This is a genomic window from Elioraea sp. Yellowstone (assembly GCF_006704265.1).
Taxonomy (GTDB): Bacteria; Pseudomonadota; Alphaproteobacteria; order Acetobacterales; family Acetobacteraceae; genus Elioraea.
This window is the reverse complement of record NZ_VIKA01000011.1, coordinates 1-45426: the sequence shown is the minus strand read 5'-3', so window position 1 is coordinate 45426 and position 45426 is coordinate 1. Positions and strand designations below refer to the sequence as shown.

The 45426-nt window shown below is 72.4% G+C and carries 45 protein-coding genes; 8 read left to right on the top strand and 37 right to left on the bottom strand.

What is annotated here, in order from left to right; translation table 11 throughout:
- From FK498_RS03485 to FK498_RS03450, 8 genes are all read right to left on the bottom strand, one after another.
- A partial coding sequence (locus FK498_RS03485) for a biotin/lipoyl-binding protein (protein ID WP_141851567.1) occupies positions 1-445 on the bottom strand: 445 nt, incomplete at its 3' end.
- Positions 446-594: 149 nt separating this feature from the next.
- Positions 595-1668 carry an Ldh family oxidoreductase gene (locus FK498_RS03480; RefSeq protein WP_161988300.1) on the bottom strand — a complete coding sequence of 358 codons (1074 nt, stop codon included), beginning with the start codon at positions 1666-1668 and terminating at the stop codon, positions 595-597.
- 4 nt (positions 1669-1672) lie between these two features.
- Positions 1673-2473 (bottom strand): enoyl-CoA hydratase-related protein, encoded by an 801-nt coding sequence (locus tag FK498_RS03475; RefSeq protein WP_141851563.1) that lies wholly within the window; start codon positions 2471-2473, stop codon positions 1673-1675.
- A 71-nt stretch (positions 2474-2544) separates the two neighbouring features.
- Positions 2545-5658 (bottom strand): efflux RND transporter permease subunit, encoded by a 3114-nt coding sequence (locus FK498_RS03470; protein ID WP_141851561.1) that lies wholly within the window; start codon positions 5656-5658, stop codon positions 2545-2547.
- A 31-nt stretch (positions 5659-5689) separates the two neighbouring features.
- Entirely contained in the window at positions 5690-6805 is a 1116-nt protein-coding gene (locus tag FK498_RS03465; RefSeq protein WP_141851559.1) for an efflux RND transporter periplasmic adaptor subunit, read from the bottom strand.
- Between the two features lie 70 nt (positions 6806-6875).
- Positions 6876-9245 (bottom strand): xanthine dehydrogenase family protein molybdopterin-binding subunit, encoded by a 2370-nt coding sequence (locus FK498_RS03460; protein ID WP_141851557.1) that lies wholly within the window; start codon positions 9243-9245, stop codon positions 6876-6878.
- A gap of 1 nt (position 9246) precedes the next feature.
- Positions 9247-10245: an ABC transporter ATP-binding protein gene (locus FK498_RS03455; protein WP_141851555.1), complete on the bottom strand. Its 999-nt coding sequence runs from the start codon at positions 10243-10245 to the stop codon at positions 9247-9249.
- 11 nt (positions 10246-10256) lie between these two features.
- Positions 10257-11312: an ABC transporter ATP-binding protein gene (locus FK498_RS03450; protein ID WP_141851554.1), complete on the bottom strand. Its 1056-nt coding sequence runs from the start codon at positions 11310-11312 to the stop codon at positions 10257-10259.
- Positions 11313-11418: 106 nt separating this feature from the next.
- On the opposite strand from FK498_RS03450, the gene FK498_RS19170 reads away from it, so the two are divergent.
- Both FK498_RS19170 and FK498_RS03445 read left to right on the top strand, forming a co-directional pair.
- The gene (locus FK498_RS19170; protein WP_161988299.1) at positions 11419-11679 is read left to right on the top strand and encodes an Lrp/AsnC ligand binding domain-containing protein; all 261 of its coding nucleotides are present in this window, start codon (positions 11419-11421) and stop codon (positions 11677-11679) included.
- Positions 11680-11681: 2 nt separating this feature from the next.
- On the top strand, positions 11682-12746 hold the full coding sequence (locus FK498_RS03445) for an AbrB family transcriptional regulator (protein ID WP_161988298.1): 1065 nt from the start codon (positions 11682-11684) through the stop codon (positions 12744-12746).
- Here FK498_RS03445 and FK498_RS03440 read toward each other — a convergent pair.
- From FK498_RS03440 to FK498_RS03385, 13 genes are all read right to left on the bottom strand, one after another.
- On the bottom strand, positions 12743-13588 hold the full coding sequence (locus FK498_RS03440) for an alpha/beta hydrolase (protein WP_161988297.1): 846 nt from the start codon (positions 13586-13588) through the stop codon (positions 12743-12745). The genes FK498_RS03445 and FK498_RS03440 overlap by 4 nt on opposite strands.
- A 2-nt stretch (positions 13589-13590) precedes the next feature.
- Complete coding sequence (locus FK498_RS03435) at positions 13591-14274, bottom strand: ABC transporter ATP-binding protein (protein WP_141851547.1); 684 nt, start codon at positions 14272-14274, stop codon at positions 13591-13593.
- Complete coding sequence (locus FK498_RS03430) at positions 14267-15022, bottom strand: ABC transporter ATP-binding protein (RefSeq protein ID WP_141851545.1); 756 nt, start codon at positions 15020-15022, stop codon at positions 14267-14269. Before FK498_RS03430 ends, FK498_RS03435 begins: the two co-directional genes overlap by 8 nt.
- Positions 15015-16019 carry a branched-chain amino acid ABC transporter permease gene (locus FK498_RS03425; protein WP_141851543.1) on the bottom strand — a complete coding sequence of 335 codons (1005 nt, stop codon included), beginning with the start codon at positions 16017-16019 and terminating at the stop codon, positions 15015-15017. Before FK498_RS03425 ends, FK498_RS03430 begins: the two co-directional genes overlap by 8 nt.
- Positions 16012-16932, bottom strand: a complete 921-nt coding sequence (locus FK498_RS03420) for a branched-chain amino acid ABC transporter permease (protein ID WP_141851541.1) — start codon at positions 16930-16932, stop codon at positions 16012-16014. Before FK498_RS03420 ends, FK498_RS03425 begins: the two co-directional genes overlap by 8 nt.
- A gap of 144 nt (positions 16933-17076) precedes the next feature.
- Positions 17077-18258, bottom strand: a complete 1182-nt coding sequence (locus tag FK498_RS03415) for an ABC transporter substrate-binding protein (protein ID WP_237560820.1) — start codon at positions 18256-18258, stop codon at positions 17077-17079.
- A gap of 31 nt (positions 18259-18289) precedes the next feature.
- Positions 18290-18913, bottom strand: a complete 624-nt coding sequence (gene nthA, locus FK498_RS03410; RefSeq protein ID WP_141851539.1) for a nitrile hydratase subunit alpha — start codon at positions 18911-18913, stop codon at positions 18290-18292.
- Positions 18903-19211, bottom strand: coding sequence for an SH3-like domain-containing protein (locus FK498_RS20180; protein WP_370510870.1), 309 nt, complete (start codon positions 19209-19211; stop codon positions 18903-18905). Before FK498_RS20180 ends, nthA begins: the two co-directional genes overlap by 11 nt.
- Positions 19208-19516, bottom strand: a complete 309-nt coding sequence (locus FK498_RS20175; protein WP_370510868.1) for a nitrile hydratase — start codon at positions 19514-19516, stop codon at positions 19208-19210. Before FK498_RS20175 ends, FK498_RS20180 begins: the two co-directional genes overlap by 4 nt.
- A gap of 38 nt (positions 19517-19554) precedes the next feature.
- Positions 19555-21054, bottom strand: a complete 1500-nt coding sequence (locus FK498_RS03400) for an amidase (RefSeq protein WP_141851535.1) — start codon at positions 21052-21054, stop codon at positions 19555-19557.
- A complete protein-coding gene (locus FK498_RS03395) occupies positions 21051-21557 on the bottom strand; it encodes an O-acetyl-ADP-ribose deacetylase (RefSeq protein WP_141851533.1) in 507 nt (168 codons plus the stop codon). Before FK498_RS03395 ends, FK498_RS03400 begins: the two co-directional genes overlap by 4 nt.
- The gene (gene ggt / locus FK498_RS03390) at positions 21558-23156 is read right to left on the bottom strand and encodes a gamma-glutamyltransferase (protein WP_141851531.1); all 1599 of its coding nucleotides are present in this window, start codon (positions 23154-23156) and stop codon (positions 21558-21560) included. It abuts the gene before it with no gap.
- Positions 23157-23179: 23 nt separating this feature from the next.
- Complete coding sequence (locus FK498_RS03385) at positions 23180-23968, bottom strand: SDR family NAD(P)-dependent oxidoreductase (protein WP_141851528.1); 789 nt, start codon at positions 23966-23968, stop codon at positions 23180-23182.
- A gap of 319 nt (positions 23969-24287) precedes the next feature.
- On the opposite strand from FK498_RS03385, the gene FK498_RS03380 reads away from it, so the two are divergent.
- On the top strand, positions 24288-24629 hold the full coding sequence (locus FK498_RS03380) for a tRNA-binding protein (protein WP_141851571.1): 342 nt from the start codon (positions 24288-24290) through the stop codon (positions 24627-24629).
- 130 nt (positions 24630-24759) lie between these two features.
- Here the strand turns inward: FK498_RS03380 and FK498_RS03375 are convergent, their stop codons facing one another.
- The 3 genes from FK498_RS03375 to FK498_RS03365 form a co-directional block, all read right to left on the bottom strand.
- Positions 24760-25878: an enolase C-terminal domain-like protein gene (locus FK498_RS03375; RefSeq protein WP_141851526.1), complete on the bottom strand. Its 1119-nt coding sequence runs from the start codon at positions 25876-25878 to the stop codon at positions 24760-24762.
- Positions 25862-27823: a TRAP transporter fused permease subunit gene (locus FK498_RS03370; protein WP_141851524.1), complete on the bottom strand. Its 1962-nt coding sequence runs from the start codon at positions 27821-27823 to the stop codon at positions 25862-25864. Before FK498_RS03370 ends, FK498_RS03375 begins: the two co-directional genes overlap by 17 nt.
- Positions 27824-27889: 66 nt before the next feature.
- Positions 27890-28861, bottom strand: coding sequence for a TAXI family TRAP transporter solute-binding subunit (locus tag FK498_RS03365; protein ID WP_141851522.1), 972 nt, complete (start codon positions 28859-28861; stop codon positions 27890-27892).
- A 349-nt stretch (positions 28862-29210) separates the two neighbouring features.
- Here FK498_RS03365 and FK498_RS03360 point away from each other — a divergent pair, with 349 nt between their 5' ends.
- The gene (locus FK498_RS03360; protein WP_161988296.1) at positions 29211-29690 is read left to right on the top strand and encodes a DUF3293 domain-containing protein; all 480 of its coding nucleotides are present in this window, start codon (positions 29211-29213) and stop codon (positions 29688-29690) included.
- Here FK498_RS03360 and FK498_RS03355 read toward each other — a convergent pair.
- The gene (locus FK498_RS03355; RefSeq protein ID WP_141851518.1) at positions 29683-30225 is read right to left on the bottom strand and encodes a hypothetical protein; all 543 of its coding nucleotides are present in this window, start codon (positions 30223-30225) and stop codon (positions 29683-29685) included. The two genes, FK498_RS03360 and FK498_RS03355, sit on opposite strands and share 8 nt — an antisense overlap.
- Positions 30226-30354: 129 nt before the next feature.
- Positions 30355-30558 (bottom strand): 30S ribosomal protein S21, encoded by a 204-nt coding sequence (rpsU, locus tag FK498_RS03350; RefSeq protein WP_019014777.1) that lies wholly within the window; start codon positions 30556-30558, stop codon positions 30355-30357.
- Positions 30559-30752: 194 nt separating this feature from the next.
- Between rpsU and def the strand changes: the two genes are divergently transcribed.
- The 3 genes from def (at position 30753) to FK498_RS03335 (ending at position 32507) form a co-directional block, all read left to right on the top strand.
- The gene (gene def / locus FK498_RS03345) at positions 30753-31325 is read left to right on the top strand and encodes a peptide deformylase (RefSeq protein WP_141851516.1); all 573 of its coding nucleotides are present in this window, start codon (positions 30753-30755) and stop codon (positions 31323-31325) included.
- 13 nt (positions 31326-31338) lie between these two features.
- On the top strand, positions 31339-31983 hold the full coding sequence (locus FK498_RS03340; protein WP_141851514.1) for a COQ9 family protein: 645 nt from the start codon (positions 31339-31341) through the stop codon (positions 31981-31983).
- Between the two features lie 287 nt (positions 31984-32270).
- A complete protein-coding gene (locus tag FK498_RS03335) occupies positions 32271-32507 on the top strand; it encodes a YMGG-like glycine zipper-containing protein (protein WP_141851512.1) in 237 nt (78 codons plus the stop codon).
- A gap of 15 nt (positions 32508-32522) precedes the next feature.
- Here the strand turns inward: FK498_RS03335 and FK498_RS03330 are convergent, their stop codons facing one another.
- Positions 32523-34211, bottom strand: a complete 1689-nt coding sequence (locus FK498_RS03330; protein ID WP_141851510.1) for a methyl-accepting chemotaxis protein — start codon at positions 34209-34211, stop codon at positions 32523-32525.
- A gap of 128 nt (positions 34212-34339) precedes the next feature.
- Positions 34340-35008 (bottom strand): hypothetical protein, encoded by a 669-nt coding sequence (locus FK498_RS03325; RefSeq protein ID WP_141851508.1) that lies wholly within the window; start codon positions 35006-35008, stop codon positions 34340-34342.
- A gap of 231 nt (positions 35009-35239) precedes the next feature.
- Between FK498_RS03325 and FK498_RS03320 the strand changes: the two genes are divergently transcribed.
- Complete coding sequence (locus FK498_RS03320; protein ID WP_370510867.1) at positions 35240-35911, top strand: DsbA family oxidoreductase; 672 nt, start codon at positions 35240-35242, stop codon at positions 35909-35911.
- Between the two features lie 321 nt (positions 35912-36232).
- On the opposite strand, the gene ettA is transcribed toward FK498_RS03320, so the two are convergent.
- The 9 genes from ettA to FK498_RS03275 all read right to left on the bottom strand — a co-directional run.
- Positions 36233-37915: an energy-dependent translational throttle protein EttA gene (ettA, locus tag FK498_RS03315; protein ID WP_141851506.1), complete on the bottom strand. Its 1683-nt coding sequence runs from the start codon at positions 37913-37915 to the stop codon at positions 36233-36235.
- 90 nt (positions 37916-38005) lie between these two features.
- Positions 38006-39382 carry an FAD-binding oxidoreductase gene (locus FK498_RS03310; RefSeq protein WP_141851504.1) on the bottom strand — a complete coding sequence of 459 codons (1377 nt, stop codon included), beginning with the start codon at positions 39380-39382 and terminating at the stop codon, positions 38006-38008.
- Positions 39375-40178, bottom strand: a complete 804-nt coding sequence (locus FK498_RS03305) for a creatininase family protein (protein ID WP_141851502.1) — start codon at positions 40176-40178, stop codon at positions 39375-39377. Before FK498_RS03305 ends, FK498_RS03310 begins: the two co-directional genes overlap by 8 nt.
- A complete protein-coding gene (locus FK498_RS03300) occupies positions 40179-40979 on the bottom strand; it encodes an ABC transporter ATP-binding protein (protein ID WP_141851500.1) in 801 nt (266 codons plus the stop codon). It lies immediately after the preceding gene.
- Between the two features lie 84 nt (positions 40980-41063).
- Positions 41064-41750: an ABC transporter ATP-binding protein gene (locus FK498_RS03295; RefSeq protein ID WP_141851498.1), complete on the bottom strand. Its 687-nt coding sequence runs from the start codon at positions 41748-41750 to the stop codon at positions 41064-41066.
- Complete coding sequence (locus FK498_RS03290; protein ID WP_141851496.1) at positions 41747-42997, bottom strand: ABC transporter permease; 1251 nt, start codon at positions 42995-42997, stop codon at positions 41747-41749. The genes FK498_RS03295 and FK498_RS03290 overlap by 4 nt, the downstream gene beginning before the upstream one ends.
- Position 42998: 1 nt before the next feature.
- Positions 42999-44015, bottom strand: a complete 1017-nt coding sequence (locus FK498_RS03285; RefSeq protein WP_141851494.1) for an efflux RND transporter periplasmic adaptor subunit — start codon at positions 44013-44015, stop codon at positions 42999-43001.
- Between the two features lie 45 nt (positions 44016-44060).
- A complete protein-coding gene (locus tag FK498_RS03280) occupies positions 44061-45212 on the bottom strand; it encodes a zinc finger domain-containing protein (protein WP_161988295.1) in 1152 nt (383 codons plus the stop codon).
- Positions 45172-45426: DUF4339 domain-containing protein (locus FK498_RS03275; RefSeq protein ID WP_141851490.1), on the bottom strand; the 255-nt coding region annotated here is incomplete at its 5' end. The genes FK498_RS03275 and FK498_RS03280, both read right to left, overlap by 41 nt.

The window sequence follows — 45426 nt, the reverse complement described above, 5'->3', positions numbered from 1 at the left end:
CCGCCTGGTCGCGCGCGGCCGCCGAGCCGGCGCCGCGGGCGTAGAGCTCCTGGGCGCGGCGCGCGGTCGCCTGGGCGAGCGCGAGCTCGGCCTCGGCCTGGGCGAGCTCGGCCCGCGGGATCTGATCGTCGAGCCGCACCAGCACCGTGCCCGCGGTGACGACGCTGCCCTCCGCGAAGGCGATCTCGGCCACCCGGCCGGCCACCTCCGGGCGCAAGGCCACGCTCTCGTTGGCGCGCAGCGTGCCGATCGCCGTCACCTCCTCGGCGATGCGCTCGACCGAGACGGGCTCGGCGAGGACGGGGACGGCGAGCCCGGCCGGCGGGCCGCCGCCGGCGCGCGAGGCGTTCGCCGCCTGGTGGAGCTGCTGGCGGAACTGCCACAGCCCGAACCCGCCGCCCGCGAGGATCGCGGCCGCCAGCACGGCGACGATGAAGCGACGCATGGTGATGTCTCCGGTCACGCAAGGCGGGTCGGGTCACGAAAGGCGGGCCGGGATGACCCCGACCCGCCCCCGCTGAACTATACGGTTCAGTTTAGGCGTGCGGTCTCGCCACCGCAACCCCGGCGTGGCGACGGGGCGGCCTGTGGCGGCTACAGGGGTGCTGCCAGCCCGACCAGCGCCGCCGCCTCGTTCACCTGCGCCACGGTGCGCGGGTCGAGCGGCACGCCCTCGACGGCGCGGCGGCGGCGGGTCGCGGCCTCCGGCTCGCCCGGCAGCATCACCGGCCGGGCCGGATCGACCGGCGGGGCGGAGGTCACCCAGGCGGCATAATCGGCGATCGCGCGCGCAAGCCAGGCCGGCTCGGCCGCCTGCTCGACCGCCACGGCGACGATCATCAGGTTGTTGCCGCCCTGCTCGTCCGAGCCCGGCGGGGGGTAGTCGGCGCCGCCGCCCGAGAGCATGCCGGCGAGCAGGTCGGTGAACACATTGAGCGCATAGCCCTTGTGGCCGCCGAACGGGATCATCGCCCCCTCGGGCGGGCCGAAATAGGCGTTCGGGTCCCGCGTCGGCGTTCCGTCGGCAGCGATCACCGCCGGGTCGGGCAGCAGTTCGCCCCTGTTGCGCGCCACCCGCAGCTTGCCGACCGCGTAGTAGGAGGTGGAGAAGTCGAGCACCACCGGGGGCGCGGGCGGACGCGGCATGCCCATCGCGATCGGGCTCGCGCCGAGGCGGCGACCGATGCCGCCCCAGGGCGCGATCACGCCGCCGCCCGGGCGGGGCGCGTTGCAGAAGATCACGGTCGCCATGCCGCGCGCGGCGGCGCGCTCGGCATAGGCGCCGAGCCGGCCGACATGGCCCGCGCGGCGCAGCAGCACGGTCGCCGAGCCGGCGGCCGCAGCCATCGCACAGGCGCGGTCGGTCGCGGCGTTGGCGAGCGGCTGGCCGAGCCCCATCGCCCCGTCCAGCACCGCGAGCGCCGGCGCCTCGCGCACCACCTCGGGCGTGCGTCCGGCGTGGAAGTAGCCGCGCCGCAGCGCCTTCACGTAGGGCAGCACGCGGATCACGCCATGGCTGTCGTGGCCGCAGAGATTGGCCTCGGCCAGATGCTCGGCGACGGCAGCGGCCTCGTCGGCCGGGCAGCCGACGGCGCGAAACACCGCCTCGGCCGCCGCGCGCAGCCGCGCCACGTCGTACAGCTGCGCCTCCGCGAGGATCTCGGTCATCGGCTCAGCCCTGCGCGGGCGCCCAGGCGGGGCGGCGTTTCTCGCGGAAGGCGGCAAGCCCCTCCTTCCCCTCGGCCGAGGCGCGCTGCATCGCGCTGTCATGCGCGAGCCAGGACATCGTCGCCTCGTCGAGCGCCCAGCCGGTAGCGCCGAGCATGGACGCCTTCGCGCGCGCGACCGCGCCGGGAGCCGCCATCAGCGCCTCCGCCACGATCTCGTCCACGCGCGCATCGAGCCGGTCGGCCGGCACCACCTCGTGCACGAGGCCGATGCGCAGCGCCTCGGCCGCGCCGAAGCGCTCGCCGGTGAGCGCATAGCGGCGCGCCTGCCTGAGGCCGAGCGCATGCACCATGTGCGTGCTGATCGGCGTCGGCGCCACACCCACGCGCACCTCGGTCAGGCCGAAGATCGCTCCCTCCTCGGCGATCGCGATGTCGCAGCAGCAGACCACGCCCGCGCCGCCGCCGAAGCAGCCGCCGCGCACCTTGGCGACGGTGATCTTGGGCAGCTCGTTCAGCATCCGCATCGTGCGCGTGGTCGCCATCGAGGCGCGATAGGCACGCTCCGGCGGATACTCGGCCGCGCGCGCGAGCCAGGCGAGATCCGCCCCCGCCTGGAAGTGCCTCCCCTGCCCCGCGATCACGACGACGCGCACGGCGGCGTCGGCGGCGAGCCGCGCGAGCCCCTCCTGCAGCGCGGCGAGCATCTCCTCGTCGTAGGCGTTGTTGACCTTCGGCCGGTTCAGCGTGACCCACGCCACGCCGTTCCCCCCGATCTCCGTCAGCACCGGTGCCGTCGCGTCCATGCGTCCTCCCCTCTCCGCCACCATCCTGCGCCGGCGGGACGGTCCGCGGAACCCGCGCCGATGCAGCCCGACTATTCGGCGGGCTGGGGCGAAGCCGCACCCCGTTCGATCGCGGCGAGCCGGCGCGCGATCTCGCCCGAGGGGCGGGTCAGCGGGGCGAGCAGCAGGTAGAGGGCCGGGATCGCGAACAGCGTGATCAGCGTCGAGAGCCCCATGCCGCCGATCACCACCACCCCGAGCGCCTGCCGGCTCTCCGCTCCCGCGCCGGTCGCGGCGGCGAGCGGCCAAGCGCCCAGGATGGTGGCGATCGTCGTCATCAGGATCGGCCGGAGCCGCGCCACCGAGGCCTCGAGCACCGCCTCGCGCACGGCGCGGCCCTGGTCGCGGAGCTGGTTGGCGAACTCGACGACCAGGATGCCGTTCTTCGCCATCAGCCCGATCAGCAGGATCAGCCCGATCTGGCTGAAGATGTTGAGCGAGAGGCCGAGCACGTAGAGGGCGGCGAGACCGCCCGTCACCGCGAGCGGCGTCGAGAGCAGGATGATGAAGGGATGGACGAAGCTCTCGAACTGCGCGGCGAGCACCAGGAAGACGATCAGCAGGGCGAGGCCGAAGGTGACGTAGAGCGCCGAGGAGCTCTCCTTGAACTCGCGGCTCTGGCCGCGCCAGGTGAAGCGCGCCTCGGGCGGCAGCACGTCGATCGCCGCCGCCTCCACCGCCTCGAGCGCCTCGCCAAGGCTGGCGCCCGGCGCGAGGCTCGCGGTCACCGTGATCGAGCGCAGACGGTCCTCGCGGTTGAGCGACTGCGGGCGGGCGCGTTCGGCGAGCGTGATCAGGTTCGCAAGCGGCACGAGCTCGCCCGACCGGGTGCGCACGAAGATGTTCTGCAGGTCGTGCGGCGTCGCCCGGTCGGCCGGCTCCGCCTGCAGGATCACCTTGTATTCGTTGCCGCGCTCGACATAGGTGCCCACCTCGCGCGCCCCCAGCATGGTCTCGATCGTGCGCCCGATGGTCTCGATCGAGATGCCGAGATCGGCCGCGCGCCGGCGATCGATGCCGACGCGCATCTCGGGCTTGGTCTCCTTGAAGTTGCTGTCGATGTTCACCAGCAGGGGGCTCTCGCGCAGCCGCTCCATCACCGCATCGCGCCACTGCACCAGCGTATCGTAGTCGGGGCCCTGCAGGACGAACTGGATCGGCGCCTGGAAGCCGCGGCTTCCGAGCGAGCCGGGATTGACGGCGAAGGCGCGAACGCCCGGGATGGCCGCGACCTTGGGGAAGATCTCGGCGGTCAGGTCCTGCTGCTTGACGGTGCGGCTCTGCCACGGCGCGAGGCGCAGGAACACGTTGGCGGTGTTCGAGATCGCCGGCCGGCCGAAGCCGCCGATCGAGGCGAACACGATCACGCCGTCCCCACGCTCGACATAGGGAAGGAGGATGTCCTCGACCTTCGCCACGTGCTCGCGGGTGTAGGCGAAGGAGGCGCCCTCGGGCGCCGTGATCGGCACGACGACGACGCCGCGATCCTCGACCGGGGCGAACTCCTTGGGCAGTGCCACGAACAGCGCCACCGCCACCAGCGACACGCCGACCGACCCGGCCAGCACCAGGATCGGCGCCCGCAGGCTGCGCTCGAGCGCCCAGCGGAAGCCGCGGTTCAGCCCGACGAAGGCGGGCTCGGTCCAGCGCACGAGCCGCCCGTCGGCCGCGTGCGGGCGCAGGAGCTTCGAGCACATCATCGGCGTCAGGCTGAGCGCGACGAAGCCCGAGACCAGAACCGAGGCGGCGAGCGCGAAGCCGAACTCGCTGAACAGCCGCCCCGTCTGGCCCTCCAGGTAGGAGATCGGCAGGAACACCGAGACCAGCACCAGCGTGGTCGCGACCACCGCGAAGGCGATCTGCCGCGCGCCACGGAAGGCGGCGACCAGCGGCTGTTCGCCCTCCTCGATGCGGCGGTGGATGTTCTCGAGCACGACGATCGCGTCGTCGACGACGATGCCGATCGCCAGCACCATGCCGAGCAGCGTCAGCACGTTGAGCGAGAAGCCGAGCGCCGCGAGCGCGATGAACGAGCCGATGATCGAGACCGGGATCGCGACCGCCGGGATGATCGTGGCGCGCCAGGACCGGAGGAACAGGAAGATCACGCCGATCACCAGCGAGAGCGCGATCATCAGCGCGTGGAACACCTCGTAGATCGACTGGGCGATGAACAGGCTCTCGTCGTAGCCGTAGACGATCCTGATGCCCTCGGGCAGGGCGGGCCTGAGCCGTTCGACCTCCGCCTTCACCCCGTTCGCGACCGAGAGCGTGTTCGCGGTGGACTGGCGCTGGATGCCCAGTCCGACGCCGGTCTGGCGCATCACGCGGAGTTCGCCGCGGTCGTCCTCCGGCGCGATCTCGACCCGTGCGACGTCGCCGAGCAGCACCTGCGTGCCTCCCCGCTGCGCGACGACGATCGAGCGGAACTGCTGCGGCGTGGCAAGCCGCGTGTCCGTGCGCACGCTGAACTCGCGCGCGCTGCTCTCGAGCCGTCCCCCGGGCAGCTCGACATTCTCGCGCCGGATCGCGTTCTCGACGTCCTCGACCGTCAGCCCGCGCGCGGCAAGCGTGCGGCGGTCGAGCCAGATGCGCATGGCGAAGCGCCGTTCGCCGCTGATGACGACGTTCGCCACCCCGTCCACGGTGGAGAGCCGATCGACCATCAGCGTGCGCGCGATGTCGGTCAGCTCCATGCCGGTGTGGCGGTCGGAGACCAGCGTGACCCACAGGATGGCGCGCGCATCGGCGTCCTGCTTGGCGACCACCGGCGCATCGGCCGTGTCGGGCAGCCTGGTCAGCGCGCGCGCGACACGGTCGCGCACATCGTTCGCTGCGGCGTCGATGTCGCGCGTCAGGCGGAACTCGATCACCACCCGGCTGCGCTCGTCGCGCGACTCCGAGGAAATGATGTTGATCCCCTCGATGCCCGCGATCGCGCCCTCGATGATCTCGGTCACCTGGGTCTCGACCACGGGGGCGGCGGCGCCGCGGTACTGGGTGGTGATCGAGACGATCGGCGGATCGATCTGCGGCAGCTCGCGCACCGGCAGCTTGGTGAAGGCGGCGAGCCCCAGCACCACCACGAGCAGGCTCATGACGGTGGCGAAGACCGGCCGCTTGATCGAAACGTCGGAGAGGACCATCGCCCCGTCCCGTGCCTGCCCGCGCGAAGGATCAGCTCATCGGCCGGCGCAACACCTCGGTGACGTGCACCGGCATACCGTTGCGCAGCCGCTGCAGACCGCGGACCACCACCTGGTCGTCGGCGGCGATGCCGCTCAGCACCTCGACCTCTCCCTGCGTGCGCATGCCGAGCCGCACCTCCTGGCGCACCGCGCGGCCGTCGCGCACGGCGAAGACGAAGGTGCGGTCACCCACCGGGTCGATCGCCTCCTCCGGCACCAGCAGCGCCACCGGGCGCTCGGCAAGGGTGAGGGCGATGTTGAGGAACAGGCCGGGCTTCAGGGTCTCGTCCGGATTGGGGAACTCGGCGACCGCGCGCACCGTCCGCGTCGCGGGATCGATGCGCGTATCGACCACGGTCACCTCGCCCTCGAAGCGCCGGTCGTCGTACGCGCTCGAGGTCGCGACCACGCGCTGGCCGACCGCGAGGCGGGCGACATGCACCTCGGGCACCGCGAACTCGACGCGCAGCCGCGCGAGGTCGTCGAGCGTGGTCACCGCCGTGCCCGGCTGGATCAGCGCGCCGAGGCTCACCTGGCGCAGCCCGACGCGGCCCGAGAAGGGGGCGATGATCTTCATCTCCTCGACCCTTGCCGCGGCCTCGCGCACCTGGGCCTCGGCCTGGCGCAGCGCCGCCTCGAGCTGGTCGATCTGCGCCTCCGCCACCGCCTGGGTGGCGCGCAGCCTGCGGGCCCGGTCGAGCTTGGTGCGCGCATCGTCGGCGGCCGCGCGCGCCCGATCGAGCGCGGCGACCTGCTGGCTGCGGTCGAGCTCCACCAGGATGTCGCCGGCAGCGACCTTCTGGCCCTCCTCGAAGCGGATGGCGGCGACGATGCCCGAGACGCGGCTGGTGACGGTCACGGCCTCGCGCGCGCGCGCGGTGCCGATGCTCTCGATCCGCTCGACCACGGCGGCTTGGCGCACCGGCGCGGTGACCACCTGCACGCGCGCGCCCCCCGCCGGGCGGTTCGCGTTCGCCTCCGCGACCGGCCGAAGCCCGACCAGCACCAGCGGGTCGGGCAGCCCCAGACGGGCGCCGTAGAGGTACCAGCCGGCGCCCAGGCCGGCCACCACCGCGACGACCGCGATCTGCGATGCGCTTCGCATCGACGCCAGACTCCCCTGGATCCGCGGGGAAGATGGCACCGCGGCCGGTTGGGAACAATCTCCTTTCCGGTCACGAAGCCGCGGCGGGGTGTGACGAAGTGTTGCCGCACCGGAGCGCCCGCCACACGCGTTCGGGCGTGGCGGGCATCGGCAGTGGCAGCGCCGCCTCCGGCACGCCGGCGGAACGGAGCGCGTCCGCGACCGCGTTCATCGCTGCCGGCAGGCTGCCGGCGCAGCCCGCCTCGCCGCACCCCTTCACGCCCAGGGGATTGGTCCGGCAGGGAATCTCCACCGTCTCCCAGTCGATCGCGGGCAGGTCGTCGGCGCGCGGGACGGCGTAGTCCATGAAGGAGGCGGTCGCGGTCTGGCCGGTCTCGGGGTCGTAGCGCATGTCCTCGAGCAGCGCCTGGCCGACACCCTGGGCGATCCCGCCCGTCACCTGGCCGCGCAGGGTCAGCGGGTTCACCACGACGCCGAAATCGTTCACCGCCGTGTAGCGCTCGAGCCGGACCACCCCGGTCGCCGGATCGATCTCCACCTCGGCGACGTGGCAGCCGTTCGGGTAGTTCGGCACGCGCTGGACCGGGTGGGCGGAGGCCTCCAGCCCGAGGCTCTCGTCCTCGGGCACCATGGCGGGGTTCCACGCGGCGGCCGCGACCTCGGCGATGCCGACCGCGCGGTCGGTGCCGGCGATGCGGAAGACGCCGCGCTCGGCGACGATGTCCTCGGCCGCCGCCTCGAGCAGGTTGGCCGCGATCCGGCGTCCCTTCGCCTCGATCGCCTCGGCGCAGCGATAGAGCCCCACCCCCGTGACCGTCAGCGTGCGCGACCCGGCCGTGCCCGAGGCATAGCCGGTGACGTCCGAATCGCCCTGAACCACGCGGATGCGCTCGAAGGGCACGCCGAGCCGGTCGTGCAGGATCTGCGCGAATACCGTCTCGTGCGGCTGGCCGTTCGAGACCGCGCTCAGCGTCACGGTCACGCCGCCCTGACGGTCGAACGCCACCTGCACGCGGTTGTCGCGGAAGCCGGAGGGCTCGACATAGACGCCGAAGCCGAGGCCGCGCAGGAGCCCGCGCGCCTCCGCCGCGCGGCGACGGGCGGCGAAGCCCGCGCGGTCGGCGAGCGCGAGCGCACGCTCCATCACGGCCGCGAAATCGCCGCTGTCGTAGGTCTGCCCCGTCGCCGTGCGCCAGGGCATGGCCGAGGCGGGCACGAGGTTGCGCCGGCGCAGTTCGGCCGGGTCCAGGCCGATCGCCGCGGCCGCCGCGTCCATCGCCACCTCCAGCGCACAGGCCGCCTCCGGCTTGCCGGCGCCGCGATAGGCATCGACCGGCGCGGTGGTGGTCAGGAACCCCTCGCTCAGCACGTGGAAGGCCGGGATCGCGTAGGGCCCGACGGCGATGCGCGGGCCGCCGATCGTGCCCACACCGGGGCCGAAGCCGACGCAGTAGGCGCCGAGATCGGCGGCCCAGGTCCAGCGCACGGCGGTGATGCGCGCCTCGGCATCGAGCGCGAGCGCGACCGTGATCTCGTGGTCGCGCCCGGCGCTGTCGCTGACGAAGGCCTCCGTGCGCTCGGCCTGCCAGCGCACCGGACGGCCGAGCGCCTGCGCCGCGTGCAGGAGCGCGACATGCTCGGGATAGGCATGGTTCTTCATGCCGAACCCGCCGCCGACATCGGGAGTGACGATCCTGAGCGCCTGCGGTGCGACACCGAGCGCGCCGCGCGTCAGTTCGCCGTGCGCCTCGGTGGTGCCCTGGGTGGCGGCGAGCAGGGTCCAGCGGCCGAGCGCGGCATCCCAGGAGGCCACCGCGCCGCGCGTCTCGAGCGGGGCGACCGCGACGCGGTTGATCCGCACCGGCACCGAGACGGCATGCGCCGCCGTCGCGAAGGCGCGCTCGACGGCGGCGGCGTCGCCGGCCTGCCAGCGATAGGCGCGGTTGCCCGGCACCTCGTCGTGGATCGCGGGCGCCGTCCGTGCCTGCCCGATGCCGATCACGGGATCGAGCGGCCCCCATTCCACCGTCACGGCCTCGGCGCCGTCGCGCGCCGCCGCGAGCGTCTCGGCCACCACCATCGCCACCGCCTCGCCGACGAAACGCGCACGATCGTGCGGCAGGGCGAGGCGCGGCGGATAGCGCGCGGGACGGCCATCGTCGCCGGTGAGAGGCAGGTCGCACGGCAGGGCGCCGCGCCCGGCGGCGCGCAGGTCAGCGCCGGTGACGACGGCGACGACACCGGGCACGGCACGCGCCGCCGCCGCGTCGATCGCGACGATCCGGGCATGGGCGTGCGGCGAGCGGACGAACACCGCATGCAGCGCATCGGGCGGGGCGAGGTCGTCCACGTACCGGCCCCGGCCGCGCAGGAGGCGCGGGTCCTCGGTGCGGCGCACCGGCTGGCCGATGCCGAAACGACGCGGAACCCCCTCGTGCATGTCAGGCGGCGATGCGGATGCAGCGCGCCATGTGCTCCGGTACCGGCCGCTTCTCGGCAGGCACGGCGGCGCGGCAGGCATCCTCGGCGTGGGGACAGCGCGGGGCGAAGGCGCAGCCGGGGGGCAGCCGCGCGAGATCGGGCGGCGCGCCCGGGATCGCGGCGAGCCGCACCCCGCGCAGACCGGCGTGCACGGTGCTGCCCATCAGCCCCTGGGTATAGGGATGCAGAGGACGCTTCATCACCTCCTCGACCATGCCGGACTCGACGAAGCGGCCGGCATACATCACCGCCACCCGGTCGGCGATCTCGCCGGCCACGCCGAGATCGTGGGTGACGAGGATCACGCCCATGCCGAGCTCGCGCTGCAGCCTGCGCAGGAGCAGCAGGATCTGGATCTGCACGGTGGCATCAAGCGCGGTGGTGGGCTCGTCGGCGAGCAGCAGCCGCGGCCGGCAGGCGAGCGCGATCGCGATCATCGCCCGCTGGCGCAGCCCCCCCGAGAGCTCGTGCGGGTAGTTGCCGAGCCGCCGCTTCGCCGACGGGATCTGCACCAGTTCGAGCAGTTCGAGCGCGCGCCGGTCGGCCTCGGCGCGGGATGTGCCCTCGTGGCGGATGATGGTCTCGGCGATCTGGGTGCCGATGGTGAACACCGGATCGAGCGCGGTCATCGGCTCCTGGAAGATCATCGACGCCACGCCGCCGCGGAAATCCTCGAGCGCGCGCGGGGGAAGCGCGAGCACGTCGTGGCCGGCGATGCGGATCGCGCCCTCGATCACCGCCTTGCGCGGCGGCAGCAGCCGCATCAGCGCGCGCAGCGTTACCGACTTGCCTGAGCCGGACTCGCCCAGGATCACCAGCACCTCGCCGGCGGCGAGGTCGAAGGAGACGCCGTTCACCGCATGCACCGTCGCCTCCTTCGAGACGAAGCGCACGGAGAGGTCGCGCACCGCGACCAGCGTGTCGGTCACGGCCGGGCGGTCGAGCGCCGTCGCCTGCATCGCGACCTCCGTCACGCGGCGCACGCCGCGGCGCGGCTGTGGCCCGAGCCCGGCACGGTCATGTGGCAGGCGGCGAGATGCGTCTCGCCCGCCGCGTTCGCCGCAAGCGTCGGCGTCACCGCGGCGCACACCGGCTCGGCCCATGCGCAGCGCGTGCGGAAGCGGCAGCCGGAGGGCGGGTTGATCGGGTTCGGCGGATCGCCGGTGAGCGGCGGCTCGGTCATGCGCCGCGCGGGGTCCATCGACGGGCGCGAGGCGAGCAGCGCCCGGGTGTAGGGGTGGCGCGGCGCGCCGTAGATGCTCTCGACCGGCCCGATCTCCACCACCTGGCCGAGATACATCACCAGCACGCGGTCGGAGATGAACTGCACCACGTTCAGGTCGTGGCTGATGAAGACGTAGGTGAGGCCGAACTCGCGCTTGAGGTCGACCAGCAGGTTCAGCACCTGCGCCTCGACCGACTTGTCGAGCGCGCTCACGGGCTCGTCGAGCACGATCACGCGCGGCTCGAGCGCGAGCGCGCGGGCGATGTTCACCCGCTGACGCTGCCCGCCCGAGAGCTCGTGCGGATAGCGCCGGGCGAACTGGTCCGGCGCCAGCCCCACCGCGGCGAGCAGCTCGCGCGCCCGGGCCCGCGCCTTCGCCTTCGGCACGCCGTGCACGGTGGGAGCGAAGGCGATCGTGTCCTCGATCGGCAGGCGCGGGTTCAGCGAGGCGTAGCTGTCCTGGAACACCATCTGGATCTGCCGGCGCATCTCGCGCAGCGACATCCCGCCCGGCCCCACCGGCTCGCCATCGAAGATCACCTCGCCGGCATCCGGCTCCATCAGCCGCATCAGCAAGCGCGCCGTGGTGGACTTGCCGCAGCCCGACTCGCCGACGATGCCGAGGGTCTCGCCCTTCATCACCGCGAAGCCGATCCCGTCCACCGCCTGCACCGTGCCGACGGCGCGACCGAACAGCCCGCCCTTGAGCGGGAAGTAGCGCCTGAGCCCGCGCACGATCAGCAGAGGCTGGGCTGGGCCGCCGCGATCGCGCGCGTCGGCGGAGGCGGTGTCGGTGGCCATGGAACAAGTCTCTCCGGTCCCGCGCAGCGAGGCAAGCGACGTGCCAAGGATCGGGTTGTCTGGTGCCCCGCCTCCACCTAGCATCCGCCCGGCGAAGGAGTGCCCGATGCGACCGCTGTTCGTCCTCATCAAATGCGAGATGGGCCGCGCCTACGAGACCGCGCGCGAGGCCGTGGACCGGATCGAGGAGGTGAGCGAGATCTACTCGATCTCCGGCCAGTACGACCTGCTCGGGAAGTTCTACCTCGCCCCCGACCAGGACCCCGGGCTGTTCGTCACCGAGACCGTGCAGCGCCTGCCGGGGGTGAAGGACACCTTCACCCTGATCACCTTCAACGCCTTCTCGGGGGCCGGCGCGGCACGCTGAGCGTGCCTGTTCCGTCGGCACGCCTGGTCGCGATCCAGGCACGCACGCTCGCGGTCGCGATCGCCGGGGGGTATGTCGCGCATCTGCTGCACGTGCCGCTGGCCTGGATGATCGGCGCGATGGTGGCGGTGGCGGCGGTCGCCTTCGCCGGGCGCGAGGTCGCGGCGGCCACGCTCGCCAGGCCCGTGGCGATGCTGGTGCTCGGCACGGGGCTCGGCCAGACCTACACGCCGCCCGTGCTGCGGGCACTCGCAAGCAGCCTGCCGGCGCTGATCCTCGCCGGCGTGGGCTCGATCCTCGCCGGCGCGGCGGCGAGCCGCATGACCGCACGAATCGCGCGGATCGACACCAAGACCGCCTATTACGCCTCCGTCCCGGGCGGGATCATCCTGATGGTGATGCTGGCCGCACGCGCCGGGCTCTCGGTGCCGACGGTGACGCTGATCCAGACGCTGCGCATGGTCCTCGTGGTGCTGACCTTCCCGCCGCTGCTGGTCGCCTTCGTCGAGCCGGGGGTGGACGTGTTCAGCCTGGTGCCCGTGCCGGTGGCATGGCCGATGCTGCCGCTGCTGTTCGCGCTCACCACCGCCGGCGCCTTCGTGCTGCGGCGTTTCGGCATCGCCAATGCGTGGATGTTCGGCCCCGTCTGCGTGTCGCTCGTGCTCGCGCTGCTGGAGCGGCCGCTCTCAGGCGTGCCCGGCGTGCTGATCGACGCCGCACAGGTGCTGATGGGCTGGTCGCTGGGCACGCGCATGAACCGCGACATCATCCTGCGCTCGCGTCATCTGGCGCTCGCCTCGATCGCGGCGACCGGGCTGCTCGCGCTGCTCTGCCTGCTGGTGGCGGTCGCCGTGGCGTTCACCTTCGGCCTTCCCGTGGCGGCGGCGATCCTCGGCACCGCGCCGGGCGGACTGCCGGAGATGGCGATCACGGCGAAGGTGCTCAATCTCGGCGTGCCGCTGGTGCTCGGCTTCCACCTGGTGCGGATCTTCCTCTGCAACCTGTTCGTCGAGCAGCTCTACCGCCTCTATGCGTGGGTGGAACGGAAGCTCGGCCTTCCCACCTAGCGTGCGTGCAGGAGCCCCCAGGCGGCGGCGAACAGCGCCCCGTCCGGCTCGGCCCAGGCGTCCTGCGCGGTGAAGTGGTTGCGGCCGGGCAGCTCGAGGGCCGCCACCGCCGCGCCCTGCTGCGCCCAGCGGCGCGCGAAGCCGTGGGTCTGGCGCAGGAACTCGGCACTCTCCGCCCCGCCCACCGCCGCGATCACGCGCAGCCCCCTGGGCGGGACGAGATAGAGCGCCGAGAGCCGCGTCGCCTCGGCGAGGTCGAGCCGCAACGCGACGTTCAGCGAGGTCGCGAGCAGCGGCGGCAGCTCGAACACCCCCGACGAGGGCAGCACGCCGACGAAGCGGAGATCCGCAAGCCCGCGGGTCGCCCAGTCGGTCGCCGCCAGCGTCGCGGCGAGATGCCCGCCAGCGGAGTGCCCTCCCACCAGCCAGCGCCGCGAGAGCCCGAGCGAAGGCGCCTCCCGCCAGAGCGCGGCGATCGCGGTCCGCACGTCCTCGATCAGCGCGGCGAGGCTGACCTCGGGGCAGAGCGGATAGCCGGGCATCGCCACCGCGACACCGCGCGCAAGCCACGGTGTCGCGATCCAGGCGACATCGCGCCGGTGCCGGAGCTGCCAGTAGCCGCCGTGGATGAACACCAGCACGGGCGGATCGCTGACGCCCGGCGGCAGATAGACGTCGATCGCGCGCCGCTCGCCCTCGCCATAGGGCAGGACGCGCGGCGGATGCGCGGCGAGCGCTGCCGCCATGGCATCGGCCCAGCGCGCGTCGATCGCCGGGAAGTCGGGCACCGCCGTGACGGTCGCGTACTGCTTCTCGAGCCAGCCGTATCCGGGATCGCCCATCGTCATACTCCCAGCATGCCGTGGAGCAGCGCCTCGTCCGAGAGCAGTGCGGCACCCGTACCCTGCCAGGCCACACTGCCCTTCTGCAGCACGACGAAACGATCCGCCAGCCGCGCGAGCGCGCGCACATCCTTGTCCACCACCAGGATGGAGAGCCCCTCCGCCTTCAGCCGCGCGAGCACCGCCCAGATCTCGGCGCGCACCAGCGGCGCGAGACCCTCGGTCGCCTCGTCGAGGATCAGCAGGCGCGGGTTGGTCATCAGGGCGCGCCCGATCGCCAGCATCTGCTGCTCGCCGCCCGAAAGCGTGCGCGCGGGCTGCGCCGCGCGTTCCTCGAGGCGCGGAAAGAGGGCGAAGACGCGCCGCTCGTCCCAGCCCCTGCCGCGCGCGGTGGCGACAAGGTTCTCGCGCACGGAGAGCGTGGGGAACACCTGCCTTCCCTCGGGCACCAGCCCGATGCCGCGGCGCGCGATGCGGTGCGGCGGGTCGGTCGAGACGTCGCGCCCGTCGAAGACGATCCGCCCGCCGCGCGCGACCAGGCCGAGGATCGCGCGGATCGTCGTCGTCTTGCCCATGCCGTTGCGGCCGGCCAGCGCCACCACCTCGCCCGCGCCGAGACGGAGATCGATCCCGAACAGCACCTGGCCCGGACCGTAGGCGGCGGTCACGCCGGCGAGCTCAAGCATCGGCGATCTCGCCGAGATAGGCCTCGCGCACGGCGGCATCCGCGCGGATCGTGTCGGGCGCGCCGGAAGCGATCACGCGCCCCTCGGCCATCACGGTGATGCGGTCGGCGAGGCGGAACACGGTGTCCATGTCGTGCTCCACCAGCAGCATCGCCACCCTGCCCTTCAGCGCCGCGAGCCGTGCGGCCATCTCGGCGGTCTCGGCCGGGCCGAGCCCGGCGGCGGGTTCGTCGAGCAGCAGCGCGCGCGGGCGCGCCGCCATCGCCACCGCGAGCTCGAGCTGGCGCTGCTCGCCGTGGCTCAGCAGGCCCGCCGGGACATGCGCGCGCTCGGCCAACCCCGCCATCACCAGCGCGGCGTCGGCGCGCGCGGCCAGGGTCGCGAGGCTGTCGGCGCGGCGGAGGAAGTGGAACGGCGTGCCGACGCGCGCCTCCACCGCCAGCATCACGTTGCGCCGCGCCGAGAACTCGGCGCAGAGCTGGGTGAGCTGGAAGGTGCGGCCGAGGCCCCGCAGGGCGCGGCGCGACACCTTGAGCCGCGTCACATCCTCGCCGGCGAAGGCGACGCGGCCCGCATCGGGCAGGATCTCGCCCGCGATCAGCGCGAGCAGCGTCGTCTTGCCGGCGCCGTTCGGCCCGATCACCGCGTGGCACTCTCCGGAGACGAGATCGAGCGAGACGTCGGCGACCGCAGCGAGCGCGCCGAAACGCTTGCTCAGCCGCTCGACCTGCAGCAGCGGCTCAGCCATGCGCGGGCGCCCGCACGACCTGGCCCCAGAGGCCGCGCCGGAAGAACAGCACGCAGGCGAGCAGCAGCGGCCCGAGCACCAGCATCCAGTGCTCGGTGACGGCGGAGAGCTCCTCCTCGAGCAGAAGGAGCGCGAAGGCGCCGAGCACCGGGCCGAACAGCGTCCCCTGCCCGCCCAGGATCACCATGATGATCAGCTCGCCCGAACGCTGCCACGACAGGAGATCGGGCGAGACGAAGCCGGCCTGGTTGGCGAGCACCGCGCCGGCGAGCCCCGCCACAGCACCCGAGATGGTGAAGGCGACGAGGCGGATGCGGAACACGGGATAGCCCAGCGCACGCATGCGCCGCTCGTTCTGCCGCGCGCCGCGGAGCGCGAGCCCGAACCGCGCCTCCATGCTGCGCTGCGCGATCGTGAGGAAACCCACCAGCAGCACGAGGGCGACCCAGTAGAGCGGCTGGTCGCCGTCCAGCGGGAGATCGAACAGGCGATGCCGCGCGGGCAGCATCAGCCCGTCCGTGCCGCCGTATTCCGGGATCGCGAGGACGAGGAAATAGACCATCTGCGCGAAGGCGAGCGTGATCATGATGAAGTGCACGCCGCGCGTGCGCAGGCTCACCGCGCCGATCAGGAAGGCGAGCGCGCCGGCGGCTAGCGCGGCCGCCGGGAAGGCGATCAGGGCGTCGAGACTGCCGTCGATCTCCACCGGCCAGCGTAGGAGCGGCGTGGCCGCGCCGGCATGATGGATCAGCGCCCCGGCGACATACGCGCCAGTGCCGAGGAACGCGCCATGGCCGAAGCTCACGAGCCCGCCATAGCCCAGCACGACATCGAGCGCCGCCGCGCCGAGCCCGTAGGCGAGCATGCGCGTCAGCGTCGGCAGGAGCCAGGCGCGGTCGAGGGCGGTCAGGACGAACGGGGCGGCCACCAGGACGGCAAGTCCCGCCTGCGCCGCGATCCAGCCGCGGCGCACATGCGGCGGCGCCGGCTCACGCATGGCGCGGCACCAGTCCCTGGGGCCGGATCGCCAGCACCACGGCCATCAGCAGATAGACCGCGACCGCCCCGAGATTCGCCGCCACCTGGTCGGCCGCCGAGGGCGGCAGCACCTCGCGCACCGCCACCGGCAGCACGGCGCGCGAGAGCGTATCGACCAGCCCCACCAGCACGGCGCCCGCCATCGCCCCGCGCACCGAGCCGAGCCCGCCGACCACCACGACGACGAAGGTCAGGATCAGGATCTGCTCGCCCATGCCCACCTGAACCGCCAGCAGCGGCCCCGCCATCATGCCGGCGAGCCCCGCGAGCGCGCCGCCGATCGCGAACACCAGCGCGAACAGCGCCTGGATGTTCACGCCGAGCGCCTGGACGATCGCGCGATGCGTGGTGCCTGCGCGGATCAGCATGCCGAGCCGCGTGCGCGCGATCAGCCACCAGAGGAACGCCGCCGCCGCGAGGCCGGTGCCGATGATCGCGAGCCGGTAGGCGGGGTACGGAACGCCGGGGATGATCTCGACGCTGCCGCCGAATGCCTCGGGCGTGCCGAGGAAGATCGGCTGCGGCCCCCAGACGATCTTCACCGATTCGTTGGCGATCAGGATCAGCGCGTAGGTGGCGAGCACCTGATCGAGATGGTCGCGCGCGTAGAGGCGGCGGATCAGGGTCAATTCGAGCGCGAGTGCAACGAGCGCGCTCGCGGCCATGCCGGCCAGCATGCCGAGCGCGAAGGAGCCCGTGCGTGCCGTGACGGTCGCGCCCGCGAAGGCGCCGATCATGTAGAGCGAGCCGTGCGCCAGGTTGATCACACCCATCACGCCGAAGATCAGCGTGAGGCCGGCCGCCATCAGGAACAGCATCACCCCGAGGGTGAGGCCGTTGAGCGCCTGTTCGAGGAGGAGAAGGGAATCCATGAAGAAACCGGTAGGACTACGCTAGTCCCCCCGCTCCCCCCTGCACGGAGCGCCGCTCCCCTTGGCCGCGACCCGCGGCTCCCGGCCAACGGGAGATGGCCCCTCCGCAGGGAGGCCGGGGGACCGGCGCGGTCCCCCGGGCTCTCACGTCAGCTTGCACTGCGCCGCATACGCGTCCTGGTGGTCCTCGAACGCCGTGCCGATCGTCCTGTTCACGATCCGGCCCTTCTCGTCCTTCACCACCTCCCGCATGTAGATGGTCTGGATCGGGTGGTTGTTGTTGCCGAACCGGAACCTGCCGCGCACCGACTGGAAATCGGCCCTCTTCAGCGCCGCCGCGAACGCCGCCCGGTCGCCCACGCGCCCGCGCGTGGCCGCGATCGCCGAGCCGATCAGCAGCGCCGCGTCGTAGCCCTGGCTGGCGTAGAGGCTCGGCAGCCGGCCGTACTCGCGCTCGAAGGTATCGACGAACTGGCGGTTCGCCGGCACCGGCAGGTCGAGCGCCCATTGCGAGGAGTTGAAGCAGCCGAGCGCATCCTCGCCCACCGCCGGGAACACGTCCTGGTCGAAGCTGAAGCCCGGCCCGTAGAGCGGCACCCGCTCGCGCAAGCCTGCGGCTGCGTATTGCTTGATGAAGTTGATGCCCAGGCCCCCGGGCAGGAAGATGTAGACGGCCTCGGGACCCGCAGTGCGGATCGCCGCGAGTTCGGCCGCGTAGTCGAGCTGATCGAGCCGCGTGTACTGCTCGGCGACCACCTCGCCCCTGAAGAAGCGCTTGAATCCGGTCAGCGCATCCCGTCCGGCGGGGTAGTTCGGCGCCACGAGATAGGCGCGCCGCTTGCCCTGCTGCGTGACGTACTGGCCCACCGCCTCGTGCAGGTTGTCGTTCTGCCAGGCGACGTTGAAGTAGTTCGCGTGGCATGCCTCGCCGGCGAGCTGGCTCGGCCCGGCATTGGCGCTGATGTAGGTGGCGGCCGGCAGAACCACCGGCGCGACCGCCAGCATCACGTTCGAGAACACGATTCCCGTCAGCACCTGGATGCGCTCGCGCCGCACCATGCGTTCCGCGATCGCGCGGCCGTTCTCGGGACGCAGCGCGTCGTCCGCGATCACCACCTCGACCGGCAGCCCGCCCAGCCGCCCGCCGGCGTTCTTGACCACCAGGTTGAACCCGTCGCGGATGTCGTTGCCGAGCGCTGCCCCAGGGCCTGACAACGTGGTGATCATGCCGATCCGGATCGGTCCGGACTGCGCGAGCGCCGGTGTCGCAAGCGCCAATGGCACGGCGGCCGAAGCGCCGAGCAGATCCCGTCGGGTGCATGACATGGTGAACCTCCCCCTCTCGTCGATCGGCGTCTCAGGCCGACGGAACGGCCGTGCCGATCATGCAGTCGCGCGTGACCAGTCCGGCCAGCCGCGCCTCGTCCCATCCCTCGGTCCCCTCCGGACGGCGCGGCAGCACGAGATAGCGCAGATCGGCCGTGCTGTCGTGCACGCGCACCGCCACGCCGTCCGGCAGGCGCACGCCGAACTCGGCGAGCACCGCGCGCGGCTCGCGCACGGCGCGCGAGCGGTACTCGAAGCTCTTGTACCAGTCGGGCGGGATGCCGAGCAGCGGCTTCGGGTAGCAGCTGCACAGCGTGCAGACGATCATGTTGTGCACGGACTCGGTGTTCTCGACGACGTAGAGCGGGGTCGTCCCCATCTCCACGCCGAACTCGCGCACCGCGGCGCTGCCGTCGGCGAGCAGCCGCGCCTTGAAGTCCGGATCGGTCCAGGCGCGCGCCACCACCTTGGCGCCGAGCGCAGGCGTGATCGTGTCCATCCGTTCGACCTGGCGCGCGACCTCGCCCGGCGCGAGCACGCCCGCCTCCTCCAGCAGCTCGCGCAGCGCCCGCGCGCCCAGGGCGGCCCGCGACCCGAAGGACGGATCGTCGGGCGCGTGGTCGTGCCCGTGATGGTGCGGCCCGTCATGCGGCATGGGCCGGCTCCAGCCAGTGCTCGTACAGCTCGACATCGACGGTGTCCGAGGGATCGCCGTCGTACTGGTCCCAGACCGAACGGAGCGGGAAGCGCACGCGATAGAGCACCTGCTCCGGCAGCCCGTCCTCGCCGACCGCGAGCCCCTCGGGGTTGCGGAACGGCCCCATCACCTCGGCGACCGTGCCGGCGAGCCCGCGCACGTAGTGCGGCGTGCGGATGTGCTGCCGGCCGAGGCTGATCGCGGGGCGGTCGCGCGCGACGCGCACCGTCGCGCCGGGCGCGTAGCGCGCGCTCACCGCTTCGCCTCGAGGGCCGCGACGCGCGCGGCGAAGGAACCGGGCGGGATCACCCCGTCCTTCTCCATGGTCCAGGCGATGCTGGCGAGCCAGCGCTCGTAGTAGCTCAGGCGGCGGTAGTCCTCGGCCGGCAGCTGCTCGATGCCGAGCCGCAGCTTGTCCGCCGACATCAGCCCCTTCTGGCCGAGCACGGTGCGGATCGCGTCCACCTCCTTCTCCCACGGCGCGAGCACGTGCTCCGCGCGCGGCACCGGGCCGGCGGGATCGCCGCCGATGTCGTGATGGCCTCGATCGGTCTCGCTCATGGCACGACTCTAGGGGGTGGCGTGCGGTCCGGGCAATGTCAGGCCGCCCGCCCGACATGCGCCAGCATGTCCGCCCCGGGAAGGGTGTGGATCGGCGGCGCCTTGGCGAGCGCCTCGAGATCGGGGATCGGCCGGCCGCAGCGCTCGATCCGCGCCGTCGCCCGCTCGATCGCGGCTGCCGCGGCGAGCAGGAACGCATCTCCCCGGCGCGGCCCGACGATCTGCAGGCCGAAGGGCAGGCCGTTCGCATCCACCCCGCAGGGCAGGATGATCGCCGGATGGCCGGCGAGGGTGACGGCGTAGGGCAGGGCCAGCCAGTGGTAGTAGGAGCGGAGCTTCACTCCGTCGATCTCCATCGGCGCGAGCTCGGTCCAGGGCCTGGGCTGGACCGTCATGCCGGGGGTGATGATCAGGTCGAAGTCCTTGAAGAAGGCGTGGAAGCGCCGCGCGATCGCGGTCTGCGCGGCATGGGCGCGGGCGTGATCCTCGAGCGTGTATCTGAGCCCCTCCTCGACATTGGCGATGACATTGGGGCCGAGCACATGCCGCCTGCTGCGATAGGCCGGCAGATGCCTGGCGAGCACGCCTTCCGCGCGCAGCACGGCGAAGGCGTCATCGGCGCCGGTCATGTCGGGGCTCGCCTCGGCCACGGTGCCGAACACGTGGCGGATGCGGCCGATCCGATCCCGGAACAGGCCGCGCACCTCCTGCGAGGTCGGGCAGAAGCCGAAATCCTCCGTCACCGCGACGCGCAGTGTGCCCGGGTCGATCTCCCTGAGAGGATGGAACGATGTCGGGTCGACTGGGCCGGAGAGCGGATCGCGCGGATCGTCCGCCGCCATCGCCGAGAGCATCAGCGCGAGATCGGGCACGGTGCGCGCCATCGGCCCGAGCACCGAGAGCGGCGTCCAGCCGAGCCCGCGCTTCTCCGAGGGCACGAGCCCGGGCGTCGGGCGGTAGCCGACGATGCCGCAATAGGCGGCCGGGTTGCGCAAGCTGCCGCCCGTGTCGGAGCCGGTAGCGATCGGTACCATGCCGGTGGCGAGTGCTGCGGCCGAACCGCCCGAGGAGCCGGCGGCGTTGTGCGTCGGGCGGAACGGATTGCCGGTCGGCCCGTAGACCGGGTTCACCGAGTTCGCGCCGAGACCGAACTCCGGCACATTGGTCTTGCCGAGCACCACCGCGCCGGCGGCGCGCAGATTGGCGACCATGCCGCAATCGGCCTCGGGGACGAAGGTCTCGAACTGGCGGCTGCCATAGGTGGTGCGCAGTCCCTTCGTCTCGTCGAGATCCTTCACGCCGAGCGGCAGGCCGTGCAGCGGGCCGAGCGTCGCCCCGGCCATCACCGCCTTCTCCGCCGCCTGTGCGGCTTCGCGCGCGGCCTTCTCGTCCATCGCCACGATCGCGTTGATGGCAGGGTTCACCGCCTCGATCCGCTTCAGGCAGGCATCGAGCAGATCGACCGGGCTGATCGCCTTGCGCCCGATCAGGCGGCGGAGCTCGATCGCGGTGAGGTCGCAGAGCGCGGTATCCGTCATGGCGTTTCCCCGAGTTCGGTCCGGTAGAGATCGTACGTCGTGCGGTCGAAGCAGGCGAAGGTGACGTCGACCTCGCCCTGCGCGGCGAGGTCCTCGCGCACGGCGCGCACGGCGACGCGCACCGCCTGGTCGGGTGGATAGCCGTAGATGCCGGTGGAGATCGCGGGGAAGGCGATCGAGCGGAGCCCCGCCGCGCGCAGCCGCGCGAGGCTCGCGCGGTAGCAGGAGGCGAGGAGCCCGGGTTCCCCTGCCCCGCCGCCGTGCCACACCGGGCCGACCGCATGGATCACGTGCCGCGCCTTGAGCCGGAATCCGGGCGTGATCACGGCCTGCCCTGTGCGCACCGGCGCAAGGGGGCGGCAGGCCTCCCAGAGCTCCGGCCCGGCGGCGCGGTGGATCGCGCCGCACACTCCGCCGCCCGGCAGCAGGTGCTCGTTCGCCGCGTTGACGATCGCGTCGAGGTCGAGCGTGGTGATGTCGCCCTGCCAGGCGCGCAGCGGCATTCAGAACCCCATCGCGCAGCCATCCTTGCGCGGATCGGACGCGCCCACGAGCGAGCCGTTCCTGTGGTCGATCCAGATCGCCTGGCCGCCGCCATGCGGCTTCTCGGCGAGCCTCGGCGTGTGGCCCAGGCGCGCGAGCCGATCCACGGTCGCCGGCGGGATGCCGCGCTCCACCTCCACCGCGCCCGAGCGCGGGAACAGGCGCGGCGCATCGAGGGCCTCCTGCACGTCCATGCCGTGGTCGAACAGGTTGGCGAGCACGCTCGCATGGCCGAAGGGCTGGTAGTGCCCGCCCATCACGCCATAGGGCATCACCGCGCGGCCGTCCTGCATCACCATGCCAGGAATGATCGTGTGCATCGGCCGCTTGCCGGGCGCGATGCAGTTCGGATGGCCGCGCTCGAGCCGGAAGCCGAAGCCGCGGTTGTGCAGCATCACGCCGGACTTCGGCGCCAGGATGCCCGAGCCGAACCCCTCGAACAGCGAGTTGATGAAGCTGCACGCGTTGCCTTCGCCATCGACCACGCAGAGATACACGGTGTCCGCGTGGGCGGGCAGGATCTCCGCCATGCCGGCGGGGGGGAGCTCGCGCATCGCCCGCTCGGGGTCGATCGTGCGCGCGAGTGCCGCGAGATAGTCGGGCGACAGCAGCCGCTCGACCTCGACCTTCTCCTGCGCCGGATCGGCGAGGAACGCATCGCGGTCGCGGTAGACCAGCCGCCCGGCCTCGATCGCGGCGTGCCAGCGCTCGGCCGACATCGCCTCCGCGGCCGGCTCCAGCCGGTCGAGCACGCCCATGAGCATCAGCGCGATCAGGCCGGAGCCGTTGGGCGGGCACTGCACCACCTCGTAGCCGCGGAACGTGCCTCGGATCGGGGTGACGAACTCGGCGGTGGCGTCGGCGAAGTCCTCCTCGGTGTGCAGCCCGCCGAGGCTGCGCAGCTTCGCCACCATGTCCGCGGCGATCGCACCCTCGTAGAACGCCTTCGCCCCGTCCTTGGCGATCGCGCGCAAGGTTGCGGCGAGCTCCGGCTGGCGGAACACCTCGCCCGGCTTCGGCGCCGCGCCGTCGTGCAGGAACCGCGCGCGGCTGTCGGGGTCGGCCGCGAGCTTGTCGCGTGCCGCCGCCCAGTCCCACGCCACGCGGTCATGCACCGGGTGGCCCTCCTCGGCGAGCCGGATCGCCGGTTGCAGCACGGCGTCGAGGCCCTTGCGGCCGTGCCTCGCGAGCAGCGCCTCCCAGGCCCGCACCGCGCCGGGGATCGTCACCGCATGGGCGCTGCGGGGATCGAGCGCGGTGATGCCCTGCGCCTCGAACCAGTCGATCGTCGCCGCGGCCGGCGCCTTGCCCGAGCCGTTCATGGCGATCACCTCGTTCGAGCCCGCGGGCGCGTAGAGGCAGAAGCAGTCGCCGCCGATGCCGGTGGATTGCGGTTCGACCACGCAGAGCACCGCGCAGGCAGCGACCGCGGCGTCGAGCGCATTGCCGCCCGAGCGCAGGATGTCGAGCGCGGCGAGCGTCGCTACCGGCATCGAGGTCGCGGCCATGCCGTTCACCCCCCGCGCGGGGCTGCGGCCGGGAAGGTGGAAGTCGCGCATCGTCCTCTCCTTCGCGGCCGCGTTCAGAGGCAGGTCATCCCGCCGTCGATCAGCAGGCTGGCGCCGTTGATCAGCGCCGCCGCCGGCGAGGCGAGGAACACGGCGGCGCCCATCACGTCCTCCACCTGGCCGATCCGGCCGAGCGGGATCGCACGCACCATCCGGGTCAGGAACGCCTCATCGCCGAGCAGCCCGGCGGTCAGCGGCGTCTCGATGAAGGTGGGACAGATCGCGTTGACGCGGATGCCGTGCGGGCCGAGCTCCACCGCCATCGCCTTGGTCAGCCCCTCGATCGCGTGCTTGGTGGCGGTGTAGACGGATCGGTTCACACCCGCAACATGACCGTTCACGGAGGAGAGGTTGATGATCGCACCTGCCTTGCCGGCCGCGACCATGCCCTGCGCCACCGCCTGCGCCACCGTCACGGCGGCGCGCACGTTCAGGTCGAGCAGCGCATCGATGGAGGCGTCCTGGGCTTCGAGGAAGGGCTCGCGGATATTCGTGCCGGCGTTGTTGAGCAGGATGTCGAAGGGTCCCGCCCCGGCGACGACGCGGCGCACCGCGGCGCGATCCGTCACGTCCAGCGCGACCGCGACCGCCCTCGGCAGCCCGCGGCCGGCGATCGCCGCGACCGTCGCGTCCATCTCGTCCTTCGCGCGCGCCGCCAGCACCACCTCGGCCCCGGCCTCGGCGAAGGCGATCGCGATCGCCCGGCCGAGCCCGCGCGAGGCCCCGGTCACGAGCGCCCGCTTGCCGTCCAGCCGGAAGCTGGGCGTGGTCGGAACCCGGGTCTCGGACGAGGCAACGGCCATGGCTGGACTTGCTCCCCTGCGGTGATGGGATCGTGATGCCACGGGGCTGCCGGGTGGTCCAGCCACCGTCCACCCTGAAGCGGGTGGGGCTGATCGTGCCCGCCGCCGGCGAACGGGGCTGTACCGCCGCGGCCGCCGCCAGGAGGGCCGGGGCGGCCGCACGCGGCGGCGGGAGATGCGGGACGGCTCCCCGCCGGGACCCGGCGACCGCCATCCTCCCCTGCGCCGGCTCCGTCCGCGGCGCACGCGAACGCCACGCGCGTCGAGACGTGACATGCGGCGCGCGCTGTGGATGATCGACGCGAACCGGGAGGAGCACATGGCCGAGACGATCGCCTGGGAGGATTTCGAGCGGGTGGAGATCCGCGTCGGCACGGTCATCGACGCGCAGCCCTTCCCGGAGGCGCGCAAGCCCTCGCTCAAGCTCTGGGTCGATTTCGGCCCGGAGATCGGCACGCGCCAGACCTCGGCGCAGCTCACGGTGCACTACAAGCCCGACGCGCTGATCGGCCGCCAGGTCGCCGGCGTGGTGAACTTCCCGCCCAAGCGCATCGCCGGGTTCGAGAGCCAGTTCCTGGTGCTGGGCTTCCCCGACGAGAACGGCGGTGTGGTGCTGGTGCGCCCCGACTTCCCGGTGCCGGACGGCGGACGGCTGTTCTGAGGGGTCATACCAGCCCGCCGAAGGTTTGACCTTCGGCGGGCTGGTACGGGGTCATGTTCGCGCGCGGCCGCCCCACCAGCCCCGCGCGCGATACCCTCCGCACAAAGGTCGAGCCTTTGTGCGGAGGGTATCAGCCGCGCGCGGCGACCAGATCGGCCCTCAACGTCTCCTCGTCGAGCGTCACACCGAGGCCGGGCCCGTCCGGCACGCGCACCGCCCCCCCCTCGTAGGGGAACGGTTCGGCCGTGACGTCGCGCGCCAGCACGTAGCGCGGCATGTAGAACTCGCAGCCGAGCCGGATGTTGGGCGAGGCCGCGATCAGGTGCGCGGCGGCGGCAAGAGCGATCCCGCCCTCCCACAGCGTGCCGCCATAGGTCGGGATGCCGGCGGCGGTCGCCACCGCGTCGGCCTCGCGCGCGCGCAGGATCCCTCCCGCCTTCATCAGCTTGATCGAGACGCAGTCCGCCCAGCCCGCCTGCGCGCAGTCCAGCATCTCGCGCGCGGAGTAGACGCTCTCATCCGCCATCACCGGCGTGTCCAGCGCAGCGGCGATCAGCGCCAGCACCCGCTCCTGGCCGCGGCGGACCGGCTGCTCGATGAAGCCGAGGCCGAGGGGATCGAGATCGCGGCAGAGGCGCAGCGCCTCCTCGGGTGCCAAGCCCTGGTTGTAGTCCGCACGGATGTCGGCGGCCGGGCAGGTCTCGCGCAGCGCCGAGAGCCGGTCGAGATCGTCGGCATGGGTGAGGAAGCCGGTCTTGACCTTGAAGATGCCGATCCCCTGCCCGGCCATCGCGCGCGCCCGGTCGAGATCTGCGGCGAAATCGGGGTCGGCGATCGAGAACGAGAGCGGGATCGTCTCGCGCACCGCGCCCCCGAGCAGCGCGTGCACCGGCACGCCGAGCCGCTTCCCGGCGATGTCCCAGAGCGCCATCTCGACCGCGGCCTTCGCCTCCGGATGGCCGATCAGCGCATGGTCCATCGCCTCGACGAGCGCGGCGATGCGGGTCGCGTCCGCGCCCTCCACGACCGCGCGCAGGGGCCCGTCGATCGCGGCCGCCGTGGTGTCGGCGGTGTTGCCGAACGGGGCCCAGGGCGCGGCTTCGCCGAGCCCCTCGATGCCGTCGGCGGTCAGCAGGCGCAGGATCACCCGCCCCACGCGGCGCGCGATCGCGCCGGAACCGTGCGCCCGGCGCATCGCGATCTCGCTGTCGATCCGGAGCACCTCCATCCGTTCAACCAGGTCCGGCATGGCGCACCTCCCGCGCGGAGAACGGTCCCGGCATCAGCCAGAAGACCGCGAGCACAACCAGCACGAAGCCGAGCCGCGCATGGTCGGAGACCATGTGGCCGAAGGCCGCGCCCAGGCCGCAGGCAAGCGCGACCGCACGCGCCCATGTCGACAGTCGGGCACGGAAGAAACCGCCGAACGCGGCGCCGGCGAGCGTGAGCGCGGCGATCAGCGTCACCGTGTCCTCGACGATCGTGACGAGGCCTCCGCGCAGCAGGATTCCCTGGTCGTAGATGAAGGCGTAGCCGACCACGAAGCCAGCGAGCGCGAAGCGCAGCGCCTGCACGCCCGTCGCCATCGGGTTCGCCCCCGCGATTGCCGCCGCGGCGTAGGACGCCACTGCCACGGGCGGCGTCGCGTCCGCCAGCACCGCGAAATAGAACATGAAGAGGTGCGCGGCGAGCAGATCGACGCCATATTCCTGCAGCACCGGGCTGCCGAGGGCCGCGGTGATGATGTAGGCCGGCGTCGTCGGCACGCCCATGCCCAGGATCAGCGCGGTCAGCATCAGCAATACGCAGAGCAGGGCAAGGCTGCCGCCAGCCAATCCCTTGACGATGCCGCCGAAGGCGACGACCAAGCCGGTCACCGTCAGCGCCGAGGTGATGATTCCGGCCCCCGCCACGGCGGCGGCGAGCACGGCCATGGTCTGCGTGGCGCTTGCGAAGGCGTCGCCGATCGCGCGCGGCCCCATGCGCGTGTGCGGACGCAGCGCGGCGCAGACCATCATCAGCACGGTCGCGGCGAAGGCGGCGAAGTTGCCGGACCAGCGCGCCACCAGCAGCCACACCAGCACCGCGATCGGCACGACCAGATGCGCATCGCGCGCGACCACCCGCCAGCCGGGGATCGTTTCCGGCTCCATCGCCGCGAGGCCGAGCCGCCTCGCCTCGAAATGCACCGAGACGAAGATCGCGAAGAAGTAGAGCACCGCGCCGATCGCCGCGGCGAGGATGATGTCGCCATAGGGGATCGAGGTGATCTCGGCCATCACGAACGCGGCCGCGCCCATCACCGGCGGCATGATCGCGCCTCCGGTGCTCGCCGCCGCCTCGATCCCGCCCGCGACCGCGGCCGGGTAGCCGAGACGTTTCATCATCGGGATAGTGATCGAGCCCGTGGTCGCGACGTTCGAGACGGTCGAGCCGCTCATCGTGCCGAACAGGCCCGAGGTGATCACCGCGACCTTGGCCGGCCCGCCGGCGAAGCGTCCGGCGACGGCCGCACCGAAATTGGAGAACAGCCGTCCCGTGCCCGAGCCCTGCACGAAGGCGCCGAAGAGGATGAACATCGCGATCGTGCCGGCGACGATGCCGGTGAGCGGGCCGAAGATACCGCCGACGATCGGCACGATGTAGGCGGTCTCGATGATCATCGCGACATCGAACGGCCGCGTGTTGAGCACGCCCGGCATCCAGTGGCCGACATACATGTAGATCAGCGACACGACGACGATGCCGGCCAGGATCGGTGCGACCGCGCGGCGGATCGCCTCGAGCAGCGTCAGGATCGCGGCGAGGCCGAGCCACCACTCGACCGGCGTCAGCGGATCGATGAACTCCATCCGCGCGTTGATCTGCTGCGCATGGACGAGGAAGGAGAGGCTCGGCGCGGCCGAGAGCGCGGCCAGCACGAGATCGGGCAGGCTCGGCCGACCCTGCGGGCTGCGCCCCGGCAGCGCCGGATAGAGGAGGAAGATCAGCGGCAGGAGCGCGGTCAGATGGAAGCCGCGCAGCTGCAGCGGCTCGAGCACCGGGAAGACGTCCTGCGTCCAGCGGCCGGCGCCGAAGCCCTCGCGCGCGACCAGCTCCATCAGCCCCGCGCCGCCGAGCCAGAAATGCCCCAGCCCGACCAGCGCGGCATAGAACCAGACGATCGCACGCCACGGACCGGCAAGCTCGCGCATGCGCGGGCCGTTACGAATACGGGCGGGCCGGGAAGGATCCCGGCCCGGCGAGCAGGGCGACGAGCGTCAGGGCGTGCAGCCGGCTTCGGCGTAGGCGCGCCTTGCGCCTGGGTGGAGCGGCGCGCCGGGATACTTGCATGCCACCGCCGGGTCGAACGCGGCCATCGAGGGATGGATGTCCTTCAGCCGCGCGCGGTTGGCGATCACGGCCTTGAGCATCCGGTAGACGACGTCCTCGGGCATCGCCGTCGGCACGACCAGCACGGTGTCCATGGTGGTGACCGGCACCTCGCCGGTCTGCATCGGCGCGGGATAGGTACCGGCCGGGATCACACCCTGGCTGAATCCGTAGGTGCGCGAGAGGTGGTCGCGGATGTCCTGCGGGAAGGCGACCAGCGTGGCGGGTCGACGGCCGCGCACGATCTCGTTCACCATCGCCGCGGGGCGGGCGAGCGCCACGTACAGGTAGTCCACCTGTCCGTCCATGAAGGCGTTGGCGATGTCGGTGTAGCTGCCCTGCACCACGCGACCGCCATCCGCCCGGATCTTGTCGAAGCTCGAACCGAGATGCTTGAGGATATGGATCAGCGTCAGCGTGTCGGACGAGGTCGATTGCGGCGTGCCGATGCGCAGTCCGCGCATGGTCAGGATCGCCTTCATGTCGGCCGGCCCCTCGTCGGTGCGGCGGAGCATGTGATGCTCGGTCGGGCTCCAGCCCACGCCGATATGGCTGATCTTGTCGTGCGGCGCGCGATACGGCTCCTCGCCCTTGATCGCCGAGGAGACGAGGAAGTCGAGGCCGAAGCCGATCTGGCTGACACCGTTCTGCACCCGCGTCGGATTGCCGAGCCCACCGCCCGGCACGACGCGGATGGTCAGCCCGGGCACGTTCTCCTGCAGGATCTGCGACAGCCCCGTCGCCATGGTATACCAGCCGCCGCCGAGCGCGCCGGCCACCATCTCATAGGTCTGCGCCTGCGCCGGGCCGGCCGCCGCCAGCGCCGCCGCGGCCGCGAGAATCATCCGTCGTGTCGTCACGATCGTCTCCCTGTCGTGGCCTCACCGGAACGCGATCATGCGGCGGCCGGGCGCCCGGGGCAACCGGGGTCGCCCGGGGCTGCGCACCTCGGCTGGCATGCGCGCGTCCGATGGACGAACGGCCGCGGCGTGCGCGCGAACGGAGGAGGCAGGACGTTGCGATGCCAAACCACTCCGCGTCGTCCCCCAAGCCGGCAAAGACAGCCGCACGGAGTGCACACCCGCGTCGGGGCCGATGCAGAAGCCCGACCACCGGAGAGGCACGCCCCTGCGCGGAAACGAACGGCAGGGCGAGCGCAAGCGGCACACGCGCCAAGCCGAGAGCGACCAGCGAGCGGCGACTGACCCAGTGGGCGAGAACGACGCGAACGAGGGCAAGGCCAGCGCGGGCCGCGAGCCGGCAGGGCGGTCACGCCTGTCGGCGGCGCTGATCGCCGCCTACCGCGCGGCCTGGTACCGGGTGGAGCTGCCGGAAGGCGCCGAGACGCTCAGGATCGGCGCGCCGGCACCGCGCACCCAGGCCTGGCTGGGCGCCCGGGGCTGCGCCGGCGCGGCGTTCGTCACGGCCTGCAACCCGCGCGGGCAGCGCCAGGACGAGGCCGCGAACGCGGCGGCGATGGCGCGGCTGCGCGCGCACATCGAGGCGCAGGGCTGGCCGTTCCTGGCCGGCGCGGGCGGAGACGATGCCGGCGGGTGGGCGCCGGAACCCTCGTTCCTGGTCGCCCTCGACGGAGTGGCGCGGGCGGCCGAACTCGGCCGGATGTTCGAGCAGAACGCCGTGGTCTGGGTGCCGGCAGAGGGCCCGGCGCAGCTGGTGCTGCTCAGGTAGAGGCCGGCGCCTCGTGCGGCTGCCAGTGGCGCAGCACCACCGCGCGCGCCTTCTCGAAGGTGGTGTTCTCGCGGATCGGCATCGACGCGCCGCTCTTCGCCCAGCGCAGCGCGAAGGCGCGGAGCTCGGCATCGGCGAGCGTTTCGGCCAGGAGTTCGTTCAGCAGCGCGGTCAGTGCCTCGGGGGGCGCGTCCTCGTCCTCGCCGCCGGTCACCTGCGCCGTCACGGCACGGGCGAAGGCGATCGCGTCCAGGATCGCCTGCGCCTCCTCGGCCGAATAGTCGTGCAGGTCGCGGCAGGGCGGGGCCGGAACGACCCGCAGCTCCATCAGCGCCTCGACCTGCTCGTCGGTCGCGCTGCCCGGCTTGCCGATCCGGGGCATCTCGGGCCAGTCCTCCTCGGCCTGCGCGCCGGCGGGCGCGGGCACCGCAGCCGGCTGGCGGCGGCGGAACCAGCGCCAGGGCGTCAGCAGCCGGAGCGCCAGCGCGCCAAGCCAGCGCACCAGCCCCAGGATCGTGCCGATGATCGCGCGCATCAGGCCCATCGTGGCTGCATCACCGATCGGCGATTCGCCTGCCCTGGAAAACCGAACCGCGGCTCCGGGCGGGCCCGAACCGCGGTCTGATCGCCTCGACGGGGCGCAGGCGCGCCCCCGGACATCGGGTCAGAACCCCTCGCGCTCCAGCCGCTTGCGCTCCAGCTTGCGGGCGCGGCGCACGGCCTCGGCCTCCTCGCGCGCGCGGCGCTCGGACGGCTTCTCGTAGTGGCGGCGGAGCTTCATCTCGCGGAAGATCCCCTCCCGCTGCATCTTCTTCTTCAGCGCCTTCAGCGCCTGGTCGACGTTGTTGTCGCGAACCAGAACCTGCACGTGCAGACACCCTCCATCGTCTCTCACGCCCTCCCCGGGATCGGGGTCACCTGCGGGCGCAAAAACAGGCCCGAGACGGAGGCCGGCTCGGGAGGGGCGTGGATAGCACACGGGCGCGCGGCGCGGAAGGCCGGCCCCCGGCTTTGCCGGCGCGGCGATCCGTCCTATCTCTCGGCAAACAGCGCGGATCCCGCATGGCCATCCTCAAGATCGCCCGCATGGGCAACCCTGTTCTGCTGGCGCGCGCCAGCCCCGTCGATGATCCGGGCGCGGCCGAGATCCGGCGGCTCGTCGCCGACATGGTCGAGACGCTGCTCGATGCCGACGGCGCCGGCCTCGCCGCGCCGCAGGTGCACGTGCCGCTGCGGCTCTTCGTCTTCCGCTGCCGCCCCGAGCGGCTGACCGGCGCGCCGGACGACATCCCGACCGGCCCCGGCGTGCAGGTGCTGATCAACCCGGAGGTCGAGCCCGCCGGCGAGGAGGTGGACGTGGCCTGGGAGGGCTGCCTGTCGATCCCCGGCCTGCGCGGCGCGGTGCCGCGGCCGGCGCGCGTGCGCTACCGCGGCGTCGACCTCGAGGGGACCCCGATCGAGCGCACGGTCGCGGGGTTCCATGCGCGGGTGGTGCAGCACGAATACGACCATCTCGACGGCATCCTCTACCCGATGCGGATGGACGACTTCGCGCTGTTCGGCTTCACCGACGAGATCGCGCGCGCCGCCCAGGCAGCGGCGCAGGCGCCCAGGGCGGGCGGACGCGACGGCTGAACGAGGAGCAGCCATGGGCGGAATCGAACGGAGCGAGGAGCGCGACAGGGCCGTCGAGGCCGCCTTGCCGCACGTGCCGCTGGACGGCTGGACGCGCAAGGCGCTGCGCGCAGGGCTGGCGGATGCCGGCTTCGATCCGGCCGACCTCCCCCTGCTCTTCCCCGGCGGCCCGGTCGAGGCGATCGAGGTCTGGTGCGACCTGGCCGACCGCCGCATGGCCGAAGCGGTGGGCGGACTCGATCTCGCCGCCATGCGGGTGCGCGACCGCGTGGCGGCGGCGATCCGCATCCGACTCGAGCAGAACGCCGGGGCCCGCGAGGCCGCGGCGCGCGCGACCGCGCTGCTCGCCCTGCCGCACAACGCGCCGGCCGCGGCGCGGATCACCGCGCGCACGGTCGATGCGATCTGGCGTGCGATCGGCGACCGCTCGGCCGACTTCTCCTGGTACACGAAGCGCGCGAGCCTGGCGGCGATCTACGGCGCGACCATGCTCTACTGGCTGCGCGACGACAGCGAGGGCGCGGAGGAGACGCTGCGCTTCCTCGACCGCCGGATCGAGGCGCTGATGCTGATCCCGAAGGCGCAGCGGCGCCTGGGAGAGATCGCCGCCCGCCTGCCCGACCCGTTCGGCCTGCTCGCACGGCTGCGCCGCGCCTGAGGAACCAGCCGCTCGGGCCGGCGTTCACGCCGCAGCGAGGCCGGAACGGAGGACATGATGCGCGGCGTGCTGCTCTGGCTTCTGGGCGTACCCCTGCCGGTGATCCTGCTGCTCTACCTGCTGGGCGTGCTGTAGGTGCGATGTGGAGCTGCATCGCCATGGCGGCCGCGCCCTCGTGGCGCCCCCGGTCGGCGATGCCGCGGCGGGACGCTGCCGCGAAGGCGCCGTCTTCCCGCCACAGCTTCGGGTAGAGTGTAGCCATGTCCGATTCGCAGCGGAGACCCCCGATGACTCGCTTCGTGGCCCTGACCCTTGCGGCCCTGGCGCTTGCCGGCTGCGGCAACACCGTCGGCGACCGTGCCCTCTCCGGCGGTGCGATCGGCGCCGGTGCCGGCCTTGCGATCGGCGCGGTCACCGGCGCGACGCTGCTGGAGGGCGCGCTGATCGGCGGTGCCGTCGGCGCGGCGGCCGGCGCGCTCACCCGCAGCGACCAGGTGAACCTGGGCCGGCCCGCCTGGCGCTGAGGCCGGCCCTGCTGCTCAGGCGGCCTTGATCCGGCCGAGGAAGGCGTCGATCTCGCTCCTGAGGCCACCGGCCGAGGCGGCAACCGCCGCGGCGGCCTCCCCCACGGTCGCCGCCTGAGCCTCGGCCTCCCGCCCTGCCTGCCCGACATCGGAGACCCGCGCCGACACCAGGGCCGTGCCGGAGGCGGCCTGCTGGACGTTGCGTGCGATCTCGCGCGTCGCCGCGCCCTGCTCCTCGACCGCGGCGGCGATCGCGGCGGCGATCCGGTCGACCTCCTCGATCACCGCGCCGATCCCCTTGATCGCCACCACGGCCTGATCGGTCGCCCCCTGGATCCCCTCGATCTGCGCGCCGATCTCCTCGGTCGCCTTGGCGGTCTGGCTGGCGAGGTTCTTCACCTCGGACGCGACCACGGCGAAGCCCTTGCCCGCCTCGCCCGCGCGCGCCGCCTCGATCGTCGCGTTCAGCGCGAGCAGGTTGGTCTGCCCGGCGATGTCGTTGATCAGCCGCACCACCTCGCCGATCTTGCGCGCGCCCTCGGCCAGGCTCTGGACGGTGGCATCGGTGCTGCGCGCCTCGGTGACGGCACGGCCGGCGATTCGCGCCGCCTCGCTCACCTGGCGGGTGATCTCGGCGATCGAGGCGGCGAGCTCCTCGGCCGCGGCGGCGACCGTCTGGACGTTCGCCGAGGCCTCTTCCGCCGCACCGGCCGCCGCGGTCGAGCCCTGGGCCGAGACCTCCGCGATATGGCGCATCGCCACGACCGCCGCATCCAGCCGCGCGGCGGACTCCGAGAGCCGGGCGAGCAGGCCGGAGGCGGAGCCGTCGAAGCGGGTGACCTCCTCGGCCATGGCCGCCGCGCGCGCCTCCTTCGCCTTCGCCTCGGCGAGCCGCGCCTGCTCCATCGCCGCCCGTTCGACCAGCGCGGCGCGGAACCGCTCGGCGGTCTGCGCAAGCCGGCCGAGCTCGTCGCGCCGCTCCGCCCCCGGCACGGCGACGTCGGTGCGGCCCTCGGACAGGCTCCCGAGCGCGCCCGTCACCGCCTCCAGCGGGCGCACCACGGTGCGGCTGACGAGCAGCCAGGCAAGCAGGCCGACGACGCCGAGCCCGGCCGCGGTGCCGAGCGTGAGCCAGAGCGCGAGCCGCTCGAAGAGCCCGGCGACTTCGGCTGCGCGCGCCTCGACCTCCGCGGCAGTGGCGTCGGCGATCGCCTTCAGCGCGTCGTTGAAGGCCTTGCGGTTGCGCCGGTTCTCCTCGTTGTTGCCCTGGGCATTGGCGGCCGCCGGACTCTCCTCGGTGCCGAGCCGCGCCGTCTCGGCGCGGAACCGCACGAACTCGGCGGCCGAGGCCTTCACGGCCGCGAAGGCTGGGCGCTGATCCTCGGGGATCAGCGTCTCCCAGCGCGCCACGTCGCGTTCGATCACAGGCAGGAAGCGGCGGATGCCGTCTGCGAACTGTTTCGCCTTCGCGGTGTCGGGGGACATGTAGATGCCCCGGCTGTCCATCACCACGGCATAGACGAGGCCATTGATTCGTTCGGCGATCTGGGTGCGCTCGGCCGCGTTCTGCAGAGCCTGCACCGTACGGTCGTAGGTGGCGAGCGCCGTCAGGCTGGCGGCGAGGCCGCCCACGGCGACGAGGCCCAGGAACGCGAGCGCGAGGTAGAGGCGCGGCCCGATGCGCAGGCCGATCAGGAACGACATCGTGGCTCTCCGGAAGGTTCAACCCAGGGCTGTACCATCGCCGAAGCCACTTAACAGACCGTTGCGTTCACCGCGCCGGTCCGGCGCGCGGCGGGCCGGGCCGGGCAGTGCGGCCACAGAGATGCCGGTCAGCGGAAGAGGCGCTGGAGGAGGCCCGGCTTCTTCGGCCTCGGCCGCCCGACGAACTGGTAGCGCGCCTCGCTCGCCCGGCCGTACTCCACCTGCTGCATCCTGCCGTCGACGACCTTCTTCACCCGCACGTATTTGTGCCGGCCTTCGGAACCATCCTTCACGAAGCTGTCGATCGCGCCCCAGTAGCCGAAAACGGTGCAGTTCCGGACGCCGCGCGCATAGAGCTCATCGGCGACGAGCTGCGCGAACGGCGTGCCGACCTGCTCGCGATCCATGCTGCCGGCCGTATCGCCGAACTCGGCGCTGTGGCAGCTGTAGCACTTGATCTTGCCGGCGAAGGTCTTGCGCAGGCCGCTCTGGAGCAGCCGGTCCACGACCTCGTCGTAGTCCACCCGCTCGCCCCCGCGCCCCCCCTCGATGGACTTGTAGCCGGGCATGCCATGGCCGCGAATGTAGATCTGGCCGTCCGACAGGCCCGCGAGGAACGGGTTCTTCTTGCCAGGCTGCCACCAGACCGAAATCGCGCGGTGTCCCTTGGCCAGTTCGTGGTCGATCTGGATCTGGTTCTTGTCTATACCTCCTTTCGTCGCGCCATACTCGAACTGTGCATACACGAATTCCGGGCGGCGCGGATCGAACGGCATGAAGAACACCTTGTCGGTCATCGGTTTCATTCTCTCCCCGACTGCTATGCTTACTATGTCAAAATTTATAAAATAAATCAATCTACGATGTTTTCATACCAGCCCGCTGAAGGCTTGACCTTCGGCGGGCTGGTACGGGGTCATGTTCGCGCGCGGCCGCCCCACCAGCCCCGCGCGCGATGCGTCGCCGCCGCGTGCCAGCGCGGTGGCCGCGGCATGGTGCCGCGGTCGGCGTTCCGCTATCGTCCGCCCATGAACATGCTGGCCCGGCCGCCGGAGCGGCTCGCCGTCGAGATGGTGTTCGACGTGGTCTGCCCATGGTGCTGGATCGGGCTGCGACGGCTGACGCGCACGCTCGCGCTGCGCCCGGATCTCGCGGTCGATCTCGTCTTCCAGCCCTTCCTGCTGAACCCCGACATGCCGGCCCGCGGCATGGCGCATGCCGACTACATCCAGCGCAAGTTCGGCGGCGAAGACCGCGCGCGCCGGCTGCACGCCGCGATCGCCGAGGTGGGGCGGGCCGAGGGGCTCACCTTCCGGTTCGAGCGCATCCTGCGCACCCCGCCGACCGTGGATGCGCACCGCCTGGTGCGCTTCGCCGCGCGCGACGATCGGGCGGCGCAGGTGGTGGAGGCCCTCTTCACGGCCCACTTCGCCGAGGCGCGCGACATCGGCGACCGCGTGACCCTGGTGCAGATCGCGGTCGAGACCGGGCTCGATGCGCACGGCGCGGCGGCGTTTCTCGCCTCGGGCGAGGACACCGAGGCGGTGCTGGTGGAGAACCTGCGCTCGCACCGTCTGGGCATCAACGGCGTGCCCTGTTTCGTCGTCGCCGGCCGGCACGCGATCGCCGGAGCGCAGGAGCCCGAGGTGCTGGAGCGGCTGCTCGACGTGGCGGCGATGGAACAGGCCGGCGCACTGTAGATCCGCCGCCGGGGTTAGACCTGCGACGTCGGCATCGCCCCGTCTCGGGGCGCGGCGGTCACGTCCAAGGGACGCTCCGCCGAAGCGGCGTCATCCCGGGATCACGCGCCGACCCGATGTCGCAGCGCCTCCGCGTGGGCGGCCAGGGAGGCCCGGCCGCGTCGCGCCCCCCCTTCGCCCAGGCGAGCGCCGCTCATACCCGGAGCACAAGGGTTTGACCTTTGTGCGGAGGGTATGGCGCGCGGGGCTCAAGGGGCGGCCGCGCGCAAAACCAAGGCCTGATGCCCGGCCGGCAAAGGTCGAACCTTTGTCGGCCGGGTATCAGACCCTGACGAGCGGCTTGTACCTGATCCGGTGGGGGTCGGTGGCGTGCTCGCCGAGGCGGCGCCGCTTGTCCTCCTCGTAGGCCTGGAAGTTCCCCTCGAACCACTCGACGTGGCTGTCGCCCTCGAAGGCGAGGATGTGGGTGCAGAGCCGGTCGAGGAACCAGCGGTCGTGGCTGATCACCACCGCGCAGCCGGCGAAGTCCATCAGCGCCTCCTCCAGCGCGCGCAGCGTATCGACGTCGAGATCGTTGGTCGGCTCGTCGAGCAGGATCACGTTCGCGCCCGACTTCAGCATCTTGGCGAGATGCACCCGGTTGCGCTCGCCGCCCGAGAGGACGCCGACCCTCTTCTGCTGGTCCGGCCCCTTGAAGTTGAACGCGCCGACATACGCGCGCGAAGGCACGGCGCGCTTGCCGAGCATGATCACGTCCTCGCCGCCGGCGATCTCCTCCCAGACGGTCTTGTTCGCGTCCAGGCTGTCGCGCGACTGGTCCACATAGCCGAGCTTCACGGTCTCGCCGATGCGCAGGGTGCCGCTGTCCGGCTGCTCCTGGCCGGTGATCATGCGGAACAGCGTGGTCTTGCCGGCGCCGTTCGGGCCGATCACGCCGACGATGCCGCCCGGCGGCAGCTTGAAGGAGAGGTCGTCGATCAGCAGCCGATCGCCGTAGCCCTTGCTCAGATGCTCGGCCTCGATGACGACGCTGCCCAGCCGCGGACCCGGCGGGATGACGATCTCGGCCACCCCGGCGGCCTTCTCGTTCGCCGCAGCCAGCATCTCCTCGTAGCGCTGGATGCGCGCCTTGTTCTTCGCCTGGCGGGCGCGCGGGCTGGCCGCGATCCACTCGCGCTCGGCGGCGAGGGCGCGCATGCGTGCGGTCTCCTCCTTCTCCTCCTGCTCGAGCCGCTTGCGCTTCTGCTCCAGCCACGCGGAGTAGTTGCCCTCGTACGGATAGCCACGGCCGCGCTCGATCTCGAGGATCCAGCCGGTGACGTTGTCGAGAAAGTAGCGGTCGTGGGTGACGACCATCACCGTGCCGGGATAGGTGCGCAGCGTCGTCTCGAGCCAGGCCACGCTCTCGGCATCGAGATGGTTGGTCGGCTCGTCGAGCAGCAGCAGGTCGGGCTTCTCGAGCAGCAGCTTGCACAGCGCCACACGCCGCTTCTCGCCGCCCGAGAGGTGCGTGACCGGACTGTCCGCCGGCGGACAGCGCAGCGCATCGAGCGCGATCTCGATCTGCCGGTCGATCTCCCAGCCGTTCGCGGCGTCGATCTTCTCCTGGAGCGCGGCCTGCTCGGCGAGCAGCGCGTTCATCCGCTCGTCGTCCATCGGCTCGGCAAAGGCGTTGGAGATCTCGTTGAACCGGTCGAGCGCCGCGACAACGTCGCCCAGCGCCTCGCGCACGTTCTCGCCGACCGTCTTCGTCGGGTCGAGTTCGGGCTCCTGCGGCAGGTAGCCGACGCGCACGCCTTCGGCCGCCCAGGCCTCGCCGCCGAAATCCTTCTCGATCCCGGCCATGATCTTGAGCAGCGTCGACTTGCCGGCGCCGTTCACGCCCAGCACGCCGATCTTGGCGCCGGGCAGGAAGGACAGCGTGATGCCCTTGAAGACCTCCCGGCCGCCCGGATAGGCCTTGGTCAGGTTCTTCATCACGAACACGTACTGGTAGGCGGGCATGGGCTCGGCCTTCGGAACTTGGGTGTCGGGGGTCGGGCGGGTTCTAGCGCGGGGGCGAACGGAGGGGCAACCGCGCTGGCCGCGATCGTCCTATGCCGCCCCGTAGAGATACCGCGACTGCGAGGGCCGCCAGTCGGGGTTCTCCCACGCCAGCATCTTGCCGGGATTCAGCAGGCCCAGCGGGTCGGTCTCGCGCTTGAACGCCAGTTGCGCGTGATCGACCCTCTTCATGCCCCCCTCCTCCAGCGTGTAGGCGTGGGGGTTGAAGATCGGGCAACCGGCGGCCTCGTGCGCGGCGATGATCTCGGCAAGCCGCGCCTCGGTGGTGAAGCGCACGAGCTGCAGGCCGAAACACGCCACCTCGCCGCCGAACTTCACGAACTCCAGATGGATCGGCACCTCGTCGCCGAACGCCGCCTCCAGCTCAGCCACCTTGGCGAGATGACCGGGCGGGGGGAACAGCGTCTGCAGATAGGTCACCGACCTGTCGGTCTTCAGCGCCTGAAGCGTGGTGTGGTTCCAGGAATACTCGTAGAGCGGCACCTCGGCCTCATCGCTCGGCTGCCGGTGCATCTCCACCCCGCCATGCGGGGCGAGCAGACCGGGCAGGAACTCGAGGAACGGGGCGGCGACCATCAGCAGCACGATCGCCCGTCCCTCCGGCAGCACGGGCGCGAGCGCGCGGAAATGCCTCTGCGCGATCCCGGAAGCGAGCACGCTCACGAGCTTCTTCGCGATCCCGTCCTGGCGCGTGAACGCGTCGGCGAAGCGCGCGGCGTCCATCAGGGTGGGGAAGGCGGCGACGGCGTCCACCCACTTCCAGGCGGGCGCGAGCGGCATCTCCACCTCGGTGATCACGCCGTTCGTGCCATAGGCGTGGTTCGCCTTCTGGATGTCCGGGCCGCGCAGCTCGATCGCGCGCGGGTGCTCCTCCATCGTCAGCAGCCTGAGTCCAAGGATGTTGCCCGGCTCGCGCAGGATGCCCCAGGTGCAGGAGCCGATCCCCGACGATCCGCCGGCGATGAAGCCGCCGATCGTCGCGGTGCGGCGGGTCGAGGGATGGAAGCGGAGCTCGCCGCGCACGGCGGTACGGGCCTCGGCATCGATGTCGAGCAGCTTCGCACCGCACTGCGCGCGCACCGCGCCGGGGCGGGTCCAGAGCACGCGGTCGAGCGCCGAGAGGTCGAGCACGATGCCGCCGCGGATCGGCATCGCCTGGCCGTAGTTGCCGGTGCCCGCGCCGCGCGGCGTGACGGGGACGCGGTGCCGCACCGCGGCGGCGAGCACGCGCGCGACCTCGGCCTCGCTCCGCGGCATCACCACCGCATCGCCGCAGACCCGGTCGAGCTGACGCTTCAGCACCGGCGAGTACCAGAAGAAGTCGCGGCTCTTCTGGCGCACCAGCGCGCGGTCGGTCTCGAGGGGGATGCCGTCGAGCGCGGCGAGGAATGCGGCAAGGTCACGCACGCGTGTCCTCCTTCAGCCAGGCCTCGACATCGATCGCCGCGATCTCGGCGACAAGCCGCGCCACCGCCTGGGCGGCGCGCGCCAGCACCGCGGCGCCGAGCTCCGCGGTGGCGGCGGCGGCGTTGCCGACCGCGCCGGACGCGTTCAGGTCCTGCGCCTGCCAGCCGAACGCCACCGCGCCGCCCGCGCGCAGCACTGTGTTGCCGTCCAGGGAGGCGGTCGCATTGGCGAAGTCACGCACCCGATCGGCGCGCACGCGCTCCGGCGCCAGCGCCAGCATGAGCGCGGTCTCCATCTGCCCGGCATGGATGCCGAATCGCCGCTCGTCGGGCGGGATCAGGTCGGCGAGCGCGGTGATGCGGTCCCACATCGCAGTGGCGGCGAACAGGCGATGCACGATGCGCAGCCGGCGGCAGACGATCTCCGCCACCTGGGGCTGGCCGCCATGGCTGTTCAGCAGCAGGAGTCGCCGGATGCCGGCGCGTGCGACCGAGGCGCCGATCTCCGTCCATGCCGCGATCGCGGTCTCGGGCGCGACCGTGAGGCTGCCGGGGAAGCGCCCGTGCTCGACCGAGACGCCGATCGCCTGGGTCGGCAGCACGAGCAGCGTCACCTCGTCCGGGATCAGCGCCATCGCGCCCCGTACCACCCCCTCGTTGATCGTGGTGTCCACGGCGACGGTCAGATGCGGGCCGTGCTGCTCGGTCGCGGCGATCGGCAGCAGCGCCACCGCGCGCGACGTATCGAGCGCGGCGAACTCCGGCCAGGTCAGATCATGCCAGAACCGCGCCGGCATTCACCCCTCCGACCGCGCCGCGGCGATGCGGCCGCGCAGCTCATGCACCAGATCGACGAAGTGCGGCCCGAAACTGCCCTCGAGCGTGCGCGGGCGCGGCAGGTCGATCGCGCGCGTGGCGATGATCCGCCCGGGCCGCGCGCTCATCACATGCACCGTGTCGGCGAGATAGACCGCCTCGCGCAGGTCGTGTGTCACCAGGATGCAGGTGAAACGGCGGGCGAGCCAGAGCTCCTGCAAGACGCCCCACAGCTCCTCGCGCGTGAAGGCGTCGAGCGCGGCGAAGGGCTCGTCCAGCATCAGGAGCTCCGGCTCGTGGATCAGCGCGCGGCAGAGGCTCGCGCGCTGCTGCATCCCGCCCGAGAGCTGCCAGGGGTATTTGTCCTCGAACCCGGCGAGACCGACCGTCGCGAGCAGCGCCCGCGCCCGCTCGACATGACGCGCGCGCTCGCGCCGGAAGCTCGCCCGGTGGGGCGCGACGATCTCCAGCGGCAGCAGCACGTTGTCGAGCGTGGTGCGCCAGGGGAGCAGGGTGGGGTTCTGGAACGCCATGCCGACGATCTTCAGCGGCCCCGCCACGCGATGTCCGCCGACCGACACGCTGCCCGCACTCGCCGGGGCAAGGCCGGTCACCAGCTTCATCAGCGTCGATTTGCCGCAGCCCGAGGGTCCGACCACGGCAGCGAACTCGCCGCGGGCGATCGCGAGATCCAGCCCCTCGACCGCGAGCGTGCCCCCGCCCTCGCCGGCGTAGGTCAGGCTGACGCGCTCGAGCGCGACGAACGGCGTCTCCGCCCTCACCGCCCCGCCCCGCGCGCCGCTCCCCGGCCCATCCGGTCCATGCCGGGCAGATGCCGGCACGACGCCGTTTGCGCAAGGGGTGGATCAGGCGCCGCTGTCGTGCACGATCCGCCCGTCCACCAGCCGCACCTGACGCGGCGCCCGCGCCGCCTGCTCCTGGTCATGCGTCACCACGACCACGCTCCGTCCCTGCTCGGCCACGAGCCGCTCGAAGATGTCGAACACGATCCGCGCGTTGCGGGTGTCGAGATTGCCGGTCGGCTCGTCGGCCAGCAGCAGAGCGGGGTCATTGGCGAGCGCCCGGGCGATCGCGGCGCGCTGGCGCATGCCCCCCGAGAGCTGCTCCGGCAGCTTGTCGGCCGCCTCGGCCATGCCGAGCGAGGCCAGCAGCGCCCGCGCCCGCTCCTCGCGCTCCGCCTCGCCCCAGCGGCCGAGCCGCCGCATCGGGATCAGCAGGTTGTCGAGCGTCGTGAACTCGGGCAGCAGGAAGTGGAACTGGAAGACGAAGCCGAGCCGTGCGAGCCGCAGGCCGGCGAGCTCGTCGTCGCTCATCCCGGCCGTGTCGCGCCCCTCGATCGCAACGCGCCCGACCGTCGGCCGGTCGAGCAGGCCGAGCAGGTAGAGGAGCGAGGACTTGCCCGAGCCCGAGGGGCCGGTGACGGCGACGAACTCGCCGGCGCCGAGGGCGAAGTCGATGTCGCGCACCAGCGTCACGGGTTGGGGGCCGGGCAGCACGCGGCTCACGCCTTCGGCGCGGAGCAGGGCAGTCACGCCGCCCCCCGCACGATCTCCACCGGGTTGAGCCGCGAGGCGCGGCGGGCGGGGATGAACGCGGCGACGGAGGCGGCGGCGAGCGCGAAGCCCCCGCCGGCGAGGTAGGGCCACCATTCGCGGGCGAGCAGGAACCGGTCCCGCCCCTGGATCACCGGTCCCATCTGCTCGAACCGCACCTGGGCGAGGAGCTCGATCAGCCCGAGCCCGACCGCCCAGCCGGCGAAGGCGCCGGCGATGCCGACCATCGCGCCTTCGAGCAGGAAGATCCGCTGGATGTCGGCAGCCCGGAAGCCGAGCGACTTCAGGATCGCGATGTCGCGCGCCTTCTCGTGCACCACGGTCGAGATGATGTTGTAGATGCCGAAGGCGGCGACCAGCAGGATCGCGCCCACCACGCTGTACATGATCGCGTTCTGGATCACGAACAGGCCGAGGATGTTGCGGTTGCTCTCCTCCCAGGACTCCGTGCGGTAGCCGAACACGGTCTCCAGCCGGCGCGCGAGCGGCTCGGCCTGGCGCACATCGGCAAGGCGCATGCGGATCGCGTTGACCACGTTCGGCCGGTCGAGCAGCACCTGGGCGAGGCGCAGCAGCACATAGGCCTCGCTGTTGTCGATCGCGGTCACGCCCGTGGAGATGATGCCGACGATCCGGAAGGACTGCGCCACCCCGGCCGGCGAGACGGCGGTGACCGTGTCGCCCACCTCGGCGCCGAGCCGCTGGGCAACGCCGATGCCCACGATCATGCCGTTCGCGGTCGCGCGCAGATCCTCGAGCCGCCCCTCGGTCATGTCCTTCTCGATATTCGTCACCCGCCGTTCGCGCTCGGGTTCGATGCCGCCGATCGAGACCGAGGTGTCGCGCGGGCCGTAGCGCAGCAGTGCCGGGCCGCGCAGCATCGGTGCCACGGCGACGCCGGGGATCACCTCGACGGCGGCGATCTTCGCCCCCGCCTCCTTGATGCCGCGCACGGTGTCGCGCGGCTTCACCCCGCGCACCTCGACCGCGCCGCCGGCGAAGGCGATCGCGGCCGGCTGCACGTCGGGCAGCCGGAACTCGTCCTTCATGACGACATGCGGGGCTACGTCGATCACCTGCCGCACGAAATAGGTCTGGAAGCCGCGCATCAGCGCGGTGATGCCGATGAAGAAGCCGACACCGAGCGCAACCCCAAGCACCGAGACCAGCGTCTGCCGCTTGCGTCGCCCGAGATGGCCGAGCGCGATGTCGAGCGCGAGCGGCATCTCAGTGCGCCAATGCGTTGGCGGGCAGGCGCACGCGCATGTCGTCGGCAAGCGTGGCGGGCGGATCGGTCACCACGCGCATCCCCGGCGCGAGCCCGGACAGCGCCTCCACCTTCAGCGGCCCCTGCACGCCGAGCCTGACCGGCACGCGCCGCACGACATCGCCCTCGACCACGAAGACCGCGCCGTCGCGCACGCTCGCCGCCGGAGCGAGCACCGCCTGCGGCTCCTCGCGCACGATGATGTTCGCCTCCACCGTCATGCCGACCAGCAGCGGCGTGTCGTCCGGCAGGGCGATGCGCACGCGATAGACCTTCAGCCGCGGATCGCCCTTGGGTGTGATCTCGGCAAGCCGCCCCTCGAGCACGCGGCCCGGGAGCGCGTCGGCCTTCAGCAGCACGCGCTGGCCGGGCTCGACGCGCAGGATGTCCTCCTCGTCAACCTCGGCGGTGACGCGCAGCGGGCGCCGTTCGCCAACCACGAACACGGTGTTGCCGGTGTCGACCACCTCGCCGATCTCGCCATCGCGGCGCAGCACCAGGCCCTCCATCGGCGCGCGCATCACGAAGTCGTCCAGCCGCTGCCGCGCCGCCGCAACGACCGCCGCCGCCGCGCGCGCCTCGCTCTCGGCCCGGTCGAGGGCCGCCTGGGCGACGATCTCGCGCGCGGCCAGGGCGCGCAGCCGCCCCGCCTCCTCGCGCAGGAAGCTCGCCCGCGCCTCGGCCTCGGCGAGCTGGGCGCGCGCGACCGAATCGTCCAGCCGCGCCAGCACCTGCCCGGCCCGCACGCGCTCGCCCTCCTCGGCCTCGAGCGCGATCAGCCGCCCCTTCACCAGCGGCCCGATGCGCGCCCAGAGCACCGGCTCGACCGTGCCGGTGGCATAGACCGCATCCACCGCCGGACCGAGCGTGACCACGTCCGCCCGCACCAGCGGCGGCCGCGCGAGCCACCACCACGCGGCGGCTCCGACGCCGCCGAACAGGGCGAGCATGACGAGAAGGCGGAAGAGGCGGCGCACGGCGGCTCTCTAGCACGTCACGGCAAGGGCGGGGCTTGCCCCAGGTCAACCGATCCGGGCGGCGGCCAACGCCAGCGCAGCGGCGACCAGGAAGGCCGCCAGCACCGCAAACGCGATCTTGCCCACGCTCCAGGGCCGTTCGCCATGCGCCTGGCCGGTCTGGCCGTTGACGACGAAGCGGAAGGTCCGCCCGCGGTAGCGATAGGCGGCGACCCAGACCGGCAGCAGCACGTGCTTGAAGCTCGCCCCGCGCCAGGTGGTGCGTGAGGCGGTGATGCGCTGCGCGTCGCCGCCGATGTCGTGGCGGATGTCGGACTCGATCACGCCGCGCATGATCGCCTGCGCGGCGGCGAATCCGTCCGCGAGCGGCACGTCATAGAGGGCGGAGCGGAACCCGGCGAGCCAGTCCGGCGCGTAAGCGCGGACCGACTGCGTGTTCCACGCGCCGGCGCGGCCGAGATCCTGGAGCGGCAGGGCGCGGGCCGCCGGCACCAGCACGTCGTCGAAGTGCCGCGCCACCCGGCCGGCAACAGGCGTCCAGCGCAGCTCGGTCACTGGCTGCATCCGCGTCACGAGCCTGCCCTGCACCTGGCGCGTCACCGGGACGTGGCGCACCACGCGGAGGCCGCGGGCGCCCTGGTACTCGGTCGTGGTGTCGCAGTCATAGGTCCAGAACGGCAGGTAGAGCCCCTCGATCCGCGCCTCGGCCTCCGCCCTGCGCGACAGGTCCGAGGGCGCGAACCAGAGCCCGGCGAGCCACTGCCGCAGCGCGTCCTGGGCCTTGTCGCGCGGGATCGCGAACGGCACCACGCCGTCGGGACGGATGCGGCGCGTGCGCGCGGGATCGGCGACGATCGCGCTGCCGCAGAACGGGCAGTGCCCGGCCCCCTGCCCTTCCGCCGCGTCGAAGCTCGCCGCGCAGGTCTGGCATTTGAGGATGCGCCGGTCCTCGGTGAGGTGCTCGTCGGCGGCCTTGGCCAGCGCGGCGGCGAGGTCGCGCTCGACCACCACCTGCCACGGCGAGCCGGTGATCGGCTGTTCGTGGCCACAATAGGCGCAGCGCACCATCCGCGTGCCCGGCGCATAGGTGAGCTCCGCCCCGCACTGCGAGCAGGGGATGCGGTCGAGCCGCTCCTCCGCCGCGTCCGGCGCGGGATCAGGCTCCGGGGAGCGGCGGCGGGACGGGGACCAGGGCAAAGGCGAGCTCCGGCACCTCGCCGGCAGGCTTCCAGTCGGCCATGCCCTCGCGCCAGACGAGGGTGTCGGGCCTCAGGTGTCCGGCGCGGGCCTCGCCGGGCAGCGCGCTCTCGGCGAGCGGCCCGTGCGCGGTGCCGCCGAAGGCCAGGAACCACTGCCGCTGCGGCACCGGCGGCGGCGCGGCGGCGGGCGGCGGCGGCGGGGCGGGGGAAGC

Coding starts and splice junctions, on each gene's coding strand:
- FK498_RS03480 (WP_161988300.1), bottom strand. CDS start 1,668: ATGACCGAGATCCTCGCGGAGGCGCAGCTGTACGACGTGGCGCGGCTG.
- FK498_RS03475 (WP_141851563.1), bottom strand. CDS start 2,473: ATGGACGCGACGGCACCGGTGCTGACGGAGATCGGGGGGAACGGCGTG.
- FK498_RS03470 (WP_141851561.1), bottom strand. CDS start 5,658: ATGGTCCTCTCCGACGTTTCGATCAAGCGGCCGGTCTTCGCCACCGTC.
- FK498_RS03465 (WP_141851559.1), bottom strand. CDS start 6,805: ATGCGAAGCGCATCGCAGATCGCGGTCGTCGCGGTGGTGGCCGGCCTG.
- FK498_RS03460 (WP_141851557.1), bottom strand. CDS start 9,245: ATGCACGAGGGGGTTCCGCGTCGTTTCGGCATCGGCCAGCCGGTGCGC.
- FK498_RS03455 (WP_141851555.1), bottom strand. CDS start 10,245: ATGCAGGCGACGGCGCTCGACCGCCCGGCCGTGACCGACACGCTGGTC.
- FK498_RS03450 (WP_141851554.1), bottom strand. CDS start 11,312: ATGGCCACCGACACCGCCTCCGCCGACGCGCGCGATCGCGGCGGCCCA.
- FK498_RS19170 (WP_161988299.1), top strand. CDS start 11,419: ATGCGACCGCTGTTCGTCCTCATCAAATGCGAGATGGGCCGCGCCTAC.
- FK498_RS03440 (WP_161988297.1), bottom strand. CDS start 13,588: ATGGGCGATCCCGGATACGGCTGGCTCGAGAAGCAGTACGCGACCGTC.
- FK498_RS03435 (WP_141851547.1), bottom strand. CDS start 14,274: ATGCTTGAGCTCGCCGGCGTGACCGCCGCCTACGGTCCGGGCCAGGTG.
- FK498_RS03430 (WP_141851545.1), bottom strand. CDS start 15,022: ATGGCTGAGCCGCTGCTGCAGGTCGAGCGGCTGAGCAAGCGTTTCGGC.
- FK498_RS03425 (WP_141851543.1), bottom strand. CDS start 16,019: ATGCGTGAGCCGGCGCCGCCGCATGTGCGCCGCGGCTGGATCGCGGCG.
- FK498_RS03420 (WP_141851541.1), bottom strand. CDS start 16,932: ATGGATTCCCTTCTCCTCCTCGAACAGGCGCTCAACGGCCTCACCCTC.
- FK498_RS03415 (WP_237560820.1), bottom strand. CDS start 18,258: ATGTCATGCACCCGACGGGATCTGCTCGGCGCTTCGGCCGCCGTGCCA.
- nthA (WP_141851539.1), bottom strand. CDS start 18,913: ATGCCGCATGACGGGCCGCACCATCACGGGCACGACCACGCGCCCGAC.
- FK498_RS20175 (WP_370510868.1), bottom strand. CDS start 19,516: ATGAGCGAGACCGATCGAGGCCATCACGACATCGGCGGCGATCCCGCC.
- FK498_RS03400 (WP_141851535.1), bottom strand. CDS start 21,054: ATGACGGATACCGCGCTCTGCGACCTCACCGCGATCGAGCTCCGCCGC.
- FK498_RS03395 (WP_141851533.1), bottom strand. CDS start 21,557: ATGCCGCTGCGCGCCTGGCAGGGCGACATCACCACGCTCGACCTCGAC.
- ggt (WP_141851531.1), bottom strand. CDS start 23,156: ATGCGCGACTTCCACCTTCCCGGCCGCAGCCCCGCGCGGGGGGTGAAC.
- FK498_RS03385 (WP_141851528.1), bottom strand. CDS start 23,968: ATGGCCGTTGCCTCGTCCGAGACCCGGGTTCCGACCACGCCCAGCTTC.
- FK498_RS03380 (WP_141851571.1), top strand. CDS start 24,288: ATGGCCGAGACGATCGCCTGGGAGGATTTCGAGCGGGTGGAGATCCGC.
- FK498_RS03375 (WP_141851526.1), bottom strand. CDS start 25,878: ATGCCGGACCTGGTTGAACGGATGGAGGTGCTCCGGATCGACAGCGAG.
- FK498_RS03370 (WP_141851524.1), bottom strand. CDS start 27,823: ATGCGCGAGCTTGCCGGTCCGTGGCGTGCGATCGTCTGGTTCTATGCC.
- FK498_RS03355 (WP_141851518.1), bottom strand. CDS start 30,225: ATGCGCGCGATCATCGGCACGATCCTGGGGCTGGTGCGCTGGCTTGGC.
- def (WP_141851516.1), top strand. CDS start 30,753: ATGGCCATCCTCAAGATCGCCCGCATGGGCAACCCTGTTCTGCTGGCG.
- FK498_RS03340 (WP_141851514.1), top strand. CDS start 31,339: ATGGGCGGAATCGAACGGAGCGAGGAGCGCGACAGGGCCGTCGAGGCC.
- FK498_RS03335 (WP_141851512.1), top strand. CDS start 32,271: ATGACTCGCTTCGTGGCCCTGACCCTTGCGGCCCTGGCGCTTGCCGGC.
- FK498_RS03330 (WP_141851510.1), bottom strand. CDS start 34,211: ATGTCGTTCCTGATCGGCCTGCGCATCGGGCCGCGCCTCTACCTCGCG.
- FK498_RS03325 (WP_141851508.1), bottom strand. CDS start 35,008: ATGACCGACAAGGTGTTCTTCATGCCGTTCGATCCGCGCCGCCCGGAA.
- FK498_RS03320 (WP_370510867.1), top strand. CDS start 35,240: ATGAACATGCTGGCCCGGCCGCCGGAGCGGCTCGCCGTCGAGATGGTG.
- ettA (WP_141851506.1), bottom strand. CDS start 37,915: ATGCCCGCCTACCAGTACGTGTTCGTGATGAAGAACCTGACCAAGGCC.
- FK498_RS03305 (WP_141851502.1), bottom strand. CDS start 40,178: ATGCCGGCGCGGTTCTGGCATGATCTGACCTGGCCGGAGTTCGCCGCG.
- FK498_RS03290 (WP_141851496.1), bottom strand. CDS start 42,997: ATGCCGCTCGCGCTCGACATCGCGCTCGGCCATCTCGGGCGACGCAAG.